Origin of the sequence: Streptomyces sp. NPDC093111, assembly GCF_040683955.1 — a bacterium.
Classification (GTDB): Bacteria; Actinomycetota; Actinomycetes; order Streptomycetales; family Streptomycetaceae; genus Streptomyces.
The window spans coordinates 1-55,891 of the sequence record NZ_JBFBNW010000033.1; the positions used below are offsets into that span (position 1 = coordinate 1).

A 55,891-nucleotide genomic window follows, 5' to 3' on the forward strand; every position below is an offset into this window, starting at 1 on the left:
TCGGTGAGGGCGCCTACAGACGTGTCCCGGCGGCGACACGACTGGCAGAACACGCCCGCCTGCGGGACGCGACGGCGGCCTTTGAAGCAAGGCCTGGCAAGGTTCCGCAAGTCCGGCCGACCACGGCGTAGCGATGCGACGGGAACGGCCCTCCCGGAGTCGGCCCCCGTGCAGCGGCAGCCATCACCCGGCTCAGGCATGTTGGCCTCGTGCGGGGAGGGCATGCTGCGAGGCAACGGCTGGGAACGGACGCTCCTCCTTCCCTGCATCTCAGTCCAGTCCGCTGCGCGGCGCCAGGGGAACCGGGGCGATGTATCCATAAACCGGACTTATGGCGCCTGTGGTACGGAGTCGGGCGCACACCGCCAGCGCGCGAATGTCGGCATGGACCATCCCCTCGGGAAGGTGCATGCGCCCCACAGCCTTGCCGGTGTACCCCAGCCCGAGAACTGGCCAGCAGGAGCCGAAGGCCCGTCCAACGGATGCGGAATTGATGGTGCGAGTGCCCCGGTATTTGATGCCCAAGCCAGTCTGGCGATCTTGCTCAAGCACACACGCCCCTGCCAAGCCTGCACAGCGCACCCCGAGCCGAACCATGAGAGCGGGAAGGCCGACACAGCGGGTGATGCGGCCACCCGATCCGGATGGACGTCAGGGCGGGCCGGCGAAGCCGCCCAGGCAGACGATCGATCGCCGTGTGGACGGGGGGAGCGTGCCCTCGAATCACCGTCATCCGAGGCTTCCAGCAGGCGACGCCCTCGAGCGCGCGTGGGTGAACTGGACCCCCGCGCCACGACGCGCCGAGCGGGTCCCTGCCAGCGGGCAGCGGCCACGAGGTACACGTACGGCGAGTCATAAGTTGGGCATGTGAGGTGAAAGGTCGGGCGGGCCTACTCGTGACGGAACGCCCCGGTTGAGACTGATGGGGACGTAAATCGCGTTGAACCGGGCCCTTCTGAAGGGACGGGACCGGAGTGACGTATCCCTGCTTCCGGGCAGAGCCGCTGTCCGACAACGCCGGCTGGGGCGCGGAAGAGGGGACGAGGCCACCGCTTCCTCGCCGAGCACCCAGGAGCCTTCGCGCTGGGCTTGCTGGCGGTCGCACTGTACGTATTGCTGGTCGCCGCCTGGCTGACCGCCGCTACCCACATGCCTCGGGGCTACGCAACGGTACGGTCCTGGCCGCATCGGGGAGCCCCAACCGACGACGGCCCAGGCAATCCGAGGCCCCGCAGCCGTCCAGCACCTCACCTAGGAGAGATATGCCTCCCTCACGACGGACATTCATCGCCGTGGGCGCGACCTGGGCCCTCATGGCCGCGGTGCCGGGTTGCCGACGCGCCCGGCCGGATGGCGAGACCGAGCAGCGTGACCTGGATCCCGTCGCGTTCACTCGCAGGCTCGCGATACCGCCGCTCGCGGCATCGACCGTCGAAGAGGACGGTACCCGTGTCTTCGATCTGCACATGCAAGCGGGCGAAACAGAGTTCACTCCCGGGCGCAAGACCACCACCTGGGGCTTCAACGGCTGCTACCTGGGACCCACCTTGCGCGCGACGCGCGGCGAGACGGTCCGGGTGCGCGTGACAAACGGTCTTGACGAGGATTCGACGGTCCACTGGCACGGCATGCACGTACCGGCGGACATGGACGGCGGCCCTCACCAGATGATCCGGCCCGGCGGCTCCTGGGCGCCGCACTGGACGGTTGAGCAGCCGGCTGCGACGCTCTGGTACCACCCTCACCCGCACGGGGCAACTGCACGGCATGTGCAACAGGGGCTCGCCGGAATGTTCATTCTCGACGACGAGGCCTCGGGACTGCGGTTTCCTCACACCTACGGCCGTGACGACGTGCCGTTGATCGTGCGGGACGTACCGTTCGGCGGCACGGGGTCCGGCGCGGGACGCAACGAATCGGGCGGCACGGCCTTCCTCGTCAACGGCACTCTCGAACCACATCATGAAGTACGCGACGAAACCGTACGGTTGCGGCTCCTCAACGCATCCGCCTCCCACGTGTACTCCTTCGGTTTCGCCGACAAGGACTTCATCCTCATCGGCACCGACGGCGGCCTGCTCACCGCACCGACACCCCTGGAGATCCTGCAACTGTCGCCGGGGGAAAGAGCCGAGATCATCGTGCGCATGCGCCCCGGTGAGCGCAGCGTCCTACGTCACTCCTCATCGAACCCATCCAGGGGCAACCGGCCGGACGCATCCAGCCCCGGCGTGCTGGAGCTTCGGGCAGCTGCCGAACTGCGGCCCTCTGCGACACTGCCCGCGAAGATGGCGCTGCTGGATCTCCCGCACGCGAAGGACTCCTCGCACGAGCGGGACTTCGTCTTGAGGATGCCGGGTATCAACGGAGGTTCGATGGACATGGCCCGCATCGACGTCTCCGTCGTGCGCGGCACGACGGAGACGTGGATCGTCCGCAACGAGGACGGTATGGCGCACAACTTCCACGTGCACGACGTCCAGTTCAGGGTGATCTCGGTCAACGACGAAGATCCGCCGCCCGAACTGAGGGGTCCGAAAGACACGGTGTTTGTGCCGAGCGGGGCGTCGGTGAAGCTGGTGGTGCGGTTCCAAGGGCCCGCAGACCCGAACACGCCTTACATGTACCACTGTCACCTGTTGCCCCACGAGGACAGCGGAATGATGGGCCAGTTCGTGGTCGTGGAAGCGAGCAGCGATCCACCGTCGACCTACCCGTGATCCCTTCGGCCGCACATACCGCCGAAGGGCAGGCCCAGTCTGCGAGCAGGTTCGTCACTGTGGTGACGCAGGCGTGCGCGGTGCCGACGGATACGCCGAAACCGGCCGCGATCCTCGCGAGGCTGTCGTGGCGGCGCAGGTACACCAGAGCGACGAGTGCGCGCTGTTGCGGCGGGAGCTTGCACCGCCGGTCACCCTCAAGGGTGTCGATGAGCATCCTGCCGCACTCGACCAACCCGTGTGGGAGGTCGAGTGCGGCAGGCTGGGAAGCCAACAGGGCGCCCCGGCCAGTGGGTTGAGACGTCGAACACCCCCTCAACGGCAGCTGAAGGAGTCACCGGTAGCCAAGTTCTCGAACGTGAGCGTGTCGCCGCTCTCTCCTGGGCGGTGGTCAGCGTCGATCGGGAGCCCTGGGCCCCGGCACTCGCGGGGTGCAACTTACGAGCTGGTGCGTGATTGGGGTGGAAGGGTGGCCGCGTGAGGGTGGGATGATCCAGCCTGTGGTGATCACGGTCGACCGGCGGATTCTCGCGCATCAGCTGTTCACAGGGATCTCCCGGCAGCATTTGGCCTGCCTGGTCGAGGAGTTGGCCGGACCGTGGCAAGCCGTGGTCGAAGGTCGTCGTCACGCGGCACGCGGTGGGGCAAGGAAACGTGAGACGGGGGCCGGTGCCCGCCATCGGCTGGTGTTCGTCGACCGGCTGGTCGTCACGCTGATCCACCTGCAGCACGATCTCCCGCACTCCGTCCTCGCCCTGTTGTTCGGCGTCGACCGCTCCACCGTCACCCGTGCGATCGGAGAGATACGCGGGCTCCTGGCCGAACGTGGATGCGCGGTCCCCGACCGTCCTGGCCTGCGGCTTCGAACCCTGACGGATGTGTTCGCCTACGCCCAGGCCGAAGGCGTCGAGCTGCGTCTGGACGCCACCGAGGTCCAGGTCCGTCGGCCCGCGGCCGGCCGCGGCGGACGCCGGGCATTCGTCTCGGGCAAGAAGAAGCAGAACACAATGAAGGCCACCGTCATCGCCGACTCTCAGGGCCGCACACTCTGGACCGATGCCCTGCGTCCAGGGCGGATGCACGATGCGACCGCTGCCCGCAACGAGGGCATCGGGACCTGTTTCCAGTACTTCCCGGACGCGGAAGTATTTCTGGACGACGGCTACCTCGGCCTCAGGCGCGACCATCCCGGCCAGGCGATCACACCGCCCAGAAAGCCCAACAAGATCGCTTTGCCACACGTACACGCAGCCAGAGAAGAGGCCCGGCACCGCCACTCATCGAAGCGCATCACCGTCGAGCACGCGCTCGCCGACCACAAACGCTGGAAGCAGCTGACCCGTTGGACCCACCGACGCGAAGCTCTGCCTGACACCTACCGGGCCATCGCCGGTCTCGTCTCCGACCGCGCCGCCAACGCCTGACCACGACCCCGATCAGGCAACCACGCCTCCACCCCAATCACGCACCAGCTCGTTAGAGGCCCTGACACAATGAGGTAGTCACCAGCAGGCGACGCACTGGGTGAGGTCTTCCGAGAGGACGATGGTGAAACGTCTCTGCGATCCAGTGAGAGCCGCCATGTAGACCCGAGCTGTTCCTGCGGCCTGGAGCCCGGCGATGGCTTCCTCAAGTCCGGGCCGAGGTGTGACGCCCGTGTCGACCATGACTTCGTGGCGCCAGGACCAGATGTCCCAAAGCTGTTGCGCGGAAGCCGTTTGGTTCAGGAAGACCTCGAAGTCCGCGCCTGCCTTCAGCTCGGCCAAAGCTGCGCGTGCAGTGATGCAGCCATCCTGGGAGAGTACGGATTGCAGGGCGTCGCGGTTCATGCGATCAGTTTGCCGGGCCGGCCAAGGACAGCACCTGGCGGTGAGTGATCAGGCAGCACGCGAGCTTGAAGAAGGCTTCGTGGATGTCGGCTCGGCGTTCCCAGCGGACGCGGAGTCGTCTGAAACCGTGGAGCCAGGCGAAGGTGCGCTCGACCACCCATCGGTAGGCGCCCAGGCCGCTGCCATGGGCTGTGCCGCGCCGGGCAATGACGGGGAGGATCCGACGGGCCCGGACCTGGTACCGGTAGATGTCGTGGTCGTAGCCGCGGTCGGCGAAGACCGACTGAGGCTTGCGGCGGGGTCGCCCGGGCCTGCCCCGGACGGCTGGGACCGCATCAAGCAGGGGCATGAGCTGGGTGACATCGTTGCGGTTGTCGCCGGTGAGGATGACGGCGAGCGGGGTACCGTGGCCATCGGTGATCAGGTGGTGCTTGGAGCCGGCCCGTCCCCGGTCGACTGGCGATGGGCCGGTCTGAAGCCCCCTTTTAACGCCCTGACGTGGCTGGAGTCGACGACCGCCCGGGACCAGTCAAGCCGGGCGGCGGCGTTCAGCTCGGCCAGCAGCACCTCATGCAGCTGCTGCCAGACCCCGGCCTCGTTCCAGTCCCGCAGTCGACGCCAGCACGTCATACCGGACCCGAAGCCGAGCTCCTGGGGCAGGTGTTCCCAATGGACGCCGGTATGCAGCACGAACAGGATCCCGCACAGCACCTGCCGGTCCGGGACCGGCTTGCGACCCGGGTACGTGAACCGCCTCTCCCGCTTCGGCAGGAGCGGCTCGATCCGCTCCCACAGGTCATCCGACACGATCCACGGTGAAGCCCCCATGGCCGGACAACGCCGAATCCGACGACCGGACACGGCCACCAGGAACGATCCACCTCATTGTGTTGGGGCCTCTAAGAGGGCGGCGTTCGGTGAAGTGCTCAATCGGGCTGTGGAGAGAGGGTACTTCGAGCGGAACCCGCTCAACGGTGTCAGGTGGAGCCCTCCGACCGTCAACGAGGAGGTCGATCCGGCTGGCGTGCCCAACCCTGGACAGGTGGCGCGACTGCTTGCGGCGGTCGCGGGTCTCCCTGGACGCGGCCCGCACCTGGAGGCGTTCTTCGGCTGCATGTACTACGCGGCCATGCGGCCGGCTGAGGTCATCAATCTCCGCGTCGAACAGTGTCACCTGCCGAAGTCGGGATGGGGGCTGCTGAATCTGTCTGGGGGTGTCGTCATCGCGGGTAAGGACTGGACCGACGACGGCAACGTGCACGGCTACGGCTACGCGGCCCGTTCCCATCCCACCGCAGTTCGTACGGGTGCTCGCCGCGCACATCGAACGATTCGGCGTGGCACCAGACGGTCGGCTGTTTCGGAACGGGAAGGGGAACTATGTGGATGCGGCGGCATACGGCGTCACGTGGGCGCGGGCGAGGGAGTGCGGCCTGACACGCCTGGAGCGCGCCTCAGGTCTGGCCAAGAGGCCCTACGACCTTCGGCATGCCGGGATCTCTTTCTGATGTACTCCGGCGTCGATCCGGCCGAGTGTGCCCGCCGGGCCGGCCAGAGCATCGAGGTCCTCTTACGCTTTTACGCCAAGTTCCTGGACGGGGTCCGGGAGCAGGCCAATCGCCTCATCGAGCAGTCGATGGAGGAATGGGAGCGCATCCACTGAGGCGGGACTCCCGCCGGTGGACCGAGCTTGGACCGGAAATAGACCGGAACAGCTTGTCAGAAGCGGGATACCAGTGGGATAAACCGGGAGTTCCGACGCAAGTCGGCCGCTGCGATGGATGAGGCTGCCGAGAGGCGCCTGACGGGCAAAGCGCAGGTCAGGCGCCACTTTTCGTGCCCCTAGAAGAAGCCGAGCTTCTTCGGCGAGTACGACACGAGAAGATTCTTCGTCTGCTGATAGTGGTCCAGCATCATCTTGTGGGTCTCGCGGCCCACGCCCGACTGCTTGTAGCCGCCGAACGCCGCGTGGGCCGGGTACGCGTGGTAGCAGTTGGTCCAGACGCGGCCCGCCTGGATGGCGCGGCCCGCGCGGTAGGCGGTGTTCGCGTCGCGGGTCCAGACGCCGGCGCCGAGGCCGTACAGGGTGTCGTTGGCCGTGCGGACGGCGTCGTCGAAGTCGGTGAACGACGTGACGGCGACCACCGGGCCGAAGATCTCCTCCTGGAAGATCCGCATGTGGTTCTCGCCCTCGAAGATGGTCGGCTGGACGTAGTAGCCGCCCTCCAACTCGCCGTCGTACGAGAGGCGCTGACCACCTGTCAGGATCTTCGCGCCCTCCTGCTGGCCGATCTCCAGGTACGAGAGGATCTTCTGGAGCTGGTCGGCGGACGCCTGGGCGCCGATCATCGTCGCCGTGTCCAGGGGGTGCCCGGGAAGGATCTGTTCCGTGCGGGCCACGGCCGCTTCCAGGAACTCGCGGTAGTGACCGCGCTGGATCAGGGCGCGGGACGGGCAGGTGCAGACCTCGCCCTGGTTGAGGGCGAACATCGTGAAGCCTTCGAGGGCCTTGTCGCGGAAGTCGTCGTCCGCCGACCACACGTCGTCGAAGAAGATGTTCGGCGACTTGCCGCCCAGCTCCAGGCTGACCGGCTTCAGGTTCTCCGCCGCGTACTGCATGATCAGCCGGCCGGTCGACGTCTCGCCCGTGAAGGCGATCTTCGCGACCCTGGGGGAGGACGCCAGGGGCTTGCCCGCCTCCTCGCCGAAGCCGTTGACGACGTTCAGGACGCCCGGCGGCAGCAGGTCGGCGACCAGGCTCAGCCAGAAGTGGATGGAGACCGGGGTCTGTTCGGCCGGCTTGAGGACGACCGCGTTGCCCGCCGCGAGCGCGGGGGCCAGCTTCCACACCGCCATCAGGACCGGGAAGTTCCACGGGATGATCTGCGCGACCACGCCCAGCGGCTCGTGGTAGTGGTACGCCACGGTGTCCTCGTCGAGCTCGCTCAGCGCGCCCTCCTGGGCGCGCAGCGCTCCCGCGAAGTAGCGGAAGTGGTCGATGGCGAGGGGGATGTCCGCCGCCAGCGTCTCGCGCACCGGCTTGCCGTTCTCCCAGCTCTCCGCGACGGCCAGCGCCTCCAGGTTCGCCTCCATCCGGTCCGCGATCCGCAGCAGCACCTGGGCGCGCTCCGCCGGTGCGGTGCGGCCCCAGCCCGGCGCCGCCGCGTGCGCCGCGTCCAGCGCGCGTTCCACGTCCTCGGCCGTACCGCGGGCCACCTCCGTGAACGCCTTGCCGTCGACCGGGCTCGGGTTCTCGAAGTACCGGCCGCGCGCCGGGGCGACGTACTCACCGCCGATCCAGTGGTCGTAGCGGGGCTCGTACGACATGATCGAACCCTCGGTGCCGGGTGCGGCGTAACGGGTCATGGGCTGGGCCTCCTCGTACCGCGCCGGCCGTCCCTGGCCGGCTGTGCTCAGCGGCGAGTCTGCGCGGTCCGACGTTGCAACCCCGTTGCGCCCGCCGACAGTTCGGCGTCCAGCGCGGTCAGCCGCGCCCGTACGGCCGGAGCCTGCGCCGTCGGTACGGCCGCGGCGAGCGCCCGCCACACCGCCACGTCGTCCTCGCCCCAGGCGCTGTACGCCCAGTCCGCGAGCAGCCCCGGATCGGCCCGGTCCACCAGCGCCGCCCGCAGCCGCCCGGCCAGCCGGTCCCGGAGCCGCACCACCCCCGGGGCCCGCGAACCGGGCAGCAGCGGCCCCGCGTACTCCCCGAGCGCCGTCGCCACCGCCCCCGAGGCGAGCCGCCGGTCCACCGTCAGGAAGTCCGCGTCGACCTTCCCGGTCAGCCGGTACGGGCGAGACGCCAGCAGCTCCGCACCGAGCAGCCCCCGAAGCCGCGACATCTCCGCCCGCAAGGTCACCGGGGTCACCGACTCGTCCTCGTAGAGCAGCGTCAGCAGTTCGTCACCGCCCACCCCCTCCGGCCGGTGGGCCAGCACCGTCAGGATCTCGCTGTGCCTCCGGGTCAGCCGCAGCCGCCGCCCCGCCGACTGCCACAGCGCCTCGTCCCTGCCCAGCGCCGAGAGCCGTGGCCGCGCCCCGGCCGGGGCGGGGGACAGGAGCGCCAGCTGCGACTCCGCCGCCCGCGCCACCGCCTGCACGAACGCCAGGCTGTGCGGATGCGCGAGCCCGTCCCCGCCCGTGATGTCCACCGCGCCCAGGAGCCGCCCGCTGCGCGGGTCGTGCACCGGCGCCGCCGCGCACGTCCACGCCTGCGCCGGGCGCTGGAAGTGCTCCGCCGCGCACACCTGCACCGGCCGGTCCACGGCGAGCGCCGTCCCCGGCGCGTTGGTCCCAGCCGCCGTCTCCGACCAGCGCGCCCCCGGCACGAAGTTCATCCGGCGCGCACTCCGGAGCGTCTCAGGGTGCCCCTCCACCCACAGCATCCGTCCCGCCGCGTCACAGACCGCGATCAGATGCTCGCCGTCCCGCGCGTACGCCCCCATCAGCTCACGGATCACCGGCATCGCCGCCGCCAGCGGATGCTCCTCCCGGTGCCCCGCCAGCTGCTCCTCGTCGAGCTCGACCCGCGCCGCGCCGTCCGGGCTCACCCGCGCCCGCACCGAGCGCCGCCACGACTCGGCGACCAGCGGCCGCACCGGCGGGACACCGAGCGGCCCCCCGGCGGTGAACGCCTCGTGCGCCCGGCGCACGGCCCCGGGGCCCGCCCCGGCCGCCCCCGCCGTACTCGTCACCGCACCGCTCAACTCGGCCTCCCCGGCTTGGCCGTTCGCCTCGTGGACGTCATCGTCCTCGCCATCGTCGTGCGCGCGCGAGGCGCCGACAAGCGTCCGCGTCACCTCGCATATGCCCCCTGTCCGGTACCCGTCACGCGGACCGTCACGTACAGTGGTGCCGGGCCGTGACTGGCGCTTGAGGTGGATCACCACCGGGGAGCGGCCCGGCGGACGCGCTCACCGGCGCGGTCGTGTCGCGGTCGCGCGCCTGGGCATCCACCGGTCATCGTCGACGCCCAGGAGTGGCCCATGTCCACCAGCACCGCCCGCCTCATGGACGGCACCGCGCTCGCCCGCCGCACGGTCGAGGAGACCGCCGTCCGCGCCGCCGAGATCACCCGCCGCACCGGCGTCACCCCCTGTCTGGCCACCGTCCTCGTCGGCGCCGACCCGGCCTCCGTCACGTACGTCAAGATGAAGCAGAACCGGTGCGCGAAGGCCGGAATCCGCTCCAAGCACGTCGAGCTGCCCGCCGAGACCACCACCGAAGAGCTGGTCGCGGCGATCACCGCCCTCTCCGTGGACCCCGAGGTCCACGGCATCCTGCTCCAGCACCCCGTCGGCCCGCGCATCGACGAGCGCGCCGCCTTCGAGGCCATCGCCCCGGAGAAGGACGTCGACGGCGTCACCATGGCCTCCTTCGCCGCCATGGGCTTCGGCCTGCCCGGCTTCGTCTCCTGCACCCCCGGCGGCATCATGCGCCTGCTCGACGCGTACGAGGTCGAGCTCAGCGGCAAGCGGGCCGTCGTCGTCGGCCGAAGCGCCATCCTCGGCAAGCCGGCCGGTCTGCTGCTCCTCGGCCGCGACGCCACCGTCACCTACTGCCACTCCCGCACCACGGACCTCTCCGCGGCGATCCGCGAGGCCGACATCCTCGTCGCCGCCGTCGGCAAGCCGAACTTCATCAAGGGCGAGGACATCAAGCCGGGCGCCGTCGTGATCGACGCCGGCTACAACCCGGGCAACGTCGGCGACGTCGATTTCGCGAGCGCCGCCGAGCGGGCCTCTCTCATCACGCCCGTGCCCGGCGGTGTCGGCCCGATGACCATCGCCGTCCTGCTCGCCCAGACCGTCGAGGGGGCCGAGCGCCAGCTCGGGCTCTGACTTGTACGGAGCGGGGGCCGAGGCCGTTCGAGGTGCCGGTGGCGCTGCCGGTGCCGGCACCGGTGCCGGCGGCGGTTCGAACAGCGGCCGTTCGAGGCGGCGACGGTTCGAGGCGGCGACGGTCCGGGTGGCGGCGGTCCGGGTGGCTGTCCCGGTTTGCGGTGGGGTGTCCGTTGACGCCGCCCCCTGACCGCCGGTCGCCGCCGTCCGTGCCGCCCGCCTCGGGGGCGTGATCAGGGTCTCGCCCCAGCAGCGGGATTGTCACGGTTCTGTACGAGCGGAGCCCAAGTCCCGGATATCGCTCGCCACATGGGCGATGCCAGGTGAACCTGTTCCCTATGCTCCACCCGCCGACGGCACCCCCGTCCCGCGGCGCCCGGGACCCTCGACGGCCGGGCGCCGGCGTTCTGCTCGTCGCGGCGCTCGCCGCGGTCCTGCTCCTCTCCGTCGCCCTGACCGCGCGCGGCGGCACCGACGCCCGCGCGCCCCGCGCCGTCGGCTCCGCGCGCGCCGGCGCGGACACGGCGCCGCCCCCGGACGCCGGACCCGCCGGCGGGCGTGCCGACACGCCGTACGACACGCCCGGTCAGCACCCCTCCGCCCAGGGCGAGAGCCCCTCGCCCCTGCCGACGCGCACGGCGGCGGCGACCCGATCGGCGAAGCCCCGCCAGGTCCGCACGGCCTCCTCGTCACCCAGCGGCTCCGGCTCCGCCGCCACGCCCACGGCGACCGGCCGGACGCCCGCGCCGACACGGACCACGCCGCGCCGCTCGACGGCGCCCTCGGGCACCTCGTACGAGCGGCTGCGGGTCGGCGAATGCTTCGACATCGACCGCGACGCGCCGGGCACCGTCGTGCGACGCACCTGCGACACGCCGCACGACGCCGAGGTCGTCGCCCGGCTGCGGCTCACCGGCAGGTACGCAGACGACGGCGCGGTACGGGACGCCGCCGCCGACCTGTGCCGGGGGCTGCTCCGCCGCAAGGCCGCGGACCAGCCGCTCGGGACCCGCTGGACGACCTTCGTCCAGTACCCGTACCGCACCAGCTACCTGCTCGGCGACGACACCGCCGTCTGCAGCCTCGCCGCCCCCTCCGGCTCGGGCCGGAAGCTGACCGCGCCGCTCCAGTGACACCGCCCGGCGGCGGCCCCCGTCAGGGCGCCGCCGCCACGGCCGCGAGCGCCGCCGCCGGGTCCTGCTCCGCCGGTCCCGCCGGGCTCCAGCGGCCGTGCTCCTTGCGGTACGGCCACCAGCGGCCGTCGACCCCCAGCCGCAGCTGGGCGTCCGCCCCGGCGACCGTCCAGCGGGCGGCGCCGACGGGCCTCAGCTGGGGCCGCTCGCCGTCCTCCCATGCCTCCGCGAGCTGCGCCCCCGCCCGTGCCAGCGCCTCGGGAGCCGGGACCCGGTGTTCCTCCAGGACCTCCAGCGCCGCCGCGCCGCCGAACCGCCACGCGCGCACCGCCAGGTCGAGCTCGGCCCGCCCGCGCCCGGAGCCCTCGGCGAGTCGCGCCGCGATCCGCGACACGGGGTCGCCCGCGGCCAGCCGCACCGCGTCCTCGGACGGCGAGAGCCGGGCCTCGTCGACGGCACCGGTCAGCATCCGCAGGGCCCTGGCCGCGGCGTCCGCCGCCAGGAACTCCAGCGCCGCCGGGTCGATCCCGGGCTCAGGGCCGTCCTCGGTGTCGAGCGACGGCGGTTCACCCGGCGCGGCGGGCGGGACCGGCGGGTCGGGAAGCGGCGGCAGGATGCCCCCGGCCGCGAACGCCTCCTCCGCCGACACGCCGGTCGTGGGCGACCCGCCGGACCGGCCGCCCGCGTCCACCGCAGCCGACCCGCCCGAGGCGGCGGACCCGCCGGACGCCCCCGGCACGGCAGCGCCCTGGGGCCCCTCGGCACCGGCGGCGCGTGCCGCGCTGCGCTCGTGCAGCGCGTCGATCAGGGCCCGCTCCCCGCGCCCGCGCATCAACAGGAGCACGAACGGATCCTCGTCGAGCAGCCGCGCCACCTGGTAGCACAGCGCCGCCGTGTGCGGGCAGTGGTCCCACGCCTCGCAGCCGCACTCCGGCTCCAAGTCGCCGACGCCCGGCATCAGTTCGAGCCCGGCCGCCGCCGCGTCCTCGACCAGGTGCGGGGGCAGCTCCCGGTCGAGCAGGGCCGCGATGTGGCCCGCGCTGTCCGCCGCGAGGTCGAGCAGCCGGTCCCACTCCGCCTCGGACAGCTCCTGGAGCAGCACGTCGCTCCGGTAGGCCGTGCCGTCGCGGTCCTGCACCACGGCCGTGATCCGGCCCGGCCGGACCGACACCGCACCCACCGCCCCCGCCCGGGCGTGTCGCCGCCCCTGCTTCAGCTGCTGTCCGTCGAGCGCCGTGTCCTCCAGCGCCTGCAGCCAGGCCCGGCCCCACCAGGTCCGGGCGAACACCGAGCCCCGCACCGGCGGCAGCGCCGCGAAGGTCCGCTCGTCCTCGGTCCCGTACTCGCTCATCGTCCGTCCTCCCCGCGCAGCCGCACCAGCTCCGCGAGCTCCGCGTCCGTCAGTTCCGTCAGGGCCGCCTCGCCGCCGCCGAGCACGGCGTCCGCCAGCTCGCGCTTGCGCTCCAGCATCTCCGCGATCCGGTCCTCGATCGTGCCTTCGGCGATCAGCCGGTGCACCTGCACCGGCCGGGTCTGCCCGATCCGGTAGGCGCGGTCCGTGGCCTGTGCCTCCACCGCGGGGTTCCACCACCGGTCGTAGTGCACGACATGTTCGGCCCGGGTCAGGTTGAGCCCGGTGCCCGCCGCCTTCAACGACAGCAGGAAGACCGGGACCTCGCCGGCCTGGAAGCGCTCGACCATCGCCTCCCGCTCGGCGACCGGCGTGCCGCCGTGCAGGAACCGGGTGGGCACGCCACGCCCGGCGAGGTGCGCTTCCAGGAGCCGCGCCATCTGCACGTACTGGGTGAAGACGAGGACGCTCGCCCCCTCCGCGAGGATGGTGTCGAGGAGCTCGTCGAGCAGTTCCAGCTTGCCCGAACGGCCCTCCACCCGGGGGCTTTCCTCCTTCAGGTACTGCGCCGGGTGGTTGCAGATCTGCTTGAGGCCGGTGAGCAGCTTGACCACCAGGCCGCGCCGCTCCATCCCGTCGGCCTCGGCGATCGCGGCCAGCGTCTCGCGGACCACGGCCTCGTAGAGACCCGCCTGCTCCTTCGTCAACGCCACGGCCCGGTCGGTCTCCGTCTTCGGCGGCAGTTCGGGGGCGATCCCCGGATCCGACTTGCGGCGCCGCAGCAGGAAGGGCCGCACGAGCGAGGCGAGACGCTCGGCCGCCGCCGGATCACGGCCGCCCTCGACGGCCGAGGCGTAGCGCGTACGGAACGCGCCGAGCCCGCCGAGCAGCCCCGGCGTCGTCCAGTCGAGGATCGCCCACAGCTCGGAGAGGTTGTTCTCCACCGGCGTGCCGGACAGCGCCACCCTCGCCGCGCCCGGGACGGTGCGCAGCGCGCGGGCGGTCGCCGAGTACGGGTTCTTGACGTGCTGGGCCTCGTCCGCCACGACCAGGCCCCACGCCCGCTCGGCGAGTCGCGGCGCGTCGAGCCGCATCGTGCCGTACGTGGTGAGGACGAACTCGCCGTCGGCGAGGGCGTCCAGGTCGCGCGCCGGGCCGTGGAAGCGGCGCACCGGCGTGCCGGGGGCGAACTTCTCGATCTCGCGCTGCCAGTTGCCCATCAGCGAGGTCGGGCAGACCACCAGGGTGGGACCGGCGGAATCCGGGTCGGTCTGCCGGTGCAGGTGGAGGGCGATCAGGGTGATCGTCTTGCCCAGGCCCATGTCGTCGGCGAGGCAGCAGCCGAGTCCGAGCGAGGTCATCCGGTGCAGCCAGCCGAGGCCGCGCAGCTGGTAGTCGCGCAGGGTGGCGGCGAGCGCGGCGGGCTGGGCGATCTCCTGGGCGTCGCCCTCCGGTTCGGCGAGCCGGGCCCGCAGCCGCTCCACCCAGCCGGTCGCCTCGACCTCGACCCGGCGCCCGTCGACCTCGGTGGTGCCGGTGAGCACGGCGCCCAGCGCGTCGACCGGGGTGAGCTTGTGGTCCTGGTACGTACGGGCCCGCCGCAGCTCCTCGGGGTCGACGAGCACCCACTGGTCCCGGAGCCGTACGAGCGGCCTGCCCGCCTCGGCGATCCGGTCGAGCTCGGCACGCGTGAGCTCCTGGTCGCCGACGGCGAAGCGCCAGTCGAAGGAGAGCAGGGCGTCGGCGGACAGGAACGAGGGCAGGGCGTCCCCCCGGTCGCGCGCGCCGCGCCCGTCGCGCGGCTCGCCGGAGTCGTCGAAGTGACCCGTGCCGGGGGCTTGTTCGTCTCCTGCGTGCGTGCCCGGCGGGCCGATGACGGCGCGGGCGGTGAGCCGGTTCGCGAGCTCGCGCGGCCAGTGGACGCGGACACCCGTGGCGGCCAGCGCGCGGGCCGCGGGACCCAGGAGCTCCGCGATCTCCTCGTCGGCGAGGTCGACCGCGTCGGGGACGGCCGCCGAGAGCAGCGGAGAGAGCGCGGGCCAGGCGCGCGCCGCCCGGCGCAGCGCGAGCAGGGCGTCCATCCGGGCCCGGGGCCCGAGGGCGGCACCCGCCGGGGACACCCCTGCCCACACCTCGGCCGCGTCCGCGACCAGGGTGGGGTCGGCGACCGAGTGCATCTGGAGGACGGCGCGGAAGGCGGGGCCGGGGGAGGCGACGCCGGTCCCGGTCTCGGCGGGCTCCACGGTTCCCGAGAGCTCGGCGGACCGGTCGGCCGCCTCCGCACCCACCAACTCCAGCCGCAGCGACAGGCGTACGCCCGCGTCATGACCCGCCGCCACGTCCGCCGCCCAGCCGCGCTGCCGCGGGAGCTCCTGCGGCTCGTGGCTCTCGTCGGCGGCGAAGGCGGGGCCGCCCGCCGCCAGGGGCGCGGCCGGGGTACGCGGCAGCACGTCGGCGACGGCGTCGGCGAACGCCCGCAGCAGGCCCTCCTGTTCGGGGAGAAGCAGCGGCTCGTCCTCCGCGCCGGCCGCCAGCGGTACGGCGTGGGCGGCCGGCGGCATGGAGGCCGCGAGGTCGCGCAGCGCGGCCAGCTCCTCGGGGCCCAACGGCCCGGCCCGCCACGCGTCGCGGTCGGTGGAGGTGAGCCCGGGCAACAGCAGGCCCCGGGCGACCAGGCCGAGGGAGAACAGGGCCGCCGCGCCCCAGAACGCGGCCGCGGGCGAGGCGTCCTCGGCGGACCGCGCCCGGACGAGCACGGGCAGGGCCTCCCGTACGGGCAGGAACAGCGCGGGCACGGTCCGCGGCAGCACGTCGTCGTCGAGGACGGTCAGTTCGGTGGCGGCGGCGTCCGCCGGGGGTCGGAACTCCGGTCCCCAGAACGCGATCCGCCCCGCGCGAGGGGGGTCGGAGGGGAGGAAGACGGCGGAACAGCGGCCCAGTTCATCGGGGGACGAGGGAGCCGGGGACAGAGGCGACGGAGACGAGGACGAGGATGACGGAGACGAGGACGAGGACGACGGCGAGAGCGGCAGCGACAACGCATTCCTCAAATTTGACTACTGGTGGGTCGAGCGGCCGAGGGTACCTGAACGCGCCACCCTCACGCGTCGATCGACACCGTGATCTGGATCACCCCGGCGCGCCGTGGTGGGGAAGGCCCCACCCTCACCCCAGGGGCGCCCCCCGAACCGGCCCGGGTGGTGACGCCATGGCCCGGACCGATCACCGATCCGTAGGTTTCGAGTGGCCGCCACGACCCCGCGCGGCGACCCCTTCCAAGGACCCCGGAGCCCGTCATGTCCCAGGCCACCGCGACGCTCGCCGCACCCCTCGCGGCACCCGACCCGCGCCCCGCCCGCCGTCAGGGCGGGGGCGGCGGAAGCGAGTTCGCCCCCCTGCTGCGCACCATCAAGGAGCAGGGGCTGCTCGAACGCCGGCCCGGCTGGTACGCCCGGGGCATCGCGGTCAACCTGCTCGGCATCGCCGCCGTCGTCACCGGCCTCGCGCTCATCGGCCCGTCCTGGTGGGCACTGCTCCTCGCGGTGCCGCTCGCGCTGCTCTCCGCCCGTGTGGCCTTCGTCGGCCACGACGCCGGCCATTCCCAGATCACCGACCGGCGCGGGCTCGGACGGGTCATCCAGCTCGTCCACGCCAACCTGCTCCTCGGCATGAGCCGCGAGTGGTGGAACGACAAGCACAACCGCCACCACGCCAACCCCAACCACCTGGACAAGGACCCGGACGTCGCCGCCGACATCCTCGTCTTCGCCGCGCACCAGACCGGCGGACGCACGGGCCTGCGCGGCTGGCTCACCCGCCACCAGGCCTGGATGTTCTTCCCGCTGACCACCCTGGAGGGCATCGCCCTCAAGGTGTACGGAGTCCAGGCGCTGCTCGCCCAGGACGGCCCCTACCGCACCCGCCGTGAGCGTCTCGTCGAAGGCGGCCTGCTCCTCGCCCACCTCGCCGGATACGCGGCGCTGCTGCTGACCCTGCTGAGCCCGCTCCAGGCCCTCGCCTTCGCGCTGATCCACCAGATGCTCCTCGGCGTGCACCTGGGGATGGCCTTCGCCCCGAACCACAAGGGCATGGAGATGCCGAACGCCCACCCGGACGGCGACTCCTGGGGGCACCTGCGCCGCCAGGTGCTGACCTCGCGCAACATCCGCGGCGGGGCGCTCACCGACTGGTTCCTCGGCGGTCTCAACTACCAGATCGAGCACCACCTGTTCCCCAGCATGCCGCGCCCGCACCTGCGCCTTGCCCAGAACGCGGTGCGCGCGCACTGCGCCGAGGTCGGCATCCCGTACACGGAGACCGGCTTCGTCGCCTCGTACCGCGAGGCACTCGGCCACCTGCACGAGGTCGGTGCCCCGCTCCGCGCCGAGGAGCGCGTCGCATAAGGTCGGGGCGCGCGACACCCGAGGAGAGGGGAGCTCCAGGTCATGAGCGGTACGAGCGGTACGAGCGGTGAGCACGAGGTCGACCAGGCCGACCAGGCCGACCAGGCCAACGAGGCCGGCAAGGCCAAGGGCGCCGGAAAGGCCAAGGAAGCCGGGGAGGCCGTGGTCACCACGGTCAGCAGCAACGGGGTCTACTCCTTCACCAAGCCCAACCGAGAGAGCGTCACGCTCCTCGCCGGGCTGGGCGTGGAGGGCGACGTGCACGCGGGCGTCACGGTCAAGCACCGGTCCCGGGTGGCCAAGGACCCGACCGTGCCCAACCTGCGCCAGGTCCACCTGATCCACGCGGAGCTCTTCGACGACGTGGCCCTCGCCGGTTTCGAGGTCACCCCCGGCGCCCTCGGGGAGAACATCACCACCCGGGGCATCGACCTGCTCGGCCTGCCGACCGGCACCCGGCTCCACCTCGGTGCCGAGGCGGTCGTGGAGGTCACCGGACTGCGCAACCCGTGCGCGCAGATCGACACCTACCGGCACGGACTCCTGAAGCAGGTTCTCGGACGGGACGAGGAGGGCCGGATCGTCCGCAAGGCGGGCATCATGTCGGTCGTCCTGGCGGGCGGCGAGGTGCGCCCCGGCGACACGATCCGCGTCGAGCTGCCGGCGGAACCGCACCGCGCCCTGGAGATGGTCTGAGCGGTGGCGGAGGGTCGGTCTGGCGGTCGGCCCCGTGGCCCGGCGGCCTGGCGGTCGGCCTGGCGGTCGGCCCGGCGGCCGGGACGGTCGGGAGGCGGCCGGGACGGTCGGGATGGCCGGATGGCCGGATTCCGACCGGTTCGCGTGAACCAATGAATACTTACTGGTAACTTGCGCGAGTTGATCAAGGTCGGGGGGCCGTTCCGTGGTGCCCTCCGGCCTGAGCCACTCCCCATTTCAAGGAACCACATTGGCACGCACCGTCCGCACGACGGCCCTCGCCCTGACCCTCTCCTTCGCCCTGCTGCCCGCCGTTCCGGCGACCGCCGCGTCCCCGGCGCCCGCGCCGCCGGCCGCCGCGGCCGGGTCCGCCACCCCGCACCTGGACGCCGTCGAGCAGTCCCTGCGCCAGGTGTCCCCGGGGCTGGAGGGCTCCGTCTGGGAGCGCACGGCCGGGAACCGGCTGGGCGCCTCCACCCTCGGCGGCTCCGACTGGCTGCTCCAGACCCCCGCTTGCTGGGGTGACCCCACCTGCGCCGACCGCCCCGGCTCCCGCCGTCTCCTCGAGAAGGTCCGCGAGGACATCGCGCGGGCGCGGCAGAGCGTCGACATATCCACCCTCGCCCCGTTCCCCAACGGCGGCTTCCAGGACGCGATCGTGGCGGGCCTGAAGGAGGCGGCGGGGAGGGGTGACCGGCTGACGGTGCGCATCCTGGTCGGTGCCGCGCCGGTCTATCACGCCAACGTGATCCCCTCCGCGTACCGCGACGAGCTCGTGGCCAAGCTGGGTCCCGACGCCGCCCGCATCACCCTCAACGTGGCCTCGATGACCACCTCGAAGACGAGCTTCTCCTGGAACCACTCCAAGCTCGTGGTCGTGGACGGGGAGACGGTGATCACCGGCGGCATCAACAGCTGGAAGGACGACTACCTCGACACCACCCACCCGGTGAACGACGTCGACCTCGCCCTGTCCGGACCGGCCGCGGGTTCCGCGGGCCGCTACCTCGACACGCTGTGGGACTGGACCTGCCGCAACAAGAGCAGCTGGAGCAGCGTCTGGTTCGCCTCGTCCAACGGCGCGGACTGCCTGCCCGCCCTGCCCCGGACCGCCGCCCCGGCCGGCGGCGGTGACGTCCCCGCCATCGCGGTCGGCGGCCTGGGCGTCGGCATCCGGCAGAGCGACCCGTCCTCGGTGTTCACGCCCGTCCTGCCGGACGCCTCCGCCGCCAAGTGCGGGCTGACCGGCCGCGACCACACGAACGCCGACCGGGACTACGACACGGTCAACCCGGAGGAGAGCGCCCTGCGCGCGCTGGTCGCGAGCGCGACCGAGCACGTCGAGATCTCGCAGCAGGACCTGAACGCGTTCTGCCCGCTGCTGCCCCGTTTCGACATCCGGCTCTACGACACCCTCGCGGCCAAGCTGGCCGCCGGCGTGAAGGTGCGCATCGTCGTCAGCGACCCGGCCAACCGGGGCGCCGTCGGCAGCGGCGGCTACTCGCAGATCAAGTCGCTGTCCGAGGTGAGCGACATCCTGCGCGGTCGCCTCAAGGCCGTGACGGGCGACGACCGTACGGCTCGGACGGCCATGTGCCAGAACCTCCAGCTCGCGTCGTTCCGCGCCTCGTCCAAGGCGACCTGGGCGGACGGGAAGCCGTACGCCCAGCACCACAAGCTGGTCTCCGTCGACGACGCGGCCTTCTACATCGGCTCGAAGAACCTGTACCCGTCCTGGCTCCAGGACTTCGGCTACGTGATCGAGAGCCCCGCCGCCGCACGACAGCTCGCGGACGGCCTGCTCGCCCCGCAGTGGACGTACTCGCAGGAGACCGCCACGTACGACTACGCGCGCGGCGTCTGCCAGGGCTGACGGACCGCGAGGCGTCTGCCGGGCTGACATACAGCCCGGCACCGGGGCGTCCCACGTCGTCCCGGACGCCCGGGGCTGCCTGGACGACCCGGCCCTTCCGGTCAGCGCCTCCGCTGACCGGAAGGACCCACCAGGAGCGCCTCGGAGACCAGGCGCACACCTCGGGAGAGCCGCCCCAGCTGGTCGAGCTCCATGGCGTACATCCTGATCGCGTTCTCGATGACGACCTCGGCCACGCCCATCCTCGGCAGCTCGGCCCGGCTGGTCTGGAGGGCGGCCCGCACTGTGCGTATCTCCTGCTGGAGCTGCAACTGCACGTGCCGGGTCAGTACGGCGGGGTGCCGGGTGAGGGTCGCGTAGCCGCCGTAGCGGGCCGGGAGCAGGTCCCGAAGCCATCGGGTGGCGGTCCGTTCCCAGTCGTGCGTGCCGGGGGCCTTGACCTGGAGGGGCCAGTCGGGGCTGTGCGTGAGGGTGGCCGTCTGGGACATTCTCGTCACTTCCGAGGGGTGTCGAAGCTCTGATCGAGACAGTGAGGCAGGCGGCCTCGGCCCAGGGGGGGTTGGCCGAGGCCGCCACGGGCGTTCCTCGTGATCCGCCGGCCTTGACCGTCACCCGGTCGCACCGCGAGGAGGTGCGGTGCGCTGGGTGGCTGATTCGACGAGGACATGGGGTCGTCCTCCCTGGCTCCTGGCGGATCCGGAACGCCGGAGTCAGTAAATATATATACCGTCGAGTACGCAAGGGTATGAAAAATTTCATGCATGCGGCGGTGCTGTATATCCCTCTGCGGAGAGCGCCGCCCGGCCTGCCGGGAGACGGCCTCCGCACCCGCCCGACCTGCTGTTACAGGAAGAATCCGTGCTGGTCTGCGACCTGCTCGTACTGTTCGAGGCGGGCCTGGGTGCGCTCGGGATCGGCGTCGGCCATGGCCTGCAGCAGCGCGGCCGAGAGCATGCCCGGAGCCGCGTACGAGTCGAACACCAGCCGCGAGCCGGTGCCGGCGGTCAGCACCACGTCGGCCTCCTCCACCAGCGGGCCGACCGTCGGATCGGTGATCAGCACGACCCGTAGGCCGGCGCTGCGGGCGGCCCGGAGCGCGGCCAGGGTCTCGTGGGCGTGCCGGGGCATGGCGAAGGCCAGCACCCAGCCCCCGCCCGCCGCCCGGGCCTGGAGCAGCGCGTCGAAGGCCACGCTGCCGCCCCGGGTCACCAGGCGCACGTCCGGGTGGATGCGGCGGGCGGCGTACGCGAAGTACTCCGCGAGCGAGACCGAGATGCGCAGGCCCAGGACGGTCAGCGGGACCGAGCGTGCCAGCTCGCGGCCGATCTCCAGGACCTGGTTCGTGTCGGCGAGGAGGCGCCGGACGCTCTCCAGGTTCTCGATCTCCGCGTCGACGGCGGCCTGGAGCTCGTTCTGCCGGATCTGCTCGCGGCTGTCGGGGGTGCCCGCCACCGCGCTGAGGGCGATGGGCTGGAGCACGTCCCGCAGGGCGGGATACCCGCTGAATCCGAGGGAGACCGCGAAGCGCGTCACCGACGGCTGGCTGACGCCGACCCGCTCGGCGAGCTCGGTGATGGAGAGGAAGGCGGCCTCGGTGAGGTGGTCGATCAGGTACTGGGCGATCCGCCGCTGGCCGGGGGAGAGCCGGCGTCCGTCGAAGAGCGCGAGCAGCCGGTCGGCGGGCGCCTTCTCCTGCTCCGGCGGGTTCCCGCCGGGCGTGATCGCGGCTGCCTGTGCGCGTGCCTGCTGCCCCGATGACACCGGCGGACCTCCCTCTCACGTCGCTCGTGTTCCAACATAGCCCACGCCCCGCAGGCGGATGATCATTGCGCCGTGCGGGGCGGTGCCGGTGCTCCGCCCCGGACCTCGCCTGCCGGGGCGGTGCCGCGCTACCGGGCCACTACCCCTCTACGGAGCAGGAGTTGACCACGTCGCCCGTCGCGGGCCGCGCGATCACGTGGTCCGCCGGAGGGGTCGCGCCCGCCTCGACCCAGCGGGTCAGCGCCGTGAACGCCGAGCGGTAGCAGGGCAGGATCGGACGCAGCCTGTCCGGGTACGTGTCGTACAGGCCGTCCGTGTGCGTGCCGTCCTGGACCGTGTAGAAGCGGTGCAGCGCACCGCGCCCCCGGCCGTCGATCATCCGCGCGTACACGTCCGAGTCGGTGGCGACGGGCAGCAGCGTGTCCAGGTCGCCGTGGAGCGTGATCAGCGGCTTGCCGATGCGGCCGGTCAGCGCGACCTTCGCGACCGCCCTGCGGACCGCCGCCGGCCGGGCCGCGTAGTCGTACGAGGCGTCCGACGCGCACGGCGCGAGGATCTCCGGCACGGTCGTGCCGGCCGTCGCACCCGGGCACTTCGGGTCGTACGTGGGGTCGAACTCGGCGCGGAACATCTTCTGCGTCAGACCCCAGTACGCCTTCTCGTGGTACGGCCACAGGAAGCGCGAGCCGGGCGCGAAGCCGGCCCGGATCAGGTCCTCGTCCGAGGCGGTGCCGAAGGTGCGGGCCACCGTGACCGGCAGGCTCGTCAGGAGGTTGGGGCCGCGGGTCGTCCACAGCACGCCCTCCCAGTCCACGCCCCCGTCGTACAGCTCGGGCCGGTTCTCCAGCTGCCAGCGGGTCAGGTAGCCGGCGTTGGAGATGCCTGTCATGTACGTGCGCCGCGGCGCCTTCCCGTAGCGCTGGCGCACCGCCTTCTTCGCTGCCTTCGTCAGCTCGGTCACCCGGCGGTTCCACTCGGCGACCGCGTCGCCGGGCTCCCGCCCGTCCGTGAAGAAGTCGGCGCCCGTGTTGCCCTTGTCGGTGGCCGCGTAGGCGAAGCCCTGGGCGAGGACCTGGTCGGAGATCAGGGCGTCCGAGGAGTACTGCCGACGGGTGCCGGGGGAGCCGGTGACGACGAGGCCGCCGTTCCAGTCGTCGGGCAGCCGGATCACGAACTGCGCGTCATGGGCCCAGCCGTGGGTGGCGTTGGACCGGGAGTCGTCGGGGAAGTAGCCGTCGATCTGGACCCCCGGGACACCGGACGGGTTGCGCGTCCCCTTCGCCGACAGCCCCGCCTGGTCGGCCAGGTCGGTGTACGGGGTGCCCGCGAGCCCCGCGGTCGTCAGATCGGTCAGGCAGGCGGACTCCTGGTGCTCGGCGCCCGGCACGGCCAGGCGGTCCTGGTGGGCGCAGTGTCCGGGGACCCGGGCCCCGGCGGGAGCCGCGGGGCCGAGGACGGTCAGCCCCGTCAGGAGCGCGGCGAGCAGTGGAACGCCTGGGGACAGGCGCATGGTGGGCCTCCGGTGGGACGACGGTACGGATGCCCGGCGCCGCACGGACGAGCGCCGGGGCACGCCGTGGCGCGTCGGCGTACACCTCGGCGTGCCGCCACATCGTGCGCGGGACGCCGATCACCCGACCATGGGGCCGGGCCACACCTCGGACCGCCGTGCCATGTGGCGCTCGGGGCCCTGTCCCGCTGCCTGAGAGGGCCCCCGCGGGAGGGGCCGGGCAGGGAGCCTCCACGAGGGAGGCGCCGAAGGACCTACGAAGGCCGGACCGCCATCGCGTCGAGTGCTTCGAGCAACGCGGGCAGTTTCGGGCCCGGGGTCACCGGGAGCACCTCGTTCGGCTCGGCGTCGAGGAGGACGAAGGCCATGTCGCCGGTCCGTGCCACCAGCGACCAGCCGGGCCCGTCCGCGCGCAGCGTCCGCGTGTCACCCCCGGCGAAGCTGGACCGGACCCGTCCGACGGGCGGCGCCTCCTCCAGGTAGGCGTCGAGCTCGGCGAGCGCCCGGCGTACGCCGTCGCCGGGGGCGGCGACGGAGGTCCCGGCGGCCTGCCCGTCCCCCTCGGCCTCCCGGTCCCCCTCCTCGGCGGAGTCCATCCGCCCGCGCCACTCGGCCCACTGGAGGGCCACCATGTCCGCGCCGAGCCGCCGCTGGGCCGGCCCCCACGCGCCCTCGTCCGGCGGCGCCAGCGGCGCCGGGGCGCCCTCCTCCGGCTCCGGGTCGTGGGGTGCGGGAAGGCCCTGCGCCGCCGCGGCGACCGCGAGCGGCCAGCCGGGGAGCGCGGAGACCACCGAGCGCTCGTCGGGGGAGAGGTCGTACTCCATCCCGCAGTCCCAGGAGGAGATGGCCACCGCCACGAGCGACACGTCGTCGACGATCACGGTCCACCGGGCACCCGTCCCGTCCTGCCCGAGGACGAGCCCGTAGCCCTCGGCGTACGGTTCGAGCCCCAGGGCGGCGCAGGCCGCCGGGTAGTCGTCCCCGAGCACGGCGGGAAACCGCGCGGGCGTGAGCAGCGCCGCCGTCAGCACGAACAGCGCGTCGTCGTCGCCGTCCGCCGCGCCGGTCACGGCGGATTCCGGTTCACCCACGGCAGCCTCCCCATCTGGTCGTCGGCGCACCCTAACCAGTGAGTAACCCGCCCGTCGAGAGCTGTCGCCGGAACATCCCGACGGGCGGGTGGGGGCGCGCGGCGTGCCGCGCGCCCCTCGGGTCAGCCGCGCTCGAAGACGGCCGTCAGGGTGTGGCCCTCCTGCTCGAAGAGGATCGCGGTCTCGCCCTTGGACCGGTCCTCGTCGCCGCCGTACGGCTTGCCGTCGAGCAGCCAGTCCTTGAACACGTAGCCGGGGGCCGGGGTGGCCGTGGCCGTGACGGTGTCGCCGTCCGAGTAGGGACCGTCCTGGGAGAGGGCGACCGTTCCGCGGCCCCGCTCGACGACGTCCAGACGGTGCCGCTTCTGCTCGAACAGGGCGGTGAGCCGCATGTCGTCCGTGCCGACGTCGAGCGCGATGGTGTCCTCGTCGCCCGCGTTCGAGCCGTCGAGGACCCAGCCCGCGAAGTCCCAGCCGGGCGCCGGGACGGCCTGGTAGAGCAGGTCGGCGCCTTCCAGTTCGGCGCGCTTGGCGGGGGCCTTCTTCACCGTGCCGCTGCCGGAGGTCGTGGTGGTGACCGTGGAGGTGGGGGCGGTGCCCTTCTTGAACTGGGCGACGAGGGTGTGGTCGCCGGCCGGGGCGCGGAAGCCGGTGGCACCGCCCTGGGCGGCCTTGCCGTCCAGCTTCCAGCCGGAGAAGACGTATCCGCTGTTCGCGGCGGCGTTGTAGGTGGAGCTGGTGCCCTGCGGGTACGGGCCGGGCGTGCCGGCCGTCACGGTGCCGGCGCCCTGCGGCGCGACCGAGGTCGTCACCGCGCACAGCGCGTCGGAGGTCTTGGCCGCACGGTAGGCGGCGACGGCCTTGCCGGTGCGGCTCAGCACGTCGGTGCTGTCGGCCGAGTCGGGCTTGCCGAACGGGACGCCGAGCGGCAGGCCGCGGTAGGTCTGCTTGGGGTTGCTGAAGCGGTTGATCCGCGTGCAGACACCCTTGGTCGCCTTGCGGCAGCTCGACTCGTACGCCATCAGAGAGGACCACTCGCCCTTGGCCGGGAAGTAGCCGGTGGCGCCGTTCTCGGGCTGCACGGGCTGGGTGACGCGGTCGTGGTCCGCACTCAGGTTGTGCCCGATCTCGTGGCCCATGGAGAAGCGGGCGATGGCGCTCTTGCCGACCACGGAGTAGCCCCAGGCGGCCGTGGAGGGCCCGGGGTCGGGCGGGGTGTAGCCCAGGCCGCCCGCGGCGCGGCCCGCCGCGATGACGGAGACCAGGTCGGCGCCGTACTGGTCGCGCAGCTGCGGGATGTTGTCGGCGACGCCGTCGGTGGGCGTGGCGACGGCGGAGAGCAGGGAGTTGGTGACGCCGTCGAGGGAGGCAGAGACGCTCGCCAGCGCGGTGCCGACCAGCCGGACCCGGGTCTTCACGCCGCTCTCGGCGAAGGCCTCGTTGGCGAGGGCGATGCCGCGCGCGGCGGCGGCCTTGATCTGCGCGTCGCCACCGGCCTCGGTCCGGGCGCCGGGCGTGTAGCCCACCAGGACGTCGACCAGGGAGTAGCCCTGACCGGCCTTGCAGGCGGCGGCCGCCCGGGCGGCCTCGTCGGAGGAGAGCACCGCGCCGGCGATCGCGGAGTCCTGGGCGGGCCGGCCGCCCGTGACGGGCCGGGTGGCCGGCGGGACGAGGACGACCGGTTCGTCCTCGTCGGTGAGCGGGGTCGTCTGCGTGACCAGGACCCGGCCCTTGGCCAGCGACTCCACCGCGTACAGGTCGCCGCCCATCATGAACTGGGCGCTGAGGATCTCGTTGCCGGGCTGCCGGTCGCAGCCGCCCTCCAGGGTGAGCACGACGTCCTGGTCGGTGGTGCCGGTCACGGTGCCGTGCCAGACCAGCAGCGAGCCGAAGGTGCTCCGCTTCGTCTCGACCGCCTGCACGGTGACGTCGTCGAAGAGCGGAAACGTCACCTCCTGCCCGTAGGCGCTGCCGCAGATCGGGGCGAGCGCGGCCGGCAGGACCCGGGCCACCCGGTGGCGCACGTAGTCGGCGCCGAAGTCCTCGGCGGCGTCGCCCTCCTCGTGGGCGGTCCCGGTGCGGCCCCCGGCCGGCCGGCCGCCCGTACGGTCCGTCGGGCCGGTGCTGAACACGCCCGCCGCGACGGCCGCCCGGACCTCCCGGTCCCGGGCCGTGGCCGCCCCGTCCCGTGCCGCGCCGTCCGCGGGGGGTGCGAAACCGGTGAGGGCGGTCGTCCCGAGGACCATCGCCCCGAGCGCCGCGCCGCTCGTCCATCTGTTGCGGGCCATCTGTCGCCTTCCTGCCGTCCTGCGGCGCGACCGCATGGCCGGGCCGCGTTCCTGTCGGATCGTCAGAAAGGCTTCCTCGCGGCATAAGTGTGATCACCGGATCGGGTGGACCGTCACTCCGTCACACCGCCAGTCACTCCGAACGGCGTACCGCGAGGGCCAGGTAGCGGTCGTCCTCGTCCACGTAGCTGCCCAGCTCCCACCCCGAACCGGCCAGTACGGCACGGAGGTTGGGCTCGGCGCGGAGGTCGTCGGGGGTGATCCGGCGCCCGTGGCGGGCGGCGAGCGCGGCGCGGCCGATCGGGTGGAAGAGCGCGAGCCGTCCGCCGGGCCGGACCACCCGGGCCAGCTCCCGCAGGTCCGCGACCGGATCGGCGAGGTGCGAGATGAGCCCCGCCCCGAACACGGCGTCGAGCGCCCCGGCGCGCAGCGGCAGGCGGGCGACGTCCGAGAGGAGCAGCGTGGCGGCCCGCGCGCGCCCGGCGCGTACCGCCTCGCCCAGCATCTCGGGGGTCAGGTCCGCGCCGATCACGGTGCCCGTCGGGCCGACCGCCTCGCGCAGCGGGGGCAGTGCGCGGCCGGTGCCGCAGCCGGCGTCGAGCACCGCGTCGCCGGGGCGCAGCCCGAGGTCGGCGACGGCGGCGGCGTAGGCGGGGCCGTCGTCGGGGAACCGGGAGTCCCAGTCGGCGGCCCGTGCGCCGAAGAACTCGCGTACCTGTGTGGGGTCATCGCTCATGCGCCCCATGATCGCTTACCTGGCCGTCACCCACAGGCGTGAGGTTCCGCCCCGCGCGAGTGAACGTTCTGTGTGCACGTTCGAGTGCGCCGTGATCGTTCGGGAACATCTCTCTGTCATATTCCAACAGCTTTCGAAATGCGCCCCTTGTGCGCCCCTGGGGGCGCACTAGCGTCCCTGAGTCATGGGACACCTGGACCACGCCACCTTCGGCTGGCTGACCCCCGTGCTGTCGTACGCGATGGCCTGCATCGGCGCCGCCCTCGGCCTGCGCTGCACCGTACGCGCCCTCGACGCCACCGGCCGCTCACGGCGCAACTGGCTGCTCACCGCGGCCTCCGCCCTCGGCACCGGCATCTGGACGATGCACTTCGTCGCGATGCTCGGCTTCGGCGTGACCGGCACCGACATCCGCTTCGACGCCCCGCTCACCCTCCTCGGCCTGCTCATCGCGATCGGCGTCGTGGGCGTCGGGGTCTTCGCCGTCGGATACGGACGCGACAGCCGCCGCTCCCTCCTGATCGGCGGCCTCACCACCGGCCTCGGCGTCGCGAGCATGCACTACATGGGCATGGCCGCCCTCCGGCTGCACGGCCAGATCCGGTACGACCCGATGCTCGTCGCCCTCTCCGTCCTGATCGCGGTCGTGGCGGCCACGGCGGCCCTGTGGGCGGCGCTCAACATCCACGCCCCGGTGGCCGTGGCGTTCGCCTCGCTCGTCATGGGAGCCGCGGTCACGAGCATGCACTACACCGGCATGCTCGCCGTCCGGGTCGAGGTCACGCCCTCGGCGGCCCCCCTCCCGGGCGCCTCCGCCATGCAGTTCATCTTCCCGCTCGCCGTCGGTCTCGGCTCCTACCTCTTCATCACCTCGGCCTTCGTCGCCCTCTCCCCGACGGCGCGCGAACGCGCCGCCTACGCCTCCGCCGGCCGCCTCACCGAACCCGACGACCGCGCCGTCGACGTCGCACCCCCCGGCTTCCGCCCCGAACCACGGGACACCGGCGACACCGCCCCGTCCGGCCGCGCCTACCCGTCCGGCCCGGTCGACGACACCCCCGCGGACCCGCGACACGTGCGCGCCTGACGCGGCCCACGGCGCGGCGCGGATCGGATCGACCACAGGGGCGACCCGCGCCAGGGCCACCCCCTCGCGGGCCCCGCAGGGCCAACCAGCACGGGGCGACGGCGGCCAGGTCGCCGCAGACGCCGTCCCCGCACCGTAAGCCCCGAGCACCAGGCGGACCGCCCCTTACCGGCAGGCCGTGTACGAAGGAACGAGGAGGCCATGCGAACTCCCCGCAAGACCCCGGAGGCCGAGGCCCCGCCACAGGCGTCCACGGCGACCCGCGGACGCCGCGCGCACGCCGGACGGCCCGCCGACGAGACGGTACGGACCGAGCCCACTGGCGCCCGCCCGCCCACCGCGGTCCCGGCCTCCGCACCCACCAGCACCCGGGGCACCGGTAGCCCAGGCGGTTCCGGAGGACTCGGCGGTTCCGGGGTCCTCGGCGGCTCGGGCGGCTCCGGTGTCCTCGGTGGTTCCGGAGGCCCCGGCGGCCTCGGGTCGGGCGCCCCGGCGGGCGGTCACCTGCGCGGGCTGCGCCCCCGTACCGTCCGCGCCAAGATCGTCTCCCTCCTCATGGTCCCCGTCGTCTCCCTGCTCGCCCTGTGGGGATTCGCCACCGTCACCACCGCCCAGGACGTCGCCCGCCTCCGCCTCCTCCAGTCCGTCGACGCCGACATCCGGCAGCCCGTCGCCGCCGCCGTCACCGCCCTCCAGGACGAACGCCGGGCCGCCGTACGCCAGGTCGCGGCCCCCGGAGCCGGGCGCGCCGCCGAGCTCAAGGACCGGATCGCGCGCACCGACACCGCCGTCGCCCGGCTCCGCCTCGACGCCCGGCACACCGTCGGCGACGCCGGGAACCTTCCCGCGGACGTCTCCGGCCGGGTCGCGGCCTTCGTCGCGCGGGCCGAGGGACTGGGCCGCCTGCGCACCGCCGCGGTCGACGGCCGCGCCGACTGGGACCAGGTCTACGCCGCGTACACCTCCGCCGTCTCCGCCGGCTTCGGCGTCGACGGCGCGCTCACCGGCATCCAGGACCCCCAGGCCGGATCCGACGCCCGCGTCCTCCTCGAACTCGCCCGTGCGGGGGAGATGCTGGCCCGTGAGGACGCCCTCCTCGGCTCGGCCCACCTCACCGGGCGGCTCGACGGCGACCGCCTCCGGGCGTTCACCGGCGCCGTTGAGTCCCGCCGCGCCCTCGTCGAGACCGCCACCGCCGACCTGCCCGCGCCCCAGCGCGCCGCCTGGCACGACCTCACCGCCCAGCCCGGCTACCGGCGCCTCACCGCGGCCGAGGACCGCGTCCGCGCCGCCGACCCCGGCCGCCGGGCGGCGCAGGCCGCCCCCTCCGCCGAATGGGACGACGCCCACGCCTTCGTGCGCGACGGGATCGCGGACGTCCGGGTGGGCGCCCACCGGGCCGCGGCCGACCGCACCGACCCGTTCGGCGGAGGCGCCTTCAGCACCGGCGGCGCCGCCGTCCTCCTCGGCCTCGCGGCCGTGGCCGCCTCCCTCGTCATCTCCGTACGGATCGGCCGCGGCCTCGTCGTCGAACTCGTCAGCCTGCGCAACACCGCTCTGGAGATCGCCCGCCGTAAACTCCCCGCCGCCATGCGCCGACTGCGCGCCGGCGAGGAGATCGACGTCGAGGCCGAGACCCCGCCGGGGGCCGCCCCCCAGGACGAGATCGGCCAGGTCGGCGAGGCCCTCACCACCGTCCACCGGGCCGCCCTGTCCGCCGCCGTGGAGCGTGCCGAACTCGCCAGCGGCATCTCCGGCGTCTTCGTCAACCTCGCCCGCCGCAGCCAGGTCCTCGTCCACCGCCAGCTGAACCTGCTCGACACCATGGAGCGACGCGCCGACGACCCCAACGAACTCGGCGACCTCTTCCGGCTCGACCACCTCACCACCCGGATGCGCCGCCACGCCGAGAGCCTGATCATCCTCTCCGGCGCCGCCCCCGGCCGCGCCTGGCGCGTGCCCGTGCCCCTCACCAACGTCGTCCGCGCCGCCGTCTCCGAGATCGAGGACTACGCCCGCGTCGAGGTCAGCCGGCTCCCCGAGACCGCCATCGTCGGCGGCGCCGTCGCCGACCTCACCCACCTGCTCGCCGAACTCATCGAGAACGCCGCCCAGTTCTCCCCGCCGCACACCAGGGTCCGGATCAGCGGCGAACCCGTCGGCAACGGCTACGCCCTGGAGATCGAGGACCGCGGCCTCGGCATGGGCAAGGACAGCCTCGCCGACGCGAACGCCCGCATCGCCCAGTCCGAGGCGCTCGACCTCTTCGACAGCGACCGGCTCGGCCTCTTCGTCGTCAGCCGCCTCTCCGCACGGCACGAGATCGGGGTCCACCTGCGCACCTCGCCCTACGGCGGCACCACCGCCGTCGTCCTCCTCCCCACCGACGTACTGCAGGGCGCCCTCCCGCCCGGCCGGAGCGCCACCACCCCCGACCACCCCGACCACCCCGACCGGGCCGCGTACGGGCCCGGACCAGAGGCGCCCGAGCCCGAGGCCCGGCACGCCGCCCAGGCACCCGTACGCGAAGAACCCCCCGCCCCGGTGACCGACCCGGCCCATGCCGCCCACGGGCGCGACCCCGAAGCGCCGCGCCCGCCCCGGATACCGGCGCTTCCCACGCCCCGGGAAGGACGGGGAGCGCCGCTGTCCGGTGGCAGGCCCGCGCAGGACCAGCCACCTGCCGGCGTCACCGCCATCGGCCGGCGCCCCCGCCCCGTGACCGCCGTGCCCCCGCCCCGCTCCGCCCCCGTCCTCCCGCCGCCACCCGCCCCGCCCACCGACGGAACCGACGTGCGGCCGGCCGGGGCGGACGGCCACGAGGGGCCGGACCCGAGCGCGGACCTGCCCCGACGGATACGGCAGGCCAGCCTCGTACCGCAGTTGCGCGAGGCACCGACCCCCGCCCCGTACGGAGTGGTGGACCCCGTGCCCGCCACGGACGGGCGCACGCCCGAACAGGTCAGGGACCGCATGACCGCCTACCGCGACGGCTGGCAGCGCGGCGGCGGCCCCGCACCCGGCACCCCGGCCCACGGCACCCCGCTCGGCAGCAGACGCCCCCTGGGCCCCGGCCACCACGGCCGGCCCGCATCCAGCGCCCCCGGCAGTGAAGGAGACGACGCATGATCGACCACGAGAGGATCTCCCACCAGCGCTCCGGCGAGCTCGACTGGCTCCTCGACGACCTCGTCGCCCGCGTCGGCGAGGTCCGCCACACGGTCGTCCTGTCGAACGACGGCCTCGCCGTCGGCGCCTCCAGCGGCCTCAGCCGCGAGGACGCCGAACACCTCGCCGCCATCGCCTCCGGCTTCAACAGCCTCGCCAAGGGCGCCGGGCGCCAGTTCCACACCGGCGGAGTGCGCCAGACCATGGTCGAGATGGACGACGGCTTCCTCTTCGTCGCCGCCGCCGGCGACGGCTCCTGCCTGGCCGTGCTCAGCTCCGTCCACGCCGATATCGGCCTCATCGCCTACGAGATGGCCCGCCTGGTGAAGCGGGTCGGCGAACACCTGCACACGCCGCCGCGGCTCACCGTGCCCCCACCGGCCGCCGGCTGACCCGGAGACACCCATGAACGAGGACAGCACCGGCACGCCCCAGGACGGGCCGGGCAGTCGGTGGTACGACGCCGAGGCCGGGCCGCTCGTCCGGCCGTACGCCCTGACCGGCGGCCGCACCAAGCCCGGACCGAGCAACGTACGGTTCGACCTCATCGCGCTCGTCGTCGTCGACGACGACCCGCCGGGCGGGGCGGAGGAGTCCCTGCTCGGCCCCGAACACCGGTCCCTGCTCGCCCTGTGCCGGGCCGAGACCCAGTCGGTCGCCGAACTCTCCGCCGACGCCGACCTCCCGGTCGGCGTCGTGCGAGTGCTGCTCGGCGACCTCCTCGAAGCGGGATTCGTACGGGTCAGCAGACCGGTGCCTCCCGCGCAGCTCCCTGACGAACGCATCCTGAGGGAAGTAATCGATGGCCTCCGAGCGCTCTGACAGCACCCCGGCGGACGCCGTGGACACCACGGCCCTCGCCCTGAAGATCCTGGTCGCCGGCGGATTCGGGGTCGGCAAGACCACCCTCGTCGGCGCGGTGAGCGAGATACGGCCGCTGCGGACGGAGGAACTGCTCAGCCGGGCCGGGGAGTCGGTCGACGACACCGGCGGCGTGGCCCAGAAGACCACCACGACCGTCGCCATGGACTTCGGCCGCATCACCATCCGCTCCGGACTCGCCCTGTACCTCTTCGGGACGCCCGGACAGGACCGCTTCTGGTTCCTGTGGGACGAACTGTCGCAGGGGGCGCTCGGCGCCGTCGTCCTCGCCGACACCCGGCGCCTGGAGGACTGCTTCCCCGCCGTGGACTACTTCGAGCACCGCCGGATCCCCTTCGTGGTCGCCGTCAACTGCTTCGCGGGCGCCCGCGCGTACGGCGCGCACGAGGTCTCGCGCGCCCTGGACCTGGACCGCGGAACCCCGGTCGTGCTCTGTGACGCCAGGGACCGCGACTCCGGCAAGGAGGTGCTGATCCGCCTGGTCGAGTACGCGGGCCGGATGCACACGGCACGGCTCCTGGACTCGGTGGGCTGAGGGCCCGGCGCGCGTCACGCTCCCGGAGCGGCGCGCAGGTCGTGACGGGTGCTTGCCCTGTCCACGACAGTGCGTAAGGCTGGCAGGTGACACGCACCAACAGGGGGAGGACCACACAATGGCGTTGGACCGAGGACTCGACTGGCTTCTCGACGATCTGACCGGTCGGGTCGATTCCATACAGCACGCGCTGGTGTTGTCGAACGATGGCCTGGTCACCGGGGCGAGCAGCGGACTGGCCCGGGAGGACGCGGAGCACCTCGCCGCGGTCTCCTCCGGTCTGCACAGTCTCGCCCGCGGCTCCGGCCGGCACTTCAAGGCCGGCCGGCCACGGCAGACCATGGTCGAGTTCGACGAGGCGCTGCTCTTCGTGACGGCGGCGGGGGACGGCAGCTGCCTGAGCGTGCTGAGCGCCGCCGAGGCCGATGTCGGCCAGGTCGCCTACGAGATGACGCTGCTGGTGAACCGGGTGGGCGAACACCTGGGCGTGGCGGCCCGGCTGCCCGGCGACGAGGTTATCCACAGGCCGAGCGAAGGATAGTCACTACCGGTTACGGTCATCACCGAGAGTATTCAGGACTCGCGGGGGAGGACCGACGACATGAACACGCAGGACCGCACGGCACCGCACGTACCCGGCACCACGCAGGACCGCACGGCACAGCACGTAGGCACCACCACGCACGAGAACGGCTCGCAGGCGGTGACGCCGGGGCGGGCGGCGGAAGAGCTGGGACTGCGGCGCGACGAGTTCCAGCTCGCCGTCCAACTGGGCATCGTCCGGACGGTGCCGGGGAAGGCGACGGGCTCCGCGCCCGCCGCCGGCCCGGACGGTCCCGGCGGCGGAATGCGCCGGCGGGTGCACCGGAGCGAGATCGAACGCCTCAGAGCCGCCTCGGACTTCCCCGAAGGACTGCGCGAACGGGTCCGCGTCGTCGGCGCGACGGAGGGGGCCCGACTGCTCGCGGTCACCCGGGAGCGTTTCACCAGACTCGCCAGGACCGGCCACTTCAGCCCGCTGCGGTTCTACGTCAACCGCTACCGGGCGGTCGTCTGGCTCTACCCGGCCGCGGAACTGGCCGAGTTCGCCCTCAACCACCCGGCACTCCTGACCGGCCGCCTTCCGCTGGACGTGCGTTCCCGGGCCGGAGGCGACGAGGACTGGAGGCCGCGCAACTGGCGGGCCCGGCGGCTCGGTTCACTGCTGCGGGCGAGCCGGGACCCCTGGGTGCGGACGGCCGCGATCGCCTCACTGCTCGACCCGGTCCAGGTCGCCGAGGTCGTCGACGACCCCTACGAGCGCGTCTACCTGGACCGGCTGCGCCCCGAGCCACCCGCGGGGCGGCCGACCGGCCCGGCCGCCCGTGAGACGGCCGATCGCCTGATGCTCGCCGACGACCCGGACGAGATCCTCTGGCACCGGATGAGTCTCGCCCTCGCCCTGGACGAGGCCCGCGCCGACCGCCAGGCCCCCCGCCCGGACGGGCGCGGGACGCCGCTCGTCGCCGTCGTACGGCGGGAGGAGGGGCCCGCGCGCCAGGACGCGGGGCGCGGGGCCGCCGCGACCGGCGCGCTCGGTCCGGTACGGCCTGCGGGCGTCACCCGGCCGCCCGGGAGGCGCATCCGGCGCGGCCTGCTCGACCGGTTGCGCAGGCGCAAGGAGGTGGGGCGCGGCTAGGGTCCGCCGCACCGTCGGCGGGACGGGGTGCCCTTCCGGGAACCGACCGGCGCGCTCCGGCCGGGGTGCGCCGGGGGCCGGGCGCGGGCACGATGGGCGCATGTTGCTGGCCCGGGTCGCGGAGGTGTCGGGGGAGGTCGCGGCCACCTCGGCGCGGTCGCGGAAGATCGGTCTGCTGGCCGAGCTGTTCGCGGAGGCCGTGCCCGAGGAGAGCCCGCTGGTCATCGCCTATCTCTCCGGGCGGCTTCCGCAGGGGCGGATCGGGGTCGGCTGGAGCGTCCTCAAGCACGTCGTCCCGCCGGCCGTCGGGGCCGCCGAGCAGCCGGCGCTGACCCTCACCGGCACCGACGCGGTCATGACGGAGCTGGCCGACGTCTCCGGCGCGGGAGCGCAGGCGCGGCGGGCCGCGCTCGTGCACGGGCTGATGGCGGCCGCGACCCTCGACGAGCAGGAGTTCCTGATCCGGCTGCTGTCCGGGGAGGTCCGGCAGGGCGCGTTGGACGCCATCGCGCTGGAAGGCGTCGCCCGGGCCGCCGGGGTGGCGCCGGAGGAGGTGCGGCGGGCCGTCATGCTCGACGGTTCGCTGCCTCGGGTCGCGAGGGCCGTGCTCGCCGAGGGGGCCGCCGTGCTCGGCACGTTCACGCTGCGGGTCGGCAGCCCGGTGCAGCCGATGCTCGCCCACACCGCGGGCAGCGTGACGGAGGCCGTCGCCCTGCTGGGGCCGTGCGTGGTGGAGGAGAAGCTGGACGGCATCCGGATCCAGGTGCACCGACTCGGCGACGAGGTCCGTGTGTTCACCCGCTCGCTCGACGACATCACCGACCGGCTCCCCGAGGTCGTGGCCGTCGCCCTGGAGACGCGCGGCGACGGGCTCGTCCTGGACGGCGAGGTCATCGCGGTCGACCCCGGTACCGGGCGGCCGATGCCGTTCCAGGACATCGCCTCCCGGGTCGGTTCGCGCGTCGACGTGGCGGGCGCGCGGGCCGGGTTGCCGCTGTCGCCCGTCTTCTTCGACGTGCTCGCCGCGGACGGGAGGGTGCTGGTGGACCTGCCGGGGGAGGAGCGTCACCGGGTGCTCGCCCGGCTGCTGCCCGAGCCGCTGCGGGTGCGCCGCAGCGTCGTCGCCGACCCCGGAGAGCCGGGCGCGGCCGAGGCCGCCGAGCGGTTCTTCCGGGACACCCTCGCCCGGGGCCACGAGGGCGTCCTGGTGAAGGCGCTCGACGCGCCCTACGTCGCGGGGCGTCGGGGGCGCGGCTGGCTGAAGGTGAAGCCCGTCCACACCCTCGACCTGGTCGTGCTCGCCGCCGAGTGGGGTCACGGGCGGCGGACCGGGCTGCTGTCCAACCTGCATCTGGGTGCCAGGGCCGCCGACGGCACCTTCGTGATGCTGGGGAAGACCTTCAAGGGGATGACGGACGAGATGCTGCGCCTGCAGACGGAGCGGCTGGGTGAACTGGCCGTGTCCGACGACGGTTTCACCGTGCGGGTGCGGCCCGAGTTCGTGGTGGAGGTCGCGTACGACGGGCTCCAGCGCTCGACCCGCTATCCGGCCGGGGTGACCCTGCGCTTCGCCCGGGTCCTGCGGCACCGCCCCGACAAGAGCGCCGCCGAGGCCGACACGGTCGAGCGGGTCCTCGCGGGCGCCTAAACCGGCGGCCCGCCGTGTCCGCGGGGTGGTCAGTCGCGGTCCGCCGTGTGACGGCGCCGTACCCAGAGCGGCAGGACGAACCAGCACAGCAGGTACCAGGTGAACAGGCTCCCGACGAGCCAGGGCACGTACGCGCCCCTGGTCGCCACCCGGAGCACCAGCAGCAGCGCGGTGGTGAGGGTGGCGAGGAGCAGCACGAGGCCGATGAGGATCAGCCGGGAGGCCCAGACCACCGCCCGGGGCTTGAGCCGCCGTCCGGCGATCATCCGGTGGAAGGAGACCGGGCCGATCAGCGCGCCGATCGCGGCGGCGGAGAGCGAGACGGTGACCACGTAGATCGTCCGGTCGGTGTCGGAGATCTCCGTGAAGCGGGGGGTGAACACGACCGTGAGGAGGAAGCCGAAGAGGATCTGCACGCCCGTCTGGACGACGCGGATCTCCTGCATCAGCTCGCCCCAGCGTCGGTCGGCCTGCTCCTCGGGCGTCTCGTCGCGCCCGTGGACCAGCCCGTCACGGTCCGAGCGCGCCGGTCCCGCCGGTCCGCTCGGTCCGCTCGGTCCGTTCGGTCTCGCCGGTCCGTCCGGTCCGTCCGGTCCCGCCGGCCCGGCCGGCCCGGTCGGTCCCTCCGGTGCTCCCGCCACGTGTCCTCCCGTGTCCGCCCCTCCACCGTGGCACGAACCTCGCGGTATGCCCTGCCGGGAGGCATGCTGGAGACCGGGACAGGAGGAGATGAGCGACGTGTACGACTTGCACATCGACACCGATGTCACCGTGCAGCTGAGCGACTGCTGCCGGGAGGACGCCCAGGCCGTCTTCGAGGTCCTCGACCACACCTACCAGGTCGAGGACACCACGGCGCCGGGCCCCAAGGCGGCCACCGGGCCCGCCCCCACCGTCTGGATGGCCACCTTCGACACCGCGGGCGGCCGGCACGAGGAGACCCCGCCGGTAAGGCTGAGCTCCATGGTCGGCGCCACCCTCACCGGCGGATACCAAGCCGTCGGCGAGGTCGAGAAGGTACTGGCGCGGAACTTCGCCATCCAGTCCCTGCAGGCCGTCTCCGGCGACCAGGAGACCGAGGCGCGGATCCTCCTCGCCTCCCGATGAACCAGAGGGCCCGACGGTCCTGCGACGCGATGACGCGATGACGCGATGACTCCATGACCCCGTGATCCCCCGAACCCCCGGGCGGAGCGGACGAGCGCCGCTCGGGGCAGTGGTGTGCCCGAAGGGGCGCGGACCCGCCCGGAGCAGGGAGGACCCCCTCGACCGGGCAGCTATACACCGTGTGTAGAGTTCTGGCTGTGCCGCAGGGCCTCGCCGTGACCAGCGCGGGCCCCGGCACTCGAACCATCATCGGGGAAAGCGGGTTGATCATGTTCCGAACCACGTCGGGCCGTCGCCGGGGGCCGGCCGTCGCCCTCCTGGCCGCGGCCTCGTTGGTCCTCACCCTCGCCGGCTGCTCCGCCGACACGGTCACCCCCGGTGACGCGCGCGGTGGCGCCACGGCGGAGCTCAAGGGCGCGGCGAAGGCCGGCGGTGTGGACTGCGACAAGGTCAAGTGCATCGCACTGACCTTCGACGCGGGCCCGGGCAAGGACACGCCCCACCTGCTCGACGTGCTCAAGGAGAAGAAGGTCCCGGCGACGTTCTTCCTCCTCGGCAGGAAGCATGTCGACCGCTACCCCGAGGTCGTCAAGCGGATCTCGGACGAGGGCCACGAGGTCGCCAACCACACCTGGTCCCACGAGATCCTCACCGACCTGGACGCCTCCCAGGTCCGCGAGGAGCTCTCGCGCACGCAGGACGCGATAGCGAAGATCACCGGCCGCAAGCCCACTCTCATGCGCCCGCCGCAGGGCCGCACCGACGAGACCGTCGCCGAGGTGAGCCGCGAGCTCGGTCTCGCCCAGATCCTGTGGAGCATCACCGCCAAGGACTACTCCACCACCGACTCCGCGCTCATTCGCAAGCGGGTCCTGGAGCAGGCGCACCGGGACGGGATCATCCTGCTCCACGACATCTACGACGGCACCGTCCCCGCCGTGCCCGGGATCATCGACGAGCTGAAGCGCCAGGGCTACACCTTCGTCACGGTGCCGCAGCTGCTCGCCCCCGGAAAGGCCGAGCCCGGCGCCGTCTACCGCCCCGAGAAGGACGACTGACCCGCCCGGAGGCGACACGGGGGCCAAAACGGGTGAGGTGACTCACATGCGGCACAGGGGACACCCCGGAACAATGGGTGAAGGTTTACCGTTCATCAGTATGTGACGGTGAAGGGGTCCGGCGCCCTAGGTCCCCCCCGATGTGGCGGCCGCCCTTCTTGACGTCACGGCAAACAGCCCCGGTTGGAATCCCCCGTCCAACCGGGGCTTTGTCGTAGGCACCGCACGCTCCGAGCACACCGCCTCCGACGGGCGCGCGCTCCGGGCGCGTACGACCCCTTCGAGTGAGTCGCGCTGACCTCTCGCATGGCCGGTCCGGGGCCGGGCATTGATCGCCACGAACGGCGGCGACCACGCCGCCGGAGCACGCCGATCAGGCCCGCCACCAGGGGGAACACCTTGCGTCATGGAACTCGCCGCGCACTCGTGACGGCCGCCGCCGCCCTCCTTCTGGCCGGCTGCGCCACCGTCCGCCCCGGCCCGTCCGGACCGCCCGTCGGCGCCATGCGACTGGAGCGGGACCGGTACCTCAAGGCCGCCGAAGCCGCCGAACAGAGCCGGTCGTCGACTGTCTCGGCGACCGCTGCCTCGCTCTCCCGTCCCGGGCGCGCGCCCCCGCCCCACCGGAGGTGCCGGAAAGGCGGGGGCGCGCAGGCCGGGCGGGCGGTCAGCGCACGCCCGGGTGCCGCAGGGCCGAGGAGAGCAGCAGGCCCGCGCCCCGTACGGTGCTCGTGGCCGGGTCGTTCGCCAGGCGCAGCCGGACACCGAGGTTCAGGGCGAGGCGGCTCGTCAGGTCGAGACGCAGCGCGCCGCCGCCGGTGACGAGGGCACCCCGGCCCAGGGCCCCGCGGACCGCGCCCGTGGAGTCCCGCCGCCACAGGTCCCGCACCATCTCCGCGGCCGTGCGCACCACGGTCTCCGCCGAGCCGCCCGCCTCGTCGAGGTCGTCGAGGCCGACCTCGGCCAGCCGGGCGTCCTGGACCGCGCCGTCGACGAGGAGGGTCACCTCGGTGAGCTCCGCCCCCAGGTCGACCACGAGCAGCGGACCGCCGCCCGAAGGCCCCGCGTAGGCGGCCGCGGCCCGGGCGCTGTTCACCGAGACGACGCGCGCGGCACCGAGCCCGGCCACCATCCGGCGGGTCTCCTCGCGTTCCGCCGGGCCGGCGAGGACCGGGTGGCAGAGCATCACCACGGCCTCGTCCATCGCGCCGCCGAACGCCGAGTCCGCCACCTCGCGGAGCAGCCGCTGGTGCGGGGTGGCGTCCGTGACGCGCCCGCGCCGTACCGGTCCGCTGGGCACGTCCGCGAGGACCCCCGCCCCCGGCGCCCACACCCGGGTGCGGGAGCTGCCGATGTCCAGGGCGAGTCCGTGAACCGCCTGCCGCGTCGTGCCCATACGCCCGCTCCTGCCACTGATCATGAGGTGATTTAGCGGCATCACTATGCAATATCCCGGACCGAAACGCCATGGCCCATCGGATTGCAGGCCATGCGAGCGGTCAGCTCTCGGTGCCCAGCCACAGGTCGGGCCCGAACACCTCGTAGTGGACGGCCGCCGGGGCGATGCCGCGGGCGAGCAGATCGCCGCGCACCGCCCGCATGAAGGGCAGCGGGCCGCAGAGGTACGCCGTGACGTCCTCCGGCAGCTCCAGCGTCGAGACCTGGGCCCGGCCGCGCCCGGCCTCCTCGGTGCCCGGCTCCTCGTACCAGAGGTGCAGCGAGCCCTGCGGCAGCGCGTCGACGAGGCGGCGCAGCTCCTCCCGGTGCGCGTGGCTCCCGGGCGTGCGGTCGGCGTGGACCACGGTCACCGGGCGCTGGGAACCGGTGGTCACGAGATGGTCGAGCATCGCCAGCATGGGCGTCGAGCCGATGCCCGCGGAGGCCAGCAGCAGCGGTCCGTCGCCCTCGGGCAGGACGAGGTCGCCGAAGGGGGCCGACACGGTGACCCGGTCCCCGACGGCGGCCCGCTCGTGCAGCCACGAGGAGACCTCGCCGGCCGGGTCGCCCTCGACGCGCTTGACGGTGATCCGCCATTCGGGTCGGCCGGGCGCGGTGGAGAGGCTGTACTGACGGATCTGCCGGGCGCCGTCCGGGAGCGCGACCTGGACGCTGACGTACTGGCCGGGCCGGAAGCCGCCGGTCGGACGCCCGTCGACGTGGCGCAGCACGAGGGAGACGGTGTCTGGGGTCTCGGTGCGGCGCTCGGCGATCTCCATCGGCTGCCACACCTGGCCCTCCGCCACGCCCTGCTCCTGGTAGAGGCGGGCCTCGATGGCGATCAGGGCGTTGGCCATCAGCCAGTAGACCTCGTCCCAGGCGCGCGCGACCTCGGGGGTCACGGCGTCGCCGAGCACGGACACGATGGCGGCGAAGAGGTGCTCGTGGACCACCTTGTACTGCGCGGAGGTGACGCCCAGCGAGGCGTGCTTGTGGGCGATCCGGGAGAGCATCACGTCCGGGCGGGCGTCGGGCTGCGCGAGCAGGGCCCCGGCGAAGGCGGCTATCGAGCCGGCCAGGGCCTTGCGCTGGTCGCCGGTGGCCTGGTTGCCGCGGTTGAAGAGGTCCCGCAGCAGCTCGGGGTGGGCGGTGAACAGCCCCGCGTAGAACCGTTCGGTGATCTCGTCGAGCGCTCCGCCGACGACGGGGAGGGTGGCTCGGACGACCGGGGTGGCCTGCTCGGACAGCATGACGACTCCATATCTGGTAGATGATCTGCGTATTTAAAGCGGTGCGGAAACCCCGCGTGGCGTGCGGGGGGACCGTCAGTCGGCGGAGCGGTGCACGGACAGGGCGACCAGTACCGGTCCGGTGGGGGACTCGACCAGTTCCGCGACGGTGATGGGGTCGAGGGTGCGGTAGAAGGCGTCCTGCGCCTCGCGCAGCGCGCCGCGCAGCCGGCATGCCGTACGCAGCGGGCAGGGCGGATCGCCCTCGCAGGCGACGACCTCCTCCTCACCCTCCAACGTCCGGGCCAGCCAGCCCACCGAGGAGCGCCGGCCGAGATCGGTCAGCGTCAGCCCGCCGCCCCGGCCGCGCCGCGCCTCGACCACGCCGAGGTGCTGGAGGCGCGTGACCACCTTCGCCATGTGGGCGTAGGGGACGGCCATGGAATCCGCCACCTCCCGCGTGGTGGGGGTGTCGTCCTGCCCGGAGACCGCCAGACGCATCACGGCACGCAGCGCCAGGTCGGTGAATTTGGTCAACCGCACGGAACGACCGTATCAAAGGCGTATTCCCTATGCGTATTAAGGGGGTGGCTTTCGGTCGTGCCGCCCATGGTGCCGCCACACCCACCAGCCGCCGACCGCCATCGACGCCGTGAAGAGCGTGACGCCGAGGACCGGCCACTGCCGGTCGGCGATCCGCGTGTCCGTGAACGCGACCACCAGGAGCGCCACCAGCGGAACGAGCAGGGACAGCCCGGCACGCACCGAGGCCGCCACCACCGCGGGGGACAGCCGCCCGCTCCGGCGCGGAAGCCGCGCGCCGGCGTAGAAGAGCGTCGCCCGGTCCGCGACCCGGGCCGTGCCGCGGTAGTACGAGTACGCCAGGTACGGCAGCCAGACCAGCGGGGCCACGAGACCGACCAGGAACACCGCGCCGACCAGCGCCCACTGGCCGATCCGCACGAGCAGCCGGGTCCCGCCGCCCGAAGGGGTGACGAGCCCGAGCAGCCGCGCCATCCGCATGACCAGTTCCCACAGGGCGGCGAACCGCCCCGGCCGTGGTGCGGCCGGGGCCTGCGGGGCGGCCAGCCCGGCCCGAGCGGCGTCGGTGTCCTCGTACACCCCCTGGAGGACCAGCAGCTCGGCGGTCCGCTCGTCGTCGGCCGGATCCCGGCCTTCGAGGGCCGCCAGCTCCAGCATCATCCGCGCCTGCGAGAGGAGCGCCGCGCAGAACGCGACCGGGATGAACACCAGGAACGGCCCGCCCACGAACGCGCCCTCCGACGTCGCCGCCCGGCTGCCGCGCGCCACGATCCTGGCGCGCAGCCCGTCCGGCGTCTCGTCGGGGTGCTCCGCGCGCAGCCGCTCCACCGTCCGGCCGGCCCCGTGGCCCAGCCGGCGGGTCGCGAAGTCGGCGAGGAGCTCCGGCAGCCGCCCCGGCTGCGCGCTCGCCGCGCGCAGCAGGGAGCGGGAGAGTTCCGCGGGCGGCTCGTGCTCCTCGCCGTTCGGTGCGCTCAGGACAGGACCTTGGCCTTCGCCTTCTCGAACTCCTCGTCCGTGATGGCTCCCTTGTCCTTCAGCTCCGACAGGCGCGCCAGTTCGTCCACGCTGCCGCCCGAGCCGCCGCCCGGCGAGCTGCCCGCGGTCTTGCGGATGTAGTCCTGGAAGGCCGCCTCGCTCGCCTGGGCCTGCTTGAGGTCGCGCTTCCCCATCCCCTTGCCGCGTGCGATGACGTAGATCAGCACGCCCAGGTAGGGCAACAGGATGCAGAGGATCAGCCAGCCGGCCTTGCCCCAGCCGCCCAGTTCGTGGTCGCGGAAGATGTCCGTGATGACCTTGAACAGCAGGAAGAGCCACATGATCCAGAGGAAGAACCAGAGCATGGTCCAGAAGAGGTTGAGCAGAGGGTAGTCGTCCATGCCTGCACTCCGTTTCCCGTCGACCTCGAACGGCCTGACGTGAAAGCGAGTCTGATCGACCCCACGCGGTCCCGCATGTCGTGGATGTCCCGGGATGCGCCCCCGTCGGGGCCGTGTTCGGATGGGCGGGCGCGCCCGAACGGCACACGAACACGAGGGAGTCCCATGGGACCGGTGGAATGTCTGGTGCTCGCCTTTCCCGGGGAGCGGCTCAAGGTTCCGGCGGTCACGGCCCTCGCCGAACTGCGCAAGGCGGGCCAGGTGCGGCTCATCGACTCGCTCGTCGTCACCAAGTCGGCCGCCGGAGAGGTCTCCAGCTCCGAACTCGCCGAGTACGAGGAGTACGAGGACGCCGCCGCCGAGATCGGGCCCGAGGCCAACCTGCTCGGGCCGGAGGACGCCGCCGAGGTGGCCCAGACCCTCGAACCCGGCTCCTGCGCCCTCATGTTGCTCGTCGAGCACGTCTGGGCGGCCCAGGCCGCCGAGGCCGTCCGGGCGGCCGGCGGGCACGTCGCCGGACGGGTGCCCGTCCCGCACGCGTTCGTCGAGCAGGCGCACGCCGCCTACCGCGAGGCCGTCGCCGCGGCCGTCTCGCCCGTGAGGAGCTGACCGGGATGTTCATGCGCCGTCGCCCCCTCGTCCGCCCGGTCGTCCGGCCCGCCGGAGCCCCGCTGCTGCGCGGCGCGCTCGTCGGCGGTGCCGCCTACGCGGCGGGCCGCAGCGCCGCGCGCGGCTCCCGCCGCGAGCAGGACCAGGAACAGGCCATCGCCGACCTCCAGGCGCAACAGGCCCAGCAAGCCCAACAGGCCCAACAGGCCCAACAAGCAGCCTTTCAGGCCCAGTCGGCCGCACTGCCACCGCAGCCGGCACCGGCGGCTCAGCCCTCCGTGATCGACCAGTTGACCCGGCTCGGCGAGCTCGCCCAGCAGGGGCTGCTGACCCCGGAGGAGTTCACGGCGGCGAAGGCCAAGCTGCTCGGCGTCTGAGGCGTGGCGCGCGGGCGATCAGTGCCCGCGCGCCCGGAGCGCCGCCAGCGCGCGGTCCGCGTGCGCGCTCATCCGCAGCTCGCTGCGCACGACCTCCAGCACCTTCCGGTCCTGGTCGATCACGAACGTGACCCGCTTCGTGGGCGCCAGCGAGAAGCCCCGCTTCACCCCGAAACGTTCCCGGACGGCCCCCGAGGGGTCGGAGAGCAGGGGATAGCCGAGCGAGTGGCGTGCGGCGAACTCCTGCTGCCGCTCCACCTCGTCCGTGCTGATGCCGACCGGCCCGGCCCCGACCGCGCGGAACTCGCCCGCCAGGTCGCGGAAGTGGCAGGCCTCGGCCGTGCACCCCGGGGTGAGGGCGGCCGGGTAGAAGAAGAGGACGACCGGCCCCTCGGCCAGCAGGCCCGAGAGGGAGCGGGGCGTCCCCGTTTCATCCGGAAGAGTGAAGTCCTCGACGATGTCACCGACGTTCATGCGCAGCGACGCTACCGCACGGTAGCCGCGGACGTCACCGGGCCTGGCGCACCCGGGACGAGGCCTCGCGCTCGGCGAGGACCGCCAGGACCCGCTCGCCCCAGCGCACGTTCTCCTCCTCGAAGGCCCGGCCGCGCATCAGCGTGAGGTACGGGCCGACCCGTTCCGCCTCGCGCAGGTAGGTCTCCTCGTCGCGTCCGTCGAGCAGCCACTCCCGCAGCCGCTCGTAGCGCGCGATCTTGCCGCGGGCCCACTCCATCCGCCCCCGCACGTGCTGCCGCACCGCCGCCGTGTCGCCCTCGTCGCAGGCCTGCACCTGCACCATGAGCTCGTCGCGGACCGCGGTCGGCTTCGGCGGGTGCGAGGTGTAGGCGACGAGGTCCTGGCGGCCCGCCTCGGTGAGGGTGAACATGCGCTTGTTGGGGCGCCGTTCCTGCTGCACCACGCGGGCCGCGATCAGGCCGGCCTCGGACAGCCGGTCCAGCTCCCGGTAGAGCTGCTGCGGCGTGGCCGCCCAGAAGTTGGCCACGGACACGTCGAAGAGCTTGGCCAGGTCGTATCCGGACGCCTCGCCCTCCAAAAGGGCCGCGAGGACCGCGTGCTTGAGAGACATTCGGACAAAGTAGCAGTTCGTTCAATAGTTTCCTCCGCACCTATTCACCCGTGAAAGCCCTGGTGAGGGGCGGGGTCCGGTTCGGCGTGGCGCGGGATCGCCTGCGGGGCGGCGCCCCGAAGGGGCGGCACGGGGCCGGGCGTTGCCCAAGGGTACGGCGAGCGGGTGGACGCGGGGGCGCGGTGCGCGAGGAGAACGACGGGCTCGTGGCCGCCGCACTCCGCTGACGTGCGGCCGAATGGCTGCCCGTCGCGGTGCGACGCGGCCGGTGGCGGGAGAAGCTGCACTATCCGAAGGCCGCCCCGGTCAACGCCCCCCGCCGACCCGAAGTCCGCAATGGAGCAAGCCCCGATGGACAGCAACGCGTTCGTCTACACGACGTACATCCGCACCACACCCGACGAGCTGTGGAAGGCGCTGACCGAGCCCGAGCTCACCCGCCGCTACTGGGGCGTGGCCTTCGAGACCGACTGGGCCGCCGGTTCCACCATGGTCTGGGACGAGAACGGCCGCAGGACCGGTGACGCCGAGCAGGTGGTCCTCGCGGCCGAGCCCGGCCGGCGCCTCGCCTATACCTGGCACACCTTCACCCCCGCCTGGGCGGAGGCCGTCCGGATCGACCCGGAGACCTACGCCCGCCTCGCCGCGGAGCGCCGCTCGAAGGTGACCTTCGGGATCGAGCCCGCCGGGGACATGGTGAAACTCACCGTCGTCCACGACGACCTGGAGCCCGACGGCACGATCCGCGGCCTGGTGGGTGAGGGCTGGCCCGCCCTGATCTCCAGCCTGAAGTCGCTCCTGGAGACGGGCGAGGAACTGCCGGAGGTGCCGCGCTGAGCCCGGGGCACCCGCCTCACCGCCTCACCGCCTCACCGCCTCATCGTCACGCCGGCGCGCCCCGAGGCCGTGGGTCCTGCGTAATTCCCCCGAACGGCCCAGCGTGACGCGCTACCGTGCGCGCATGACCGCCACCGTGACCGTCCTGACCGCCGGCTATGTCGGCCCGCGTACCGCCTCCACCGTCACCCTGCTCCGTGACGGGGACGCGGTCGTCGTGGTCGACCCCGGCATGGTCGCCGACCGCGCCCTCATCCTGGCGCCGCTCGCCGCCGCCGGTGTGACCCCCGAGCAGGTCACCGACGTCGTGTTCAGCCACCACCACCCCGACCACACGCTCAACGCGGCCCTCTTCCCCGCCGCCCGCTACCACGACCACTGGGCGATCTACCAGGACGACCTGTGGACCGACCGCCCCGCCGACGGCTTCGCGCTGTCGCCCTCGATCCGGCTCGCCGCCACCCCCGGGCACACCCCGGAGGACATCAGCACCCTCGTCGACACCGCGGAAGGACTCGTCGTCCTCACCCACCTCTGGTGGTCGGCCGACGGCCCGCCCGAGGACCCCTATGCGACCGACCCCGAGGCCCTGCACGCCTCACGCCGGACCGTCCTCGCCCTCGGCCCCGTCCTCGTCGTCCCCGGCCACGGCGCACCCTTCGCCCCCACCGCGACGACGCCCCGCTGATCCCCGCGCCCGTCCCCGTTGGTGCTTTCGAGTCGTCTCGCGGGCCTCTCCCGCGCCACGCCCGGTCAGGTGATCATCTTTTCGGCCCCGGATCGGTTTTGATGCACCCGTCGGACCGGATCGGCGCAGGTGAGAAGGGGTGGGTGCCCGACGTGGCGTCACGCAGCAGCTTCAAGGGGTGGGGTGCGCTCTCCCTCGCGGCAGGAGCCGTCCTCGCCGTCAACGCGGCCCAGCCGCCGGCCGTCGGCGCCCCCGACGTCCGGGCGACCCCCCTCCTGGTCTCGGTCGACGCCTGCCCCGTCGACGACGGCGGCCTGTGCTCCGTCCCCCGCCGCACCCTCCTCCTCGACGCCCCCGGCCCCCCGGTCGCCCTCGACGGGCGCACCGCCCTCGGCCCCCTCGCCCTCGGCCTCCGCACCCCTGGACGGCTCGCCGACGTCACCGTCACCGACCACAAGGGACACCGCGTCGCCGGAGCCCTGAGCGCGGACGGCGGCCAATGGACCAGCACGGCGCCGCTCCCCGCCGACGCCCGCTACACCGCCCGCCTCGTCGTCGAGCGCAGCGACGAGGGCCGCTTCCGCCGCCGGCGCGCCCGGCTCGACCTGCGCACCGGATCGGCCCCCAAGGGCGAACGCCTCACCGCCGAACTCGGCCCCGTCCGGGAGGGCGGCCCCGACGACGGGACGTACGGCGTGGGCCAGCCGCTCACCGCCGAACTCAGCCACCCCGTGCCCGCCACCGACCCCGAGGCCCGGCGCTCCGTCGAGCGGGCCCTCGACGTCCGGTCCACCCCCCGGGTCGACGGAGCCTGGCACTGGGTCGGCCCCACCACCCTCCACTACCGGCCGCGCGCCTACTGGCCCGCCCACGCCACCATCCGCGTCCACAGCGCCCTCGACGGGGTCCGGGTCTCCGACGGGCTGTACGGCGGCCCCTCCGCACCGCTCACCCTCACCACCGGTGACCACGTCGAGGCCGTCACGGACGTCACCGCGCACACCCTGACCGTCTTCCGCGACGGCCGGGTGATCCGCACCATCCCGGTCACCACCGGCAAGGAGGGCTACCGCACCCGGGGCGGCATCAAGGTCGTCCTCGGCAAGGAGGCCACCGTCCGCATGCGCGGCGACTCCATCGGCATCACCCGCGGCAGCAAGGACTTCTACGACCTCAAGGTCCGCTGGGCCACCCGGGTGACGTGGAGCGGCGAGTACCTGCACGCCGCCCCCTGGTCGCTGGACGCGCAGGGCAGCGAGGACGTCAGCCACGGCTGCACCGGCATGAGCACCGAGGACGCGGCCTGGTTCTTCGACACGGTCCGCGAGGGCGACCTCGTCCGGGTGGTCAACGCCTACGGCGAGCCGATGAGCCCCTTCGACAACGGGTACGGAGACTGGAACCTCAGCTGGGCCGAGTGGCGCCGGGGCAGTGCCCTCGGACCCGGGACCCCCGATGCCGGGCACGCCTCCGGGGCACTGCTGCCCGCCCTCTGAGCCCGCACCGGCGGTCCACCCCGTACCGAGGAGTGACGATGACAGAGCTGACCAAGGTCGAACTCGCCGACGGCGTGCTGTACGTGGAGGCGGAGACGCTCACCCCGGAGCGCGGGGCCGACGATCTGGAGGGCTTCCAGGACCGGCTGCCCGACCTGTCGGGGGTCACCGCCGCCCTGTCCTCCTTCGCGGGGCAGCTCGGCGACGCGCTGCACCAGGCCGCGCCCGACCGGGCGGTGGTCGAGTTCGGCTGCCAGCTCGGTGTGCAGGCGGGCAAGCTCACCGCGCTCGTCGTCCAGGGCACCGCGAGCGCGAACCTGAAGGTCACCCTGGAATGGTCCAAGGGGCAGCAGTGAGGGCCCCGTCGCGGCTCCGACCGTCGCCCGGTACGGACCCACCGCAAGCGGGGCGGGTCCGTACGGGTCCACGCGCGGCCGTACGGCCGGCTAGGCGTCCGCCGCCGCCGGCTCCGGCGTCTCGATCCGGCACACCAGCGCGTCGTTCTCGACGTCCGCGACGATCGTGTCCCCCGGGTCGGCCTCCCCGCCCAGCAGCAGCGAGGCGATCCGGTTGTCCAGCTCCGTCTGGATCGTGCGGCGCAGCGGGCGGGCGCCGAACTCCGGCTGGTGCCCGTGCGCGACGAGCAGCTTCTTCGCCGCCTCCGTCACCTCCAGGTCCAGGCCCTGCGCCTTCACCCGCCGCTTGCTCTGGTCGATCAGCAGGTCGAAGATCCGCGACAGGTCCGCCTCGCCGAGACCGTGGAAGATGATCGTCTCGTCGATCCGGTTGAGGAACTCGGGCCGGAAGTAGTCCCGCAGGTCCTGCTTGAGGTCCTCGCGGATCTCCGACACGTCGCCGTGGTGGGCGAGGATCCGCTGGGCGCCGATGTTCGAGGTCATGATGACCACGCAGTGGCGGAAGTCGACCGTGCGGCCCTGCGCGTCGGTCAGCCGGCCGTCGTCCAGGACCTGGAGCAGCGTGTTGAAGACGTCGGGGTGCGCCTTCTCCACCTCGTCGAAGAGCAGCACGCTGTACGGCTGGCGGCGCACCTTCTCGGTGAGCTGCCCGGCCTCCTCGTGACCGACGTATCCGGGCGGCGCGCCGACCAGCCGGGACACGGTGTGCTTCTCCTGGAACTCGCTCATGTCGAAGCGGATCAGCCGGTCCTCCTCGCCGAACAGCAGCTCCGCCAGCGCCTTGGCCAGCTCCGTCTTGCCGACGCCCGTCGGGCCGAGGAAGAGGAAGGAGCCCACGGGACGCTTCGGGTCGCCCATGCCGGCCCGGTTGCGGCGCACGGCCTGGGCGATCGCCACGACCGCCTCGTCCTGGCCGACCACCCGGCTGTGCAGGGCGTCCTCCAGCTTGAGGAGCCGCTCCTTCTCGTTCTCGGTCATCTGCGTCACGGGGATGCCGGTGCGCCGGGACAGCACCTCGGCGATGTCGGCGGGCGTCACCTCCAGCACCCCCTCGCGGCGTTCCTCGATGCCCGCGAGCTCGCCCTCGACCCGGGCGATGTCCTGCTTGAGGCCGTTGGCGCGCTCGAAGTCCTCCGCCGCCACCGCCTCGTCCTTCTCCCGGCGCAGCTTGGCCAGTCGGTCCTCGCGGGCGACGGCCTCGGTGGACCGGCCGAGCGAGCGCAGCCGCACGCGGGCGCCGGTGTGGTCCATGAGGTCGATCGCCTTGTCGGGCAGGAAACGGTCCCGCACGTAGCGGTCGGAGAGCTCGGCCGCCGCCGCGAGGGCGTCGTCGCCGTAGCGCACCTGGTGGTGGGCCTCGTATCGGTCCCGCAGGCCCTCCAGGATGCCGATGGTCTCCTCGACGGTCGGCTCCGGGATCAGCACCGGCTGGAAGCGCCGCTCCAGCGCCGCGTCCTTCTCCACGTACCGCCGGTACTCGTCGATCGTCGTCGCGCCGACGACGTGCAGTTCACCGCGCGCGAGGGCCGGCTTGAGCATGTTGCCCGCGTCCATCGAACCCTCGCCGGTGGCGCCCGCGCCGACCACGGTGTGCAGTTCGTCGATGAACAGGACCGTCGAGTCGGCGGCCTCCTTCACCTCGTCGATGACGTTCTTCAGCCGCTCCTCGAACTGGCCGCGGTACTGCGCCCCGGCGAGCAGGCCCGACAGGTCGAGGGCCACGACCCGCTTGCCCTCCAGGGTGCGCGGCACCTCGCCCGCCACGATCCGCTGCGCCAGGCCCTCGACGATGGCCGTCTTGCCGACGCCCGGCTCGCCGATGAGCACCGGGTTGTTCTTCGAACGGCGGGAGAGGATCTCCACGGTCTGCTCGATCTCGTCGGCCCGCCCGACGACCGGGTCCAGCTTGCCCGCCCGGGCCTCCTCCGTGAGGTCCCGCCCGTACTCGTCCAGGGTCGGCGTGGCCGACTCCGGCTTCGCCGTCGGCGGGGCCTCGGCACGGGCCTGCCGGTCGGCGGTGGAACGCAGCGCCCCGACGTCCGTGCCGTACGAGCCGAGCAGCTTCGCCGCGGCCGAGGAGGGGCTGTCGAGCAGGGCGCCGAGGATGTGCTCGGGACCGATGTACGACACCCCCGACTCCTGGGACCGTTCGTAGGCGCGCAGCAGCACCCGCTTGGCGGCCGGCGTGAGTCCCGGCTCGGCGGACGGCACGCCGCTCTCGCCCGGCAGCACCTGGGCGACGGCCTTGCCCAGTTCGTCGGGGTCGGCCCCGGCGCGCGCCAGCAGCCCACGGGCCGGTTCGACCTGGGTGCACGCCCACAGCAGGTGCTCGGTGTCCAGGTCGGCGCTGCCGTCCTCGGCGGCCCTGGTGGTGGCCCGGCCGAGGAGGTCACGGGCGGAGTCGGTGAGCAGCCGGCCGATCGGCACCCGCTGCACGGCCGGGGGAGAGGCCGAGGGGGACATGCCGAAGAAGCGGTTGAGCAGGTCGTTGAAGTGGTCGGAGCCGCCGAACGGGTCTGAGCCGCCGAAGGATCCGAAGGGGGACATGGTCATGGAGTGCCGTCCAGATGCGTCGACTTCCGGGCAGTTCCCGTCCACTGGAACAGCAACGGGCGCTCCCCACCCGGCGGGCGCCGGTCACGGACGGTGGCCGGGACCGGCGAGGGCCCCTGGCCGTAAGGATTCAGGCCGGGCGGTCCGGCGTGGAATCCGTCGCGTCCGCTGCGCCATCCGGGTCAAGGAGCCCGGCCGGGGCCGGCTCCCCGACCCGCAGCCGGGTCCTGCGCTGGAGCCCGGCGCCGACCAGGACGCCCAGGGCGATCGCGGCGACCGTCACGATGGTGTTCACCAGACTGGACAGACCGCCGTCGGTGTCGCCCTCGACGATGATCTCCGAGACGCTGGTGAGGCCGACCGCGCCCGGCACGAGCAGCCAGAAGCAGGGCAGGAACACGACCTGGTCGGGGGTCCTGGAGCGGCGCGCGATCCAGGAGGCCATGGGGGGCAGCAGCACGCCCGCCGCGAACGCGCCGAACGTGACCCCGCCCAGTTCGCTCGCCGCCGACTGCACCAGGCGCTCGGTGAGCAGGGCGCCGAGCAGCCAGCCGGTGACCCGGGGCTGCGCCGAGAAGTAGAGCAGGAAGCCGAACCCGAGCAGCAGCACCCCGACCCAGGGCGCCCAGGCGCCCAGCGCCTCGGAGGGCGGCTTGCCGATCGGCCCGGGGTGGACGAGCTCGGTGCCCACCAGGATGCCGAGCGCGAGCAGCAGCAGGACGTTGACCGCGACCGCGAGCCGGGCGATGCCCGACAGGGCGGCGCCGGTGGCCAGTTCGATCGCGCCGAGGGTGAGCGCCGCGCCCGGCAGGAAGGCGATCAGCGGCGGGACGTACAGGAGGGTGGGCTCCTCGTGCAGGAGCGGTCCCGCCCAGCGCAGCGAGACCGCGGTGACCAGGATCGCCGTGACCACCGGCAGCGCCGAGCGGCCGGCCGGCAGCCGGTCCCCGAACAGGCGCAGCAGACCGACCCCGAGGCCGAGGACCGCGTAGCCGACGACGGCGGCGACGGTCGCGTGCCGCATCACGCCCAGACCCACCGTCAGCAGCACGTACCCGAGGACCGTGGTGGCCGGACTGAACCGCTCGGGCTGCTCCCGCTCGGCCCGCAGCGCCGCCCACACCTCCTCGAACGGCAGCTCCTCCGCGCGCAGCCGCGCCACCAGCGACTGCAGCGCCTCGACCTGATCGAGGCGCAGGTCCGGGCCCTCGACGGGGGCGAAGTCCAGCTCGCCGCCGCGTCCGTCGGGCCCGCCCCCGACCCGTACGAAGAGCCCGGTCGGCACGATGAAACAGCGGGCGCGCATCCCGTACCGGGCGGCGACGTCGTGGACGACGGCCTCCACCTCGGCGGTCCGCTCCCCGGCGCGCAGCAGCTCCGACCCGATCGCGCACAGCAGCGCGGCGAACTCCCGCAGCCGCTCCCGCCCGGCGTCCTCCGCCTCCGGCAGGGTGACCGTGCCGGAGGAACGCCGGCGCAGCGGCCGGAAGGAGACCGCCTTACGGGCCAGACCACGCACGTCGAAAGAGGGCAATTGCCGCATTCCGGAAACCTAGCAGCGCTGTGCCCGGAGCGCGGTCTGGGCTGGGTTGGCCTGGGCCGGGGCACGCGCCGGGTTGGCCCGTGCCGGGGCAGCCCGGGCCCTCCGCAGGCCACCGGGGCTCAGACCCGCCCGCCTCCCGCCGTGTCCGAGGACAGCCGCTGCGCCGCGTAGATCGGGATCACCGACAGCAGCACCAGCACCGCCGCCACCACGTTCACCACCGGCGCCTGCTGAGGCCGCGTCATGTTGTCGAAGATCCACAGCGGCAGGGTCCGCACCCCCGGGCCCGCCGTGAAGGTGGTCACCACGACCTCGTCGAAGGAGAGCGCGAAGGCCAGCAGCCCGCCGGCCAGCAGCGCCGAGCGCAGCAGCGGGAAGGTGATGTCCCAGAAGGTACGGAAGGTGTGCGCGCCCAGGTCCATCGCCGCCTCCTCGTACGAGCCGGGCAGCCGGCGCAGCCGGGCCGTCACGTTGTTGAAGACGACCACGATGCAGAAGGTCGCGTGCCCCACGATCACCGTGAACAGCCCGAGGCCCACCCCGAGCGGCGCCAGGACGGTCCCGAAGGCGGAGTTCAGCGCGATGCCCGTGACGATGCCGGGCAGCGCGATCGGCAGCACCACCGCGAAGGAGACCGCCTCGCGCCCGAAGAACCGGTGCCGCTGCACCGCGAAGGCGATGAGGGTGCCGAGCACCAGCGCGATCGCCGTCGCCGCGAGTCCGGCCCGCACCGAGGTCCACAGGGCCTCGCGGGCCCCCTTGTTGTCCCAGGCCGCCGCCCACCAGTCCAGGGTGAGCCCGGGCGGCGGCCAGCTCGCCGAGCGGTCCGGGTTGAGCGAGCCGAGGAGCACGAGCAGCAGCGGCAGGTAGATCACCGCGAAGCCGAGCCCGGCCGCGGTGCGCAGCGCGATCCGCGCGGGACGGGAGAGGTTCATCGGGAGCGGTCCTTCCGCAGGTTCGGCTGCCGCGGCCCGGTCACAGGCTGCGCAGCGCCCCGGTGCGCCGCACCGCGAGCAGGTAGAGCACGATGACGGCCACCGGCACGGTGCCCAGCGCGGCGGCCAGCGGCAGGTTCAGCGTGACGTTGGAGTAGACGAGGTTGCCGAGCAGCTGGGTCTTGCCGCCGACGACCTGCACGCTGATGTAGTCGCCGAGGCTCAGCGAGAAGGTGAACACCGACCCCGCCGCCACCGCCGGCCACACCATCGGCAGCACCACCGAGAAGAAGGTCCGCCCGGCCCGCGCCCCGAGGTCGGCCGAGGCGTGCAGCAGGTTGTCCGGGAGCTGCTCCAGGGCCGTGTGCACCGGCAGGATCATGTACGGCAGCCACAGGTAGGTCAGCACCATGACGGTGGCGGTCAGCCCGTACCCCGGACCGCTGAGGCCCAGCGGGCGCAGCGCCCAGTCGAGCGGCCCGCCCTCGGAGAGGATGAGCCGCCACGCGTACACCTTCACGAGATAGCTGGCCCACAGCGGGGTGAGGATCGCGACCACCAGCAGCGGGCGTCGGCGGGGGCTCGCCACGCGGGCCGTGTAGAACGCGATCGGGAAGGCGATCAGCGCGCACAGCGCGGTCACGGCCAGGGCGACGCCGACCGTCCGCAGGGCGACCGTCCGGTACACCGGCGAGGACACCAGCTCCTGGAAGTTCTGCGCCGACCAGACCCGCACCACCTCGGAGGTGAACGAGTCGGTGGTCCAGAACGCGGAGAGGAACAGCGCGGCCAGCGAGCCGAGATAGGCGAGCACCAGCCACAGCAGGGGCGCGGTGAGCAGCGCGGCGAGCCGGACCCGGGGCCTGCGGTGCAGGGCCCCGGCGAGCCGCCGGACCGGACCGGCGGCTCGCGTGGTGGGCGTCGTGGACATAGGGGAGAGGCCGGTCATGGGACGGCGTCAGCCCTTGATCTCGTTCCAGGCCTGCACCCACTTGGCGTACGGCACGCACCTCGTGTCCGTACGCCCGTCGAGGCACTGCTCGATCGGCGTGGTCCAGAAGTGCACCCGGTCCCAGTACGCCTCGTCGCTCGCGTGGAAGGTGGCGCAGTGCGCCTTGTCCGTGGTCAGCGCGCAGGACCCGGCGTTGGCGGGCGCCTCGCCGAAGTACTCGGCGACCTGGGCGTTGGCCTTCGGCGAGACGATCCAGTCGAGCCACTTGTAGGCGCAGGACGGGTGCTTGGCCTTGGCGGACACCATCCAGGTGTCGGACCAGCCGGTGGAGCCCTCCTTCGGCAGCACCGCCTCCACCTTGGCACCCTCGGCCTTGGCCAGGTTGGCGATCACCTGCCAGCTGGTGCCGACGACGGAGTCGCCGCTCTTGAAGGCCGAGACCTCCTTCAGGTAGTCGCTCCAGTACTCGCCGACGTGCTTGTTCTGCGCCTTCAGGAGCTCGACGGAGGCGTCGAACTGCTTCTGGTCGAGCGCGTACGGGTTCTCGATGCCGAGCTCCGGCTTCGTCGCCTTCAGGTAGAGCGCGGCGTCGGCCAGGTAGATGGGGGAGTCGTAGGCGGTCACCTTGCCGCTGTGCGCGGACGCCTTGTCGAAGACGGCCGACCAGGAGTCGGGTGCGGGGGAGACCTTCTCCTTGTCGTACATCAGGAGGTTGGCGCCGCGGCCGTGCGGGATGCCGTAGGCGACGCCCTTGACGGAGTTCCACTCCTTGTTCTTCAGCCCGGCGAAGACGTCCGCGTAGTTCGGCACGAGCGCCGTGTTGACGGGGGCCGCGTCGCCGGAGGCGATCAGGCGCAGCGAGGCGTCACCGGAGGCGGAGACGGCGTCGTACGCGCCGGTCTTCATCAGCGCGACCATCTCGTCGGAGGTCGCGGCGGTCTTGGCGTTGACCTGGCAGCCGGTCTGCTTCTCGAACGGCGTCACCCAGTCGACCTTGGGGTCGTTGGAGCCGTCCTCGACGTACCCGGCCCAGGCGACCAGGTTGACCTGCCCCTCGGGCGCGCCGAGCGAGACCGGTGCCTTGAGGGCGGGCGGGTGGAGACCGCCGGACTTCCCGGAACCGGCCGGGTCGGCCGAGCCACAGGCGCTGAGGAGGAGCAGTCCGGAGACGGCGGCGGCCGTCAGGAGCGAGCGGTGCAGGCGCACGGGGTTCTCCGTTGCGTGAGGGTGCGGGTAGGTGCGGGGGTGCGGGAGGTGCGTGATGTGCGGGAGTGCAAGAGGCGCGTGATGTGCGGGAGGGCGTGCCGTCCGCGCTAGGCCAGGGACCCGCCCGTCGGGGTCCCCGTCCGCCCGGGCTCGGGGGAGGGGGCCGGGGACGGGGCCGGGACCGGCGCCGGGACGCTCACGGCGTGCCGCGGG

The 55,891-nt window shown here is 73.1% G+C and carries 50 protein-coding genes, 1 pseudogene and 1 riboswitch (1 of these 52 cut by a window edge); of the genes and pseudogenes, 24 read left to right on the forward strand and 27 right to left on the reverse strand.

The window, feature by feature from the left end; genetic code table 11:
* The first annotated feature begins 1,292 nt into the window (after positions 1-1,292).
* On the forward strand, positions 1,293-2,720 hold the full coding sequence (locus tag AB0Q96_RS36680; protein ID WP_365333248.1) for a multicopper oxidase domain-containing protein: 1,428 nt from the start codon (positions 1,293-1,295) through the stop codon (positions 2,718-2,720).
* Between the two features lie 37 nt (positions 2,721-2,757).
* Here AB0Q96_RS36680 and AB0Q96_RS36685 read toward each other — a convergent pair.
* A pseudogene (locus AB0Q96_RS36685) lies at positions 2,758-2,994 on the reverse strand (transposase family protein); the annotation flags it as partial.
* A 214-nt stretch (positions 2,995-3,208) separates the two neighbouring features.
* On the opposite strand from AB0Q96_RS36685, the gene AB0Q96_RS36690 reads away from it, so the two are divergent.
* Positions 3,209-4,144 carry a transposase family protein gene (locus tag AB0Q96_RS36690; RefSeq protein ID WP_365333251.1) on the forward strand — a complete coding sequence of 312 codons (936 nt, stop codon included), beginning with the start codon at positions 3,209-3,211 and terminating at the stop codon, positions 4,142-4,144.
* A 78-nt stretch (positions 4,145-4,222) separates the two neighbouring features.
* On the opposite strand, the gene AB0Q96_RS36695 is transcribed toward AB0Q96_RS36690, so the two are convergent.
* Complete coding sequence (locus AB0Q96_RS36695) at positions 4,223-4,549, reverse strand: hypothetical protein (protein ID WP_365333254.1); 327 nt, start codon at positions 4,547-4,549, stop codon at positions 4,223-4,225.
* Between the two features lie 4 nt (positions 4,550-4,553).
* Positions 4,554-5,377, reverse strand: a protein-coding gene (locus tag AB0Q96_RS36700) for an IS5 family transposase (protein WP_365333347.1) whose coding sequence is annotated in 2 segments (ribosomal slippage) — positions 4,554-5,051 and positions 5,054-5,377 — 822 coding nt in all. Because the reading frame shifts where the segments join, the coding sequence is not laid out codon by codon here.
* A 679-nt stretch (positions 5,378-6,056) separates the two neighbouring features.
* Here AB0Q96_RS36700 and AB0Q96_RS36705 point away from each other — a divergent pair.
* Positions 6,057-6,212, forward strand: coding sequence for an integrase (locus tag AB0Q96_RS36705; RefSeq protein ID WP_365333256.1), 156 nt, complete (start codon positions 6,057-6,059; stop codon positions 6,210-6,212).
* 179 nt (positions 6,213-6,391) lie between these two features.
* On the opposite strand, the gene AB0Q96_RS36710 is transcribed toward AB0Q96_RS36705, so the two are convergent.
* Together AB0Q96_RS36710 and AB0Q96_RS36715 are read right to left on the reverse strand one after the other, a co-directional pair.
* Positions 6,392-7,915, reverse strand: a complete 1,524-nt coding sequence (locus AB0Q96_RS36710; RefSeq protein ID WP_365333258.1) for an aldehyde dehydrogenase family protein — start codon at positions 7,913-7,915, stop codon at positions 6,392-6,394.
* Between the two features lie 47 nt (positions 7,916-7,962).
* Positions 7,963-9,243, reverse strand: coding sequence for a GAF domain-containing protein (locus tag AB0Q96_RS36715; RefSeq protein WP_365333349.1), 1,281 nt, complete (start codon positions 9,241-9,243; stop codon positions 7,963-7,965).
* A gap of 157 nt (positions 9,244-9,400) precedes the next feature.
* Positions 9,401-9,506, forward strand: a riboswitch (ZMP/ZTP riboswitch).
* Between the two features lie 28 nt (positions 9,507-9,534).
* Here AB0Q96_RS36715 and AB0Q96_RS36720 point away from each other — a divergent pair.
* The gene (locus AB0Q96_RS36720) at positions 9,535-10,389 is read left to right on the forward strand and encodes a tetrahydrofolate dehydrogenase/cyclohydrolase catalytic domain-containing protein (RefSeq protein ID WP_365333260.1); all 855 of its coding nucleotides are present in this window, start codon (positions 9,535-9,537) and stop codon (positions 10,387-10,389) included.
* A gap of 338 nt (positions 10,390-10,727) precedes the next feature.
* Positions 10,728-11,522, forward strand: a complete 795-nt coding sequence (locus AB0Q96_RS36725) for a hypothetical protein (RefSeq protein WP_365333262.1) — start codon at positions 10,728-10,730, stop codon at positions 11,520-11,522.
* 22 nt (positions 11,523-11,544) lie between these two features.
* Here the strand turns inward: AB0Q96_RS36725 and AB0Q96_RS36730 are convergent, their stop codons facing one another.
* Together AB0Q96_RS36730 and AB0Q96_RS36735 are read right to left on the reverse strand one after the other, a co-directional pair.
* Positions 11,545-12,873 carry an SWF or SNF family helicase gene (locus tag AB0Q96_RS36730; protein WP_365333265.1) on the reverse strand — a complete coding sequence of 443 codons (1,329 nt, stop codon included), beginning with the start codon at positions 12,871-12,873 and terminating at the stop codon, positions 11,545-11,547.
* Positions 12,870-15,842 carry a DEAD/DEAH box helicase gene (locus AB0Q96_RS36735; protein ID WP_365333351.1) on the reverse strand — a complete coding sequence of 991 codons (2,973 nt, stop codon included), beginning with the start codon at positions 15,840-15,842 and terminating at the stop codon, positions 12,870-12,872. Before AB0Q96_RS36735 ends, AB0Q96_RS36730 begins: the two co-directional genes overlap by 4 nt.
* A gap of 327 nt (positions 15,843-16,169) precedes the next feature.
* On the opposite strand from AB0Q96_RS36735, the gene AB0Q96_RS36740 reads away from it, so the two are divergent.
* The 3 genes from AB0Q96_RS36740 to AB0Q96_RS36750 all read left to right on the forward strand — a co-directional run bounded on the left by AB0Q96_RS36740 (position 16,170) and on the right by AB0Q96_RS36750 (position 19,845).
* A complete protein-coding gene (locus AB0Q96_RS36740) occupies positions 16,170-17,276 on the forward strand; it encodes an acyl-CoA desaturase (RefSeq protein ID WP_365333267.1) in 1,107 nt (368 codons plus the stop codon).
* A 42-nt stretch (positions 17,277-17,318) separates the two neighbouring features.
* Positions 17,319-17,972 carry an MOSC domain-containing protein gene (locus AB0Q96_RS36745; RefSeq protein ID WP_365333269.1) on the forward strand — a complete coding sequence of 218 codons (654 nt, stop codon included), beginning with the start codon at positions 17,319-17,321 and terminating at the stop codon, positions 17,970-17,972.
* A gap of 250 nt (positions 17,973-18,222) precedes the next feature.
* Positions 18,223-19,845, forward strand: a complete 1,623-nt coding sequence (locus AB0Q96_RS36750) for a phospholipase D-like domain-containing protein (RefSeq protein WP_365333271.1) — start codon at positions 18,223-18,225, stop codon at positions 19,843-19,845.
* A 101-nt stretch (positions 19,846-19,946) separates the two neighbouring features.
* Here the strand turns inward: AB0Q96_RS36750 and AB0Q96_RS36755 are convergent, their stop codons facing one another.
* The 6 genes from AB0Q96_RS36755 to AB0Q96_RS36780 all read right to left on the reverse strand — a co-directional run bounded on the left by AB0Q96_RS36755 (position 19,947) and on the right by AB0Q96_RS36780 (position 27,231).
* The gene (locus AB0Q96_RS36755) at positions 19,947-20,333 is read right to left on the reverse strand and encodes a hypothetical protein (protein ID WP_365333273.1); all 387 of its coding nucleotides are present in this window, start codon (positions 20,331-20,333) and stop codon (positions 19,947-19,949) included.
* A gap of 355 nt (positions 20,334-20,688) precedes the next feature.
* Positions 20,689-21,606: a MurR/RpiR family transcriptional regulator gene (locus tag AB0Q96_RS36760; RefSeq protein ID WP_365333275.1), complete on the reverse strand. Its 918-nt coding sequence runs from the start codon at positions 21,604-21,606 to the stop codon at positions 20,689-20,691.
* A 139-nt stretch (positions 21,607-21,745) separates the two neighbouring features.
* A complete protein-coding gene (locus tag AB0Q96_RS36765; RefSeq protein WP_365333277.1) occupies positions 21,746-23,116 on the reverse strand; it encodes a tannase/feruloyl esterase family alpha/beta hydrolase in 1,371 nt (456 codons plus the stop codon).
* A gap of 254 nt (positions 23,117-23,370) precedes the next feature.
* Positions 23,371-24,207, reverse strand: coding sequence for a hypothetical protein (locus tag AB0Q96_RS36770; RefSeq protein WP_365333279.1), 837 nt, complete (start codon positions 24,205-24,207; stop codon positions 23,371-23,373).
* A gap of 122 nt (positions 24,208-24,329) precedes the next feature.
* Positions 24,330-26,495, reverse strand: a complete 2,166-nt coding sequence (locus tag AB0Q96_RS36775) for a reprolysin-like metallopeptidase (RefSeq protein WP_365333281.1) — start codon at positions 26,493-26,495, stop codon at positions 24,330-24,332.
* Between the two features lie 133 nt (positions 26,496-26,628).
* Positions 26,629-27,231 (reverse strand): methyltransferase domain-containing protein, encoded by a 603-nt coding sequence (locus tag AB0Q96_RS36780; RefSeq protein WP_365333283.1) that lies wholly within the window; start codon positions 27,229-27,231, stop codon positions 26,629-26,631.
* A gap of 184 nt (positions 27,232-27,415) precedes the next feature.
* On the opposite strand from AB0Q96_RS36780, the gene AB0Q96_RS36785 reads away from it, so the two are divergent.
* The 8 genes from AB0Q96_RS36785 (at position 27,416) to AB0Q96_RS36820 (ending at position 36,229) form a co-directional block, all read left to right on the forward strand.
* Entirely contained in the window at positions 27,416-28,318 is a 903-nt protein-coding gene (locus AB0Q96_RS36785; protein WP_365333285.1) for an MHYT domain-containing protein, read from the forward strand.
* 555 nt (positions 28,319-28,873) lie between these two features.
* On the forward strand, positions 28,874-31,447 hold the full coding sequence (locus tag AB0Q96_RS36790; protein WP_365333353.1) for a nitrate- and nitrite sensing domain-containing protein: 2,574 nt from the start codon (positions 28,874-28,876) through the stop codon (positions 31,445-31,447).
* Complete coding sequence (locus AB0Q96_RS36795; RefSeq protein WP_365333287.1) at positions 31,444-31,878, forward strand: roadblock/LC7 domain-containing protein; 435 nt, start codon at positions 31,444-31,446, stop codon at positions 31,876-31,878. The genes AB0Q96_RS36790 and AB0Q96_RS36795 overlap by 4 nt, the downstream gene beginning before the upstream one ends.
* 13 nt (positions 31,879-31,891) lie before the next feature.
* Positions 31,892-32,308, forward strand: coding sequence for a DUF742 domain-containing protein (locus tag AB0Q96_RS36800; protein ID WP_365333289.1), 417 nt, complete (start codon positions 31,892-31,894; stop codon positions 32,306-32,308).
* Positions 32,289-32,903: an ATP/GTP-binding protein gene (locus AB0Q96_RS36805; RefSeq protein WP_365333291.1), complete on the forward strand. Its 615-nt coding sequence runs from the start codon at positions 32,289-32,291 to the stop codon at positions 32,901-32,903. Before AB0Q96_RS36800 ends, AB0Q96_RS36805 begins: the two co-directional genes overlap by 20 nt.
* Before the next feature lie 118 nt (positions 32,904-33,021).
* Complete coding sequence (locus AB0Q96_RS36810; protein ID WP_365333293.1) at positions 33,022-33,444, forward strand: roadblock/LC7 domain-containing protein; 423 nt, start codon at positions 33,022-33,024, stop codon at positions 33,442-33,444.
* A gap of 60 nt (positions 33,445-33,504) precedes the next feature.
* A complete protein-coding gene (locus tag AB0Q96_RS36815) occupies positions 33,505-34,581 on the forward strand; it encodes a DUF6397 family protein (protein ID WP_365333295.1) in 1,077 nt (358 codons plus the stop codon).
* Positions 34,582-34,681: 100 nt separating this feature from the next.
* Positions 34,682-36,229, forward strand: coding sequence for an ATP-dependent DNA ligase (locus tag AB0Q96_RS36820; RefSeq protein ID WP_365333297.1), 1,548 nt, complete (start codon positions 34,682-34,684; stop codon positions 36,227-36,229).
* Between the two features lie 29 nt (positions 36,230-36,258).
* Here AB0Q96_RS36820 and AB0Q96_RS36825 read toward each other — a convergent pair whose 3' ends face one another.
* Positions 36,259-36,735: a DUF6328 family protein gene (locus AB0Q96_RS36825; protein WP_365333355.1), complete on the reverse strand. Its 477-nt coding sequence runs from the start codon at positions 36,733-36,735 to the stop codon at positions 36,259-36,261.
* A 223-nt stretch (positions 36,736-36,958) separates the two neighbouring features.
* Here AB0Q96_RS36825 and AB0Q96_RS36830 point away from each other — a divergent pair, with 223 nt between their 5' ends.
* Positions 36,959-37,336: a hypothetical protein gene (locus tag AB0Q96_RS36830; protein ID WP_365333299.1), complete on the forward strand. Its 378-nt coding sequence runs from the start codon at positions 36,959-36,961 to the stop codon at positions 37,334-37,336.
* Between the two features lie 269 nt (positions 37,337-37,605).
* Positions 37,606-38,394, forward strand: coding sequence for a polysaccharide deacetylase family protein (locus AB0Q96_RS36835; RefSeq protein WP_365333301.1), 789 nt, complete (start codon positions 37,606-37,608; stop codon positions 38,392-38,394).
* 667 nt (positions 38,395-39,061) lie between these two features.
* On the opposite strand, the gene AB0Q96_RS36840 is transcribed toward AB0Q96_RS36835, so the two are convergent.
* From AB0Q96_RS36840 to AB0Q96_RS36860, 5 genes are all read right to left on the reverse strand, one after another.
* The gene (locus tag AB0Q96_RS36840; RefSeq protein WP_365333303.1) at positions 39,062-39,790 is read right to left on the reverse strand and encodes a rod shape-determining protein; all 729 of its coding nucleotides are present in this window, start codon (positions 39,788-39,790) and stop codon (positions 39,062-39,064) included.
* Between the two features lie 103 nt (positions 39,791-39,893).
* Entirely contained in the window at positions 39,894-41,081 is a 1,188-nt protein-coding gene (locus AB0Q96_RS36845) for a globin domain-containing protein (protein ID WP_365333305.1), read from the reverse strand.
* Positions 41,082-41,156: 75 nt separating this feature from the next.
* Positions 41,157-41,603 (reverse strand): Rrf2 family transcriptional regulator, encoded by a 447-nt coding sequence (locus tag AB0Q96_RS36850; RefSeq protein WP_365333307.1) that lies wholly within the window; start codon positions 41,601-41,603, stop codon positions 41,157-41,159.
* Positions 41,604-41,639: 36 nt separating this feature from the next.
* Positions 41,640-42,431 (reverse strand): hypothetical protein, encoded by a 792-nt coding sequence (locus AB0Q96_RS36855; RefSeq protein WP_365333309.1) that lies wholly within the window; start codon positions 42,429-42,431, stop codon positions 41,640-41,642.
* Positions 42,432-42,574: 143 nt separating this feature from the next.
* The gene (locus AB0Q96_RS36860) at positions 42,575-42,979 is read right to left on the reverse strand and encodes an SHOCT domain-containing protein (RefSeq protein ID WP_365333311.1); all 405 of its coding nucleotides are present in this window, start codon (positions 42,977-42,979) and stop codon (positions 42,575-42,577) included.
* Between the two features lie 165 nt (positions 42,980-43,144).
* Here AB0Q96_RS36860 and AB0Q96_RS36865 point away from each other — a divergent pair, with 165 nt between their 5' ends.
* Together AB0Q96_RS36865 and AB0Q96_RS36870 are read left to right on the forward strand one after the other, a co-directional pair.
* Positions 43,145-43,588, forward strand: a complete 444-nt coding sequence (locus AB0Q96_RS36865) for a DUF6325 family protein (RefSeq protein WP_365333313.1) — start codon at positions 43,145-43,147, stop codon at positions 43,586-43,588.
* Between the two features lie 5 nt (positions 43,589-43,593).
* Positions 43,594-43,965 carry an SHOCT domain-containing protein gene (locus AB0Q96_RS36870; RefSeq protein WP_365333315.1) on the forward strand — a complete coding sequence of 124 codons (372 nt, stop codon included), beginning with the start codon at positions 43,594-43,596 and terminating at the stop codon, positions 43,963-43,965.
* Between the two features lie 18 nt (positions 43,966-43,983).
* Here AB0Q96_RS36870 and AB0Q96_RS36875 read toward each other — a convergent pair whose 3' ends face one another.
* Together AB0Q96_RS36875 and AB0Q96_RS36880 are read right to left on the reverse strand one after the other, a co-directional pair.
* Positions 43,984-44,439, reverse strand: a complete 456-nt coding sequence (locus AB0Q96_RS36875) for a peroxiredoxin (protein WP_365333318.1) — start codon at positions 44,437-44,439, stop codon at positions 43,984-43,986.
* A gap of 34 nt (positions 44,440-44,473) precedes the next feature.
* On the reverse strand, positions 44,474-45,052 hold the full coding sequence (locus tag AB0Q96_RS36880) for a PadR family transcriptional regulator (RefSeq protein WP_365333321.1): 579 nt from the start codon (positions 45,050-45,052) through the stop codon (positions 44,474-44,476).
* A 351-nt stretch (positions 45,053-45,403) separates the two neighbouring features.
* On the opposite strand from AB0Q96_RS36880, the gene AB0Q96_RS36885 reads away from it, so the two are divergent.
* From AB0Q96_RS36885 to AB0Q96_RS36900, 4 genes are all read left to right on the forward strand, one after another.
* Entirely contained in the window at positions 45,404-45,889 is a 486-nt protein-coding gene (locus AB0Q96_RS36885; RefSeq protein WP_365333323.1) for an SRPBCC family protein, read from the forward strand.
* A gap of 124 nt (positions 45,890-46,013) precedes the next feature.
* Positions 46,014-46,577 carry an MBL fold metallo-hydrolase gene (locus AB0Q96_RS36890; protein ID WP_365333325.1) on the forward strand — a complete coding sequence of 188 codons (564 nt, stop codon included), beginning with the start codon at positions 46,014-46,016 and terminating at the stop codon, positions 46,575-46,577.
* Positions 46,578-46,729: 152 nt separating this feature from the next.
* Positions 46,730-48,073, forward strand: a complete 1,344-nt coding sequence (locus AB0Q96_RS36895; protein ID WP_365333327.1) for an Ig-like domain-containing protein — start codon at positions 46,730-46,732, stop codon at positions 48,071-48,073.
* A 38-nt stretch (positions 48,074-48,111) separates the two neighbouring features.
* Complete coding sequence (locus AB0Q96_RS36900; RefSeq protein WP_365333329.1) at positions 48,112-48,429, forward strand: CU044_2847 family protein; 318 nt, start codon at positions 48,112-48,114, stop codon at positions 48,427-48,429.
* Positions 48,430-48,519: 90 nt separating this feature from the next.
* Here AB0Q96_RS36900 and AB0Q96_RS36905 read toward each other — a convergent pair whose 3' ends face one another.
* The 6 genes from AB0Q96_RS36905 to AB0Q96_RS36930 form a co-directional block, all read right to left on the reverse strand.
* A complete protein-coding gene (locus AB0Q96_RS36905; RefSeq protein WP_365333331.1) occupies positions 48,520-51,042 on the reverse strand; it encodes an ATP-dependent Clp protease ATP-binding subunit in 2,523 nt (840 codons plus the stop codon).
* A 130-nt stretch (positions 51,043-51,172) separates the two neighbouring features.
* On the reverse strand, positions 51,173-52,585 hold the full coding sequence (locus tag AB0Q96_RS36910; protein ID WP_365333333.1) for a threonine/serine exporter family protein: 1,413 nt from the start codon (positions 52,583-52,585) through the stop codon (positions 51,173-51,175).
* Positions 52,586-52,704: 119 nt separating this feature from the next.
* Positions 52,705-53,520: an ABC transporter permease gene (locus AB0Q96_RS36915; RefSeq protein ID WP_365333335.1), complete on the reverse strand. Its 816-nt coding sequence runs from the start codon at positions 53,518-53,520 to the stop codon at positions 52,705-52,707.
* 40 nt (positions 53,521-53,560) lie between these two features.
* Positions 53,561-54,451 carry an ABC transporter permease gene (locus AB0Q96_RS36920; protein ID WP_365333337.1) on the reverse strand — a complete coding sequence of 297 codons (891 nt, stop codon included), beginning with the start codon at positions 54,449-54,451 and terminating at the stop codon, positions 53,561-53,563.
* 27 nt (positions 54,452-54,478) lie between these two features.
* Positions 54,479-55,678: an ABC transporter substrate-binding protein gene (locus AB0Q96_RS36925; RefSeq protein ID WP_365333339.1), complete on the reverse strand. Its 1,200-nt coding sequence runs from the start codon at positions 55,676-55,678 to the stop codon at positions 54,479-54,481.
* A gap of 107 nt (positions 55,679-55,785) precedes the next feature.
* Positions 55,786-55,891 carry the 3' end of an ABC transporter ATP-binding protein gene (locus AB0Q96_RS36930; RefSeq protein ID WP_365333341.1) on the reverse strand. It continues 1,001 nt past the right edge of the window, so 106 of the gene's 1,107 nt are visible here — the last part of the coding sequence; the start codon falls outside the window, past its right edge — the gene reads right to left on this strand; it ends in the stop codon at positions 55,786-55,788.

What these genes read in the sequence shown, in the direction of transcription:
- AB0Q96_RS36690 (WP_365333251.1), top strand. Translation starts at nt 3,209, where the DNA reads ATGATCCAGCCTGTGGTGATCACGGTCGACCGGCGGATTCTCGCGCAT.
- AB0Q96_RS36695 (WP_365333254.1), bottom strand. Translation starts at nt 4,549, where the DNA reads ATGAACCGCGACGCCCTGCAATCCGTACTCTCCCAGGATGGCTGCATC.
- AB0Q96_RS36705 (WP_365333256.1), top strand. Translation starts at nt 6,057, where the DNA reads ATGTACTCCGGCGTCGATCCGGCCGAGTGTGCCCGCCGGGCCGGCCAG.
- AB0Q96_RS36710 (WP_365333258.1), bottom strand. Translation starts at nt 7,915, where the DNA reads ATGACCCGTTACGCCGCACCCGGCACCGAGGGTTCGATCATGTCGTAC.
- AB0Q96_RS36720 (WP_365333260.1), top strand. Translation starts at nt 9,535, where the DNA reads ATGTCCACCAGCACCGCCCGCCTCATGGACGGCACCGCGCTCGCCCGC.
- AB0Q96_RS36725 (WP_365333262.1), top strand. Translation starts at nt 10,728, where the DNA reads ATGCTCCACCCGCCGACGGCACCCCCGTCCCGCGGCGCCCGGGACCCT.
- AB0Q96_RS36730 (WP_365333265.1), bottom strand. Translation starts at nt 12,873, where the DNA reads ATGAGCGAGTACGGGACCGAGGACGAGCGGACCTTCGCGGCGCTGCCG.
- AB0Q96_RS36740 (WP_365333267.1), top strand. Translation starts at nt 16,170, where the DNA reads ATGTCCCAGGCCACCGCGACGCTCGCCGCACCCCTCGCGGCACCCGAC.
- AB0Q96_RS36745 (WP_365333269.1), top strand. Translation starts at nt 17,319, where the DNA reads ATGAGCGGTACGAGCGGTACGAGCGGTGAGCACGAGGTCGACCAGGCC.
- AB0Q96_RS36755 (WP_365333273.1), bottom strand. Translation starts at nt 20,333, where the DNA reads ATGTCCCAGACGGCCACCCTCACGCACAGCCCCGACTGGCCCCTCCAG.
- AB0Q96_RS36765 (WP_365333277.1), bottom strand. Translation starts at nt 23,116, where the DNA reads ATGCGCCTGTCCCCAGGCGTTCCACTGCTCGCCGCGCTCCTGACGGGG.
- AB0Q96_RS36775 (WP_365333281.1), bottom strand. Translation starts at nt 26,495, where the DNA reads ATGGCCCGCAACAGATGGACGAGCGGCGCGGCGCTCGGGGCGATGGTC.
- AB0Q96_RS36780 (WP_365333283.1), bottom strand. Translation starts at nt 27,231, where the DNA reads ATGAGCGATGACCCCACACAGGTACGCGAGTTCTTCGGCGCACGGGCC.
- AB0Q96_RS36785 (WP_365333285.1), top strand. Translation starts at nt 27,416, where the DNA reads ATGGGACACCTGGACCACGCCACCTTCGGCTGGCTGACCCCCGTGCTG.
- AB0Q96_RS36790 (WP_365333353.1), top strand. Translation starts at nt 28,874, where the DNA reads ATGGTCCCCGTCGTCTCCCTGCTCGCCCTGTGGGGATTCGCCACCGTC.
- AB0Q96_RS36795 (WP_365333287.1), top strand. Translation starts at nt 31,444, where the DNA reads ATGATCGACCACGAGAGGATCTCCCACCAGCGCTCCGGCGAGCTCGAC.
- AB0Q96_RS36800 (WP_365333289.1), top strand. Translation starts at nt 31,892, where the DNA reads ATGAACGAGGACAGCACCGGCACGCCCCAGGACGGGCCGGGCAGTCGG.
- AB0Q96_RS36805 (WP_365333291.1), top strand. Translation starts at nt 32,289, where the DNA reads ATGGCCTCCGAGCGCTCTGACAGCACCCCGGCGGACGCCGTGGACACC.
- AB0Q96_RS36810 (WP_365333293.1), top strand. Translation starts at nt 33,022, where the DNA reads ATGGCGTTGGACCGAGGACTCGACTGGCTTCTCGACGATCTGACCGGT.
- AB0Q96_RS36815 (WP_365333295.1), top strand. Translation starts at nt 33,505, where the DNA reads ATGAACACGCAGGACCGCACGGCACCGCACGTACCCGGCACCACGCAG.
- AB0Q96_RS36820 (WP_365333297.1), top strand. Translation starts at nt 34,682, where the DNA reads ATGTTGCTGGCCCGGGTCGCGGAGGTGTCGGGGGAGGTCGCGGCCACC.
- AB0Q96_RS36830 (WP_365333299.1), top strand. Translation starts at nt 36,959, where the DNA reads ATGAGCGACGTGTACGACTTGCACATCGACACCGATGTCACCGTGCAG.
- AB0Q96_RS36835 (WP_365333301.1), top strand. Translation starts at nt 37,606, where the DNA reads ATGTTCCGAACCACGTCGGGCCGTCGCCGGGGGCCGGCCGTCGCCCTC.
- AB0Q96_RS36840 (WP_365333303.1), bottom strand. Translation starts at nt 39,790, where the DNA reads ATGGGCACGACGCGGCAGGCGGTTCACGGACTCGCCCTGGACATCGGC.
- AB0Q96_RS36845 (WP_365333305.1), bottom strand. Translation starts at nt 41,081, where the DNA reads ATGCTGTCCGAGCAGGCCACCCCGGTCGTCCGAGCCACCCTCCCCGTC.
- AB0Q96_RS36860 (WP_365333311.1), bottom strand. Translation starts at nt 42,979, where the DNA reads ATGGACGACTACCCTCTGCTCAACCTCTTCTGGACCATGCTCTGGTTC.
- AB0Q96_RS36865 (WP_365333313.1), top strand. Translation starts at nt 43,145, where the DNA reads ATGGGACCGGTGGAATGTCTGGTGCTCGCCTTTCCCGGGGAGCGGCTC.
- AB0Q96_RS36870 (WP_365333315.1), top strand. Translation starts at nt 43,594, where the DNA reads ATGTTCATGCGCCGTCGCCCCCTCGTCCGCCCGGTCGTCCGGCCCGCC.
- AB0Q96_RS36875 (WP_365333318.1), bottom strand. Translation starts at nt 44,439, where the DNA reads ATGAACGTCGGTGACATCGTCGAGGACTTCACTCTTCCGGATGAAACG.
- AB0Q96_RS36880 (WP_365333321.1), bottom strand. Translation starts at nt 45,052, where the DNA reads ATGTCTCTCAAGCACGCGGTCCTCGCGGCCCTTTTGGAGGGCGAGGCG.
- AB0Q96_RS36885 (WP_365333323.1), top strand. Translation starts at nt 45,404, where the DNA reads ATGGACAGCAACGCGTTCGTCTACACGACGTACATCCGCACCACACCC.
- AB0Q96_RS36890 (WP_365333325.1), top strand. Translation starts at nt 46,014, where the DNA reads ATGACCGCCACCGTGACCGTCCTGACCGCCGGCTATGTCGGCCCGCGT.
- AB0Q96_RS36900 (WP_365333329.1), top strand. Translation starts at nt 48,112, where the DNA reads ATGACAGAGCTGACCAAGGTCGAACTCGCCGACGGCGTGCTGTACGTG.
- AB0Q96_RS36905 (WP_365333331.1), bottom strand. Translation starts at nt 51,042, where the DNA reads ATGACCATGTCCCCCTTCGGATCCTTCGGCGGCTCAGACCCGTTCGGC.
- AB0Q96_RS36910 (WP_365333333.1), bottom strand. Translation starts at nt 52,585, where the DNA reads ATGCGGCAATTGCCCTCTTTCGACGTGCGTGGTCTGGCCCGTAAGGCG.
- AB0Q96_RS36915 (WP_365333335.1), bottom strand. Translation starts at nt 53,520, where the DNA reads ATGAACCTCTCCCGTCCCGCGCGGATCGCGCTGCGCACCGCGGCCGGG.
- AB0Q96_RS36920 (WP_365333337.1), bottom strand. Translation starts at nt 54,451, where the DNA reads ATGTCCACGACGCCCACCACGCGAGCCGCCGGTCCGGTCCGGCGGCTC.